This is a genomic window from Caulobacter vibrioides OR37, assembly GCF_000372645.1.
Classification (GTDB): domain Bacteria; phylum Pseudomonadota; class Alphaproteobacteria; order Caulobacterales; family Caulobacteraceae; genus Caulobacter; species Caulobacter vibrioides_E.
This window is the reverse complement of the sequence record NZ_APMP01000034.1, coordinates 1-40741: the sequence shown is the minus strand read 5'-3', so window position 1 is coordinate 40741 and position 40741 is coordinate 1. Positions and strand designations below refer to the sequence as shown.

The window sequence follows — 40741 nt, the reverse complement described above, 5'->3', positions numbered from 1 at the left end:
GCGCCGGCCGCGGCCGAACCCGCGCCCGCCGCCGCGACGGCGCCGGCCCCGGCCGAGGCCGCAGCAACCCCGCCGGCGCTGAAGGACCCCGTCGTCTGGACGGTCCAGAAGGGCTCGACCCTGACCTTCGCGGCCACCTGGTCCGCCGATACGATCCAGGGCCAGTTCACCGCTTGGACCGCCGACATCCTGTTCTCTCCGGACGCGCTGGACCGTTCGAAACTGACCGTCGCCATCGACATGACCTCGGCCAAGACCGGCGACGACCAGCGCGACGCCAGCCTGCCTAGCGACGACTTCTTCGCCGCCGCCGCCCATCCCAAGGCGATCTTCACCGCGACCAAGTTCCGCAAGACCGGCGAGGGCAGGTTCGTGGCGGACGGGACCCTGGACCTGCGCGGCGTGAAAAAGCCGCTTAGCCTGCCGTTCTCGCTGAAGATCGACGGCGACATGGCGACCGCGCGCGGTGTAACCACCCTGGACCGGACCGCGTTCGGGGTTGGGCAGGGCGAATGGGCGTCGACGGATCAGATCGGTGGCAAGGTGAAGGTGAGCTTCGCGTTGACCGCCAAGCGGAAGTAACCAAGGCCGCCGACGCGTTGCGCGCCGGCGGGCTCGTTCTACTGCCGACCGAGACGGTCTATGGGCTCGGTGCGGACGCGTCGAACCCCACGGCGGTCGCGGCGATTTTCGAGGCCAAGGGCCGACCGCGCTTCAATCCGCTGATCGCCCATGTCGCCGACCTGGAGACGGCCGGGCGCATCGCCGACCTCGACGACCGCGCCGTGGCGCTGGCCCGCGCGTTCTGGCCCGGACCTCTGACCATCGTCGCGCCGATCAAGGACGCCGGCGCCGTCTGCGATCTGGCCCGGGCGGGCCTTGACACCGTGGCCATCCGCGTGCCGGGCCATCGGCTGGCGCGCGCGGTGCTGGAGTCCTTCGGCGGGGCGGTCGTCGCGCCGTCCGCCAATCGTTCAGGGCGCCCCAGCCCCACCACCTTCGCCGACGCCATGGCCGAGACCGGCGACAAGGCCGCCGCCGCCCTGGACGGAGGGCCGAGCGCCGTCGGGCTGGAATCGACCGTCGTCTCGGTACTGGAGGGCGAAGCGCGGCTGCTGCGGCCCGGCGCGGTCACGCGCGCCCAGCTCGCGCGGATTGTCGGACCCCTGGCCGAGGCCGAGGACGACGCCAAGCGTTCGCCCGGTCGCCTGGCCCTGCACTACGCCCCCGATGCGCCGGTGCGGATCAACGCCAGGGCCCCGGAGGCCGGCGAGGCGTTTCTGGCCTTCGGTCCCGATGTCGAGGGGCAGATGATTTTCAATCTCAGCCCGACGGGCGATCTGGCCGAGGCCGCCGCCAATCTGTTCTCGTTCCTGCGCGCCGCCGATCGCACCAAGCCCTCGACCATCGCCGTCGCGCCGATTCCCGAGGACGGCCTGGGCGAGGCGATCAACGACCGCTTGCGCCGGGCGGCGGGCTTCATCGGCTGACCTTTCGAGCGTAGGATCGCCCCATGACCAAGCCCGTTCCCGCCGATGTCGTCTCCCGGATCCAGGCCGTGCTCGGCGCGGGCGGTTGGAGCCAGGATCCCGACGTCCTGGCGCCGCATCTGGTGGAATGGCGCGGTCGCTGGAGGGGCGAGACGCCTCTGCTGGTCACGCCCCGCACGACCGCCGAGGTCGCCGCCGTGGTCGGGATCTGCGCCGCCGAGGGCGTGGCGATCACCCCGCAGGGCGGCAATACCGGTCTGGTCGCCGGCCAGATTCCACACGGGGAGATCCTGCTCTCGACGCAAAAGCTGAAGGCGGTTCGCGACGTCGATCCGCTTGACGACGCGATGGTGCTGGAAGCCGGCGTCACTCTGTACGAGGCCCACCAGCAGGCCGCCAAGGTCGGCCGTCGCTTTACGGTCGGCGTGGCCTCGGAAGGCTCGTGCACGATCGGCGGGCTGATCTCGACCAACGCCGGCGGCACGGCCGTCCTGCGCTACGGCATGATGCGCGAGCAGGTGCTGGGGATCGAGGCGGTCCTGCCCAATGGCGAGATCTGGAACGGCCTGAAGCGCCTGCGCAAGGACAACACCGGCTACGACCTCAAGCAGCTGCTGATCGGCGCCGAGGGCACACTGGGGATCGTCACCGCCGCCAGCCTTAAGCTGCACGCGCCGCTGGCCTCGCGGGCCGTGGCGATCGTGGGGCTGGCCTCGCCGGCCGACGCCATCCAGCTGCTGGCCCGCGCCAAGGACGAGACCGGCGGCGCGGTCGAGGCCTTTGAATTGATGAGCCTGCTCGGCTTCGCCCTGACCGTCCGCAACGTGCCGGGCCTGCGCGATCCGCTGCCCAGCGAGCATCCCTGGTACGTGCTGATCGAGATCGCCAGCGGCGAGCCCGGCGCGGCCGAGGCGGCGCTGGAGCGCCTGCTGGCCAAGGCCCTGGAGGATGGCCTGATCGCCGACGCCGCCGTGGCCCAGACCGAGACGCAGGAAAAGCAGTTCTGGCATATCCGCGAGGGCCACTCGGCCGGCCAGAAGCCCGAGGGCGCGGTGTGGAAGCACGACGTGTCGGTGCCGGTCTCGAAGATACCCGCCTTCATCGAGCGGGCCGACGCGGCGCTGGAGCAGGCCTTCCCCGGCGTGCGCATCATCGCCTTCGGCCATGTCGGCGACGGCAATGTCCACTATGACGTGCTCAAGCCGGTCGGCGGCGACGATGACGCGCACGACGCCCAGCGTCAGGCCGGCGCCAAGATCGTCCACGACATCACCGCCAGCTTTTCCGGCTCGATCAGCGCCGAGCACGGCCTGGGGGCGATGAAGACGGCCGAGGCCCTGACCTACAAGGACCCGATCGAGGTCGCGGCCCTGCGGGCGATCCGCCAGGCGATCGACCCCCAGCGGATCATGAACCCGCGCGTGTTGTTCTAGATCTCCGGCACCCCCGCCATCATTGCTTTCAGCGCCGCGAGGTGGCTCCGCAGCGCCTCGCGGCCGGGCTTGGACAGCGACAGCCAGGTGCGTTGGCGGCCCTCCGAGGCTGCCTTCCTGACCTTCACATAGCCGGACTCTTCCAGCGTTTTCACGTGCTTGGAGAGCACCGACTCCGAGACATCCAGCGCCTCGCGCACGGTGGCGAAGTCGATGGTGTCGACGGCCGCCAACATGCAGCACATCTGCAAGCGATTGGGCGCGTGGATCACCGGGTCGAGGCTGGCGCTCACAGGCCGCGCCCATCGCGGAGGTCGGCGCGGAAGGCCGCTTCCCAAAGCAGGCCGCCGACGGTGGCGGCGACAGCGATCACGGCTCCGGTCAAGAGCGGCGCATAGACCACGCGCCTGGCGTGGAAGAGCCAGCCCGACATCGCCGCGAGGCCTCCGCACAGGAGGGCCAGGGACAGCGCGACGATCCGGGTGCGACCCGCGCGGAAGCCGTAGATCCATAGGCCGGTCTTGCGGATGTAAGCCCGCACCAGAAGCCAGATCCCAAGGCCGAACACGGGGAAATAGGCATATTGCCAGATCAGCGGAGCCGCCTCCACCGCCGCCAGGCCGCCCATCAGGAGGCCCAGGGCCGGATGATACCAGACGGGCGCCTTGGCGCGTTCGGCCAGGGCGGCGTTGGCGGCCTCGACCTCGGCCAACATGCGGAGCGCGTCTTCGTCTCGAGTCATCGCGACCTCTTAACTTTCCAGTACGGAAAGTCATAACGGATGACTTTCCATTTTGGCAAGTCGAAACTTTCCATTGTGGAAAGTGATGCTGCTCGGCCCTAGCGCCCGAGCGTCGAACCCTCTATCTCCCCGGCCATGCTGATGGTCATCTCGCCCGCCAAGTCGCTGGACTTCACCGCGCCCGCCCAGGCCTTGCCCCTGACGACGCCCGAGCTGAAGCCGCAGATCGCCGAACTGGCCAAGGTCACGCGCAAGCTGACGGCGGCCGACCTCAAGCGCCTGATGCACATCTCCGACGCCCTGGCGACGCTGAACCGCGAGCGCTTCCAGGCCTTCGATTCGGAGCTGGAGGAGGGTCTTCAGGCCATCATCGCCTTCAATGGCGACGTCTATGCGGGGCTGGCGGCGCGGGAACTGGATCGGCCGGCCTTGGAGTGGGCGCAGGATCATCTGCGGATCCTGTCGGGCCTCTACGGCGTGCTGCGTCCGTTCGACGCCCTGCAACCCTACCGCCTGGAGATGGGCACGCGCCTGAAGACCAAGCGCGGCGCCAATCTTTACGACTATTGGGGCGAGACGATCTCCAAGACCCTGAACGCCGCCGCCGAGGGCCAGGCCGATCCCACGCTGGTGAACCTGGCCAGCCAGGAATATTTCGGCGCCGTCGACGCCAAGGCCCTGAAGCTGCCGGTGGTCACCTGCCACTTCAAGGAAGAGAAGCAGGGCGAGCTGCGGGTGCTGGGCTTCTTCGCCAAGAAGGCGCGGGGCCGCATGGCGCGCTACGCCATCGACAACCGCATCGATCGCGCCGAGGGGCTGAAGGGCTTCGACTTGGACGGCTACGGCTTCAAGCCGGACCTTTCGACCTCGACGGACTGGGTTTTCGCTCGCCCGCAACCCTGAATTCATCTATCGATGAATTTAATAAGGGCTCGCCCTTCGCAGGGGCGAGCTATATGCTGCATTGCAGCACGTTAGGGTCGTCATCTCAGGGAGCGCTCGCATGGCCGTGGACTTCGGTTTGCAGGGGCAGGTCGCCATCGTCACCGGCTCGACCAGCGGCATCGGCCACGCCTTGGCCGACGCGCTCGCCGCCCAAGGCGTCAATATCGTCATGAACGGCCTGGGCGAGATGACCGCCATCGAGCGCACCCGCGCCGAGATGGCCGAGAAGCATGGCGTCGAGGTGCTCTATCATGGCGCCGACATGACCAAGCCGGCTCAGATCGCCGACATGGTGGCCCAGGCCAAGGCCGAGTTCGGCGAGCTGGACATCCTGATCAATAACGCCGGCGTCCAGCACGTGGCCCCGATCGAGGATTTCCCGGACGACAAGTGGGACCTGATCATCGCCATCAATCTGTCGTCGGCCTTCCACGCCACCAAGGCGGCCGTGCCGATCATGAAGGAGCAGGGCCGCGGACGGATCGTCAACATCGCTTCGGCTCACGGTCTGGTCGCCTCGCCGTTCAAGTCGGCCTATGTCGCGGCCAAGCACGGCATCATGGGCCTGACCAAGACCGTCGCCCTCGAGGTGGCCGAGCACGGCGTCACCTGCAACGCCATCTGCCCCGGCTTCGTGAAGACCCCCCTGGTCGAGGCCCAGATCGCCGACCAGGCCAAGGCGCGCGGCATATCGGAAGAGGCGGTGATGAAGGACGTGATCCTGGCCGCCCAGCCGACCAAGCAGTTCGTGACCTTCGACCAACTGGCCGGCATGTTGCTGTACCTGGTGTCCAACGCCGGGGCCTCGGCCAATGGCGCGGCCTTCCAGATCGACGGCGGCTGGGTCGCGCAATAAGACGCCCGCGCCGGGGGACGCGTCACGGATCGGGGGGCTGATCCTTCCGGAGTTCTCATGCCGATTCCACCGTTCAGGAAGAAGACCGGTCCCAAACAGCTGAGCCTGGCCCTGCAGGGCGGCGGCTCGCACGGGGCGTTCGAGTGGGGCGTCCTCGACCGCCTTCTGGAGGACGAGAATCTCGAGATCCGAGCGGTCACGGCCGCCTCGGCCGGAGCGATGAACGCGGTCTGTCTGGCTCAGGGCCTGATCGACGATGGCAGGGCGGGGGCGCGCAAGCGGCTCGACTCGTTCTGGAAGCAGGTCAATCGATCGGGCGGCCGCAACGTCTTCGGCGACACCTCGATCTGGACCAACGCCTTCTCGGGCGGAGTCGACTGGCTGAAGAACACGCCCGGCTGGCGGATGGCCGAGACCCTGGCCCTGTCGCTGAGCCCCTATGAGTTCAACCCGTTCAATCTGAACCCGCTGCACGACGCGCTGGAAGCCGAGATCACTTTCTCGCAGATCCGCGAGCGCAGCCCGCTGAAGCTTTACATCGCCGCCACGGCGGTGCGGACCAGCAAGTCCACCATCTTCCGCGAGACCGAGCTGACCGCGCGCCACATCATGGCCAGCGCCTGCCTGCCGCAGGTGTTCCAGGCGGTGGAGATCGATGGCGAGCCCTATTGGGACGGGGGCTTCCTGGCGAACCCGCCGCTTTGGCCGCTGTTCTATGACGACACGCCCGACGACATCCTGGTGGTCAGCCTGAACCCGTTCGTCCGCGAGGAGACGCCCAAGACGCCGGGCGAGATCATGGACCGGCTGAACGAGATCACCTTCAACGCCTCGCTGGCTTCGGAACTGCGGGCGATCGGCTTCGTGCAGAAGCTGCTGGATCAAGGCCTGCTGAAGGAGAGCGCCCGGGGCCGCTATCGGAAGATGCTGGTCCACGCCATCACGGCCGACAAGCCGCTGGCGGATCTGTCGCTGGCCAGCAAGTTCGACACCGAATGGAGCTTCCTGACCGACCTCAAGGCGCGGGGCCGGGCCGCCGCCGAGGCGTGGCTAACGGAATGCGAGGGGTGCATCGGCGTGCGCTCCACCGTCGATCTGAAGGTCGGGTTTCCCTGATGGTCGACGCGCGCCACCCCGTGCCGACCGTCGGCGTCGTCTGCCTGAAGGGCGAGGCGGTGCTGTTGATCCGGCGCGGCACGCCGCCTCGGCTGAACCAGTGGAGTCTTCCCGGCGGGCGTCTCGAATGGGGCGAGACGACGATGGACGCCGCCCTGCGCGAGCTGAAGGAAGAGACCGGGATCGACGCCGAACTGCTGGGCCTCGTCGACGTTGTCGACGGCGTGTTTCCGGCCCGGCCGGGGGGCGAGATCACCCGTCACTATGTCCTGATCGACTACGCCGCCCGCTGGACCGGCGGCGAGCCCATCGCCGGCGACGACGCGGCCGAGGCCAGGTTCGTCAGCTACGACGAGGCCATGGCCCTGGTGGAGTGGGACGAGACGCGCCGGGTGATCGCCGAGACTTACCAGCGCTTCGCCCCAGACGGCTCTTGACCGACGCAACGTCAGAGCCTCTCCTTCAAACGAACGTTTCAAGACGTAAGCAGAGGGAGGGTCGACCATGGCCTACGCGCCGTTCAACCTGTCGGGCAAAGTGGCCCTGGTCACCGGCGGCAATCGCGGCATCGGCTTTGGCATGGCCAAGGCGATGGCGCAGGCCGGCGCCGACATCGTCATCTGGGGCTCCAACGCCGAGCGCAACCTGGCCGCCGAGAAGGAGCTCACCGCTCTGGGCGTCCGCGTGAAGGCCCAGACCGTCGACGTCGCCGACGAGGCCCAGGTCCGCGAGGGCATGGAGGAAGCCGTGGCCGCCATGGGGCGGGTCGACAGCGTCTTCGCCAACGCCGGCGTCGGCTTTGGTTCGCCGTCTTTCGTCGAGATGAAGACCGAGACCTATCGCAAGGTGCTGTCGGTCAATCTGGACGGCGTCTTCTTCACGCTGCGCGAGGCTTGCCGCCACATGGTCGAACGGGCGAAGACCGGCGACGCTGGCGGCTCGCTGGTCGGCGTGGCCTCGCTGGCCGCCATCGAGGGCGCGGCCCGCAACGAGGCCTACGCGGCGACCAAGGGCGCGGTGATCTCGATGATCAAGTCCGTGGCCGTGGAGCACGCCCGCTACGGCGTTCGCGCCAACGCCATCCTGCCGGGCTGGATCGCCACCGACATGACCGCCGGCGCCCAGGGCAATTCGGCTTTCGCCGAGAAGGTGATTCCGCGCGTCCCCGCCCGCCGCTGGGGCGAGCCCGACGATTTCGGCGGCATGGCCGTCTATCTGGCCTCCGACGCGTCCAGCTATCACTCCGGGACGACGATCGTGATCGACGGCGGGTACTCGATCTTCTAGAGGCGGCAGCGGGGGGCTGTTTTTTGGACTCCAAAGTCCAGGAAAGGCGATGGAAAACAGCCTCTTGCCGAACCGCGCCGACGATGTGAAGCTCTTCTTGCGGCAGCCTGGACATCAGATCCGGGCGCCGGCGAGGAAACGAAGAGATGACGCCCCAAGACGTTGTCGGTCTGACACCGGCGCGCGGCTTCCTGACCCTGATCGCCCTGGTCCTGACCGCCATGGCGGGCTGCTTCTGGACCTGCGAACCGGAAGCCGAGCTGGAACGAGTCCGTCGCGCCTAACCTCGCGGCATCCTTGCCGCGCCGCGCCCGGACCGAAATCCTCCTTAAAAACGAGGGAGGAACCGGCATGGGTCTGCGCACGCCGCTCTGCGATCTTCTGCATATCGAGCATCCGATCCTGCTAGCCGGCATGGGCGGGGTGTCCTACGCGCCGCTGGCGGCGGCGGTGTCGAACGCCGGCGGCTACGGCGTGCTGGGCATGGCCGGGACGACGCCCGACTTCATTCGCGACCAGATGCGCGAGGTCCGGAAACTGACCGACAAGCCGTTCGGCGTCGATCTTCTGGCGGCCACGCCCGACGCCCTGACCGCCAGCGTCGAGGTGATCATCGCGGAAGGCGCCTCGTCCTTCATCGCCGGGCTGGGCGTGCCGCTGCCGATCATCGCGCGGCTGAAGGCGGCGGGCCTGAAGGTCATGGTGGTTTGTGGCGCGGTGAAGCACGCGGTGAAGGCCGAGCAGGCCGGCTGCGACGCCGTCATCTGTCAGGGCGGGGAAGGCGGCGGCCACACGGGTCTCGTCGGAACCTTGCCGCTGGTCGCCCAGGCCGTGGAGGCGGTGAAGATCCCCGTGATCGCGGCCGGCGGCCTGTACGACGGCCGAGGGCTGGCCGCGTCGCTCGCCCTAGGGGCGCAAGGGGTCTGGATGGGCACGCGCTTCATCGCCAGCCAGGAGGCCCACGCCGGGGACCTCTATCGTCAGGCGGTGGTCGAGGCCGCGGACGAGGACACCATCCGCACCCGCTGCTATTCGGGCAAGCCGATGCGGGTGAAGAAGAACCCCTATGTCGACGACTGGGAAAGCCGTCCGGCCGACATCCAGCCCTTCCCGCAACAGGCCATGGTCTCGGTGCGCAACGGCGCCATGGGCGGCATCGGCGGCCAGATCGACGGCCTGGACCCCGAGAAGTCCTGCTTCGCCATGGGGCAGAGCGCCGGCGGGGTGCGCGACGTCTTGCCGGCCGGCCAGATCGTGACTCGTCTGGTGGCCGAGGCGGAGACCGCTCTGGCCAAGGCGGCCGCCTTTCGGGTCTAGAAGCCGCCGATCAGGGCGCGACTTTCGGCAGCACCCTGCGGAAATGCGCCTCGACCGCGCCGTGGCATTCGCAGGCGCGCTTTTCGAGCGCCGGGCGGTCCAGAATGGTGACCTTGCCGCGGCCGATGTCCATGACCCCGGCCTCCTGCAGCACGCGGGCGACGGCGCTGATCGTCGTGCGCTGCACGCCCAGCATCTGGGCCAGGGTCTCCTGGGTCAGGCGGATCGGCTCGTCTCCGGAGCGGTCGTGGGCGAACAGCAGCCAGCGGCAGACGCGCTGTTCGATCGGGTGCAGGGCGTTGCAGGCGGCGACCTGCATCATCTGGGCGATGAAGACGTCGGCGGCGCGATCGAACAGGTCGGCCACGGCGGGATGATGGGTCTTGACCTCTTCGAGCCGGTTGGTCGGCAGGCAGAAGGCGCGGCCGGGGACGCGCACGACCGCGCGGCCATAGGCGGGTTTGAAGCCGGCGCTGACCACGCCGCCGATCGCGCCCTCGAAGCCGATGCTGGCGGCCTCGATCTCTTGGCCGTCCGAGGTGACCACCAGCAGCGACACCTGGGTCGGCCCGCTGGGCAGATAGGTGCTCTCGACATCGTCGCCGGCGTCGAACAGCACCGCGTCCTGAGGCAGGTCGACCAGCGCCAGATAGCGAGACAGCTCCGCCAGCGCGTCGGGCCGCAGGGCGGCGAGCAGGCGATTGGACTCGAAAGGCGGGGCCGCGGCGCCCTCTGAGGCGCCGCGGACGATGCGGGCGAAGGCCGTCATGGATATCTCCCGTGAAGCTCGCCTGTTTAAGCGCGCCTGGCACGGCTTAGTTTCCGCCGACGGCGAGACTCTTGCGTTCACGAGCCGATGCGCCCGCCGCGTGACCGGCGAGGAGCCGGCCGGCGCGGCGGATCAGCTCAGCAGCGTCGGACCCGGCAGCACCCCGTCCTCTTCCTGCTCGTGCAGCAGGACGGGCAGGCCCAGGCCGGCCGGATGTTCGGCGAGTCGTCGGGCGGCGGCGCTGGCTTCGCCTCGGGTGGCGTAGGCGCCGAAGCGCAGATTGTCGCCGATGATCGACCAGCGATCCCCGACGCGCACGACGCCGTAATGCACCTCAGTCATGGCTTGACCTCCTTGCAGTATCCACAGGGAACTCCCGATCCATGGCGATCGCAAGGCGTTAATTCGGCTCGGCTTTGTCATATTCATCCCCAGGCGGCGGCGATGTGTCTCGCCTGACAGGCGCGGGGCGATGACAGGGCGGCTTGGATTGGCGATAACGACGTCATGGCGCGCCCGTTCCTCGTCTCTTTCGTCGCTATGGCGCTCAGCGCCTCGCCGGTCGTCGCGTCGATGGCCCACGCGCAGGAGCGCGACGCCGGCGAGCGTCAGCGTCTGCTGGACCTGGCCTACGCGCTGGGCGAAAGCCATGCCCTGCGTCAGGTCTGTCAGGGCGAGGGCGACCAGTACTGGCGGGCGCGCATGGTGCGGCTGACCGAGGTCGAGCAGGCCGACCAAGCCTTCGACGCCCAGCTGCGCGAGCGCTTCAACACCGGTTTCGCGGCGGCCCGCGGGGGGTATCCCGCCTGCGATGACGCCGCCCGCAAGGCCGCCCAGCAATCGGCCAGGCGCGGCCAGGCCCTGGCCCTGAAACTGTCGCAGACCCTGCGCGTGGCCCAGGCGCCGCCGGTCGACGGCGCGGACGAGGTCGCCCACTGAGGGCGTCCGCCGAAAACGCTCCCGCTTTGTCGCGTCCCGCTCTAAGCTCCACTCAGAGTTAAGCCGTCCAGTCCTCTGGGGAGATGCGCCGTGGGCGTCGTCGTTCTGATTTTCCTCGTCCTGGCCTTCGCCTTCCTGTGGAGCGCCATCAAGATCGTGCCGCAAGGCCGTGAATTCACCGTGGAGCGCTTTGGCCGCTACACGCGCACCCTGAAGCCGGGCATCTCGATCCTGACGCCGTTCCTCGAGACCGTGGGCCGCAAGGTCAACATGATGGAGCAGGTCCTGGAGGTGCCTCAGCAGGAGGTGATCACCAAGGACAACGTCTCGGTGAAGGTCGACGCCATCGTCTTCATTCAGGTCATGGACGCGGCGGCGGCGGCCTATCGGGTCGACAATCTGATCTACGCCATCACCCAGCTGGCCCAGACCAATCTGCGCACGGTCGTCGGCTCGCTGGAGCTGGACGAGGTGCTGTCCCAGCGCGACCAGATCAACACCCGCCTGCTCTCGACCATCGATCACGCCACCGGTCCCTGGGGCGTGAAGGTGGCGCGGATCGAGATCAAGGACCTGACCCCGCCGCCGGACATCACCAACGCCATGGCTCGCCAGATGAAGGCCGAACGCGAGAAGCGGGCGGTGATCACCGAGGCCGAGGGCGACAAGCAGTCTCAGATCGCCCGCGCCGAAGGTCAGAAGCAGTCGGCCATCCTCGAGGCCGAGGGCCGTCGCGAGGCGGCCTTCCGAGACGCCGAGGCCCGCGAGCGCTCGGCCGAGGCCGAGGCCAAGGCCACGGCCCTGGTCTCCGAGGCCATCGCCAAGGGCGACGTCAACGCCATCAACTATTTCGTCGCCCAGAAATATGTCGAGGCGTTCGGCGAACTGGCCCGCAGCCCGCAGCAAAAGACGGTGATCGTGCCGGCCGATTTCTCGGGCCTGACCGGCACGGTCGCGGGGGTTGGCGAGCTGATCAAGTCGCTGGGCGCCGACGCCCCGGCGCGTCCGGCGGCGACGCCCGCCCCGCGTGGCGCGACCAGCGCCCCGACGGGCGGCAAGCGAGGAGCCTGAGCCGATGGACGCCCTGGCTGGCTTCTACGTCCTGCATCCCTTCTGGCTGTGGCTGGCCGTGGCCGCCGTCTTCCTGGCGCTGGAAGTGGCCAGCGGCACGGGCTGGCTGCTGTGGCCGGCCGCCAGCGCCGCCGCGACCGGCGCGATCGCCCAGGCGCTGCGGCTGAACGGCCTGGTGTCGATCGGCCTGTTCGTCGTCCTGGCCATCGCCTCGACCTATCTGGCCCGCCGCTATCTGAGACCGGTTCTCGAGCCCAAGAGCCCCGACCTGAACGATCCGTCGCAACGCCTGATCGGCCAGCGCGGCCAGGTGCTGACGACCTTCGACCAGGGGCGAGGCCGCGTCTTCGTCGACGGCAAGGACTGGGCGGCCCTGACCGACGAACCGGTTCCCGTCATCGGCCAGGAGGTGGTCGTCATCGGCGTCGAGGGCTCGATTCTGCGGGTTCGCGACCTGTCCAACTGAAGCGGGGCGACGCTTAAGCACGAGTCCCCCTGTTATCCGACGCGAGCAACACCATCTGAGGCGCTCGCGAGCCTCCGGGAGACGGCGTGACCTCCATCATTTCGGTAAAGGGTCTGACCAAGACCTATGCGTCCGGCCATCAGGCCCTGAAGTCGATCGACCTGGAGATCCGAAAGGGCGAGATCTTCGCGCTTCTGGGGCCGAACGGGGCGGGCAAGACCACCCTGATCGGCGCCGTCTGCGGCATCGTCAATCCCAGCGGCGGGACCATCGTCGCCGACGGTCATGACGTGGTGAAGGACTATCGCGCCGCCCGCGCCAAGATCGGCCTGGTGCCCCAGGAGCTGCACACCGACGCCTTCGAAAGCGTCTGGGCCACGGTCAGCTTCTCGCGGGGCCTGTTCGGCAAGCCGCGCAACGACGCCCTGATCGAGAAGATCCTGCGCGACCTGTCGCTGTGGGACAAGAAGGACGCCAAGATCATGGCGCTGTCGGGCGGCATGAAGCGCCGGGTGATGATCGCCAAGGCGCTGAGCCACGAGCCGACCATCCTGTTCCTGGACGAGCCCACGGCCGGCGTCGACGTCGAACTGCGCCGCGACATGTGGGAGATGGTCCGCAAGCTGCGCGAGCGCGGCGTCACCATCATCTTGACCACCCACTATATCGAGGAGGCCGAGGAGATGGCCGACCGGGTGGGGGTGATCCGCAAGGGCGAGATCATCCTGGTCGAGGACAAGACCGAGCTGATGAAGAAGCTGGGCGAGCGCCGTCTGACCTTGCACCTGAAAAGTCCGCTGACGGCTCTGCCCGCTGGGCTCGAGGGCGAGCCCCTCAGTCTTTCCGAGGACGGTCTGGCGCTGGTCTACGCCTTCGACTCCAAGTCGCAGGACACCGGCATCGCCGACCTTCTGCGACGCCTGGCCGGCGCCGGCGTCGACTTCGTCGATCTGAAGACCGAGCAGAGCTCGCTGGAAGACATCTTCGTCAGCCTGGTGCGGGAGGCCGCGTGATGAACCTCTTCGCGATCAAGGCCATCTACCGTTTCGAAATGGAGCGCTGGTTCCGCACCCTGGCCCAGAGCGTGCTGTCGCCGGTGATTTCGACGACGCTGTATTTCGTCGTGTTCGGCTCGGCCATCGGCTCGCGGATGCAGCCGATCGACGGCGTCAGCTACGGCGCCTATATCGTGCCGGGGCTGATCATGCTGTCCGTCCTGACCGAGAGCGTCTCCAACGGCTCGTTCGGCATCTACATGCCCAAGTGGGCCGGCACGATCTACGAGCTGCTGTCCGCGCCGGTGGCCTGGTGGGAGGCGGTGGTCGGCTATGTCGGCGCGGCGGCCACCAAGTCGGTGCTGCTGGGCCTGCTGATCCTGGCCACCGCGCGGATCTTCGTGCCTTTCCAGATCGCCCATCCGCTGGTCATGGGCCTCTTCCTGATCCTGACGGCCGTCACGTTCAGCCTGATGGGCTTCATCATCGGCGTCTGGGCCGATGGCTGGGAGAAGCTGCAGATCGTGCCGATGCTGATCATCACGCCCCTGACCTTCCTGGGCGGCAGCTTCTATTCGATCTCGATGCTGCCCCCGGCCTGGCGCGCGGTGACGCTGTTCAATCCGGTGGTCTACCTGATCAGCGGCTTCCGCTGGGCCTTCTACGGCGTTTCCGACGTCGGGGTGGGTGTCAGTCTGAGCATGACGGCGCTCTTCCTGGTCCTGGGCCTTTTCGTGGTCTGGCGCATCTTCCAGACGGGATACCGACTTAAGGTCTAGAGCTTTCGGCTTCAGTCGTCCTCGTCCTCGATCGGCGCGACGCCGCCCTTTAGGCCCTTGAGCCCCGCGCCGCGAACGCCTCGGGCGACCATGGCCGCCTCGGCGCGGCGGATCATGGCGCGCTCGCCGTTGAAGGCGGTCAGGGCCCGGCAGGTCTCGAAGAAGCCCGGATCGGCCTGGGTGTCGATCTCGGGCTGCTGGACCAGCAGATGCAGGTCGCGGGCGCGGAGCTTCAGCACGACGTCCATCACCGCGACCAGATCGCCGCCGAGGGCGTGGAGGCTGGGCGCGGCCAGAACGCCGCCGGGCTCGAGCGCCGCCAGGGCGCGCTCCAGGCCGGGGCGAACCACGCCCGAGGCCAGGCAGCGGTCGCTGAACACCTGCTCGCAGCCGAGCAGAAGCAGGCGCTCTTCCTGGGCGGGACTGAAGAAGATCCCCGGCGCGGGCGGGACGCGATAATAGCCGACGCGTTTCATCGTCAGCCCATCGCAAACCCGCCGCGTCCTGGCGAGGGGAAAACCGCGGCCGCCCACAGACTTCGCGAGCGGTCGCGAGGAGCGGTTTCAGAGGCCCTTCAGCACGCCTTCGACAAAGGCGGGCAGCGGCGTCGTCGGACGGCCGATCAGGACCGACAGCTGGCGGCCGTTCTCGACCAGTCCGCCCTTGGACGCGCCGACGTCGGACTGGGCCAGCATGGCGGCGACCGGCGCGGGCAGGCCGATGCCTTCCAGGATCTTGGCGTACTCGGCCTCGGGAAGGTCGTTATAGGGCAGCGAGCGTCCGGTTTGGCGCGAGACCTCGGCGGCCAGCTCGGCCATGGAAAAGCTGTCGTCGCCGCCCAGTTCGTAGGTCTTGCCGACGTGACCCTCGCCGGTCAGCGCCACGGCGGCGGCTTCGGCGTAGTCGGCCCGCGCGGCGGCGGAGATACGGCCGTCGCCCGCCGCGCCGACAAAGGCGCCGGCGTGCAGCGCGCCCTCGATGGCCCCAGCATAGTTCTCCAGATACCAGCCGTTGCGCAGCAGGGTGAAGCCAAGGCCAGACTCGGCGATCAGCGTCTCGGTGGCGCGATGCTCCTGGCCCAGGCCGATCGGCGTGACGTCGGCGCGCAGGATGCTCGTATAGGCGATCCGCCCGACGCCGGCCGCCTTGGCGGCTTCGACGACATTGCGGTGCTGGGCCACGCGCTGGCCGATCGCGTCGCTGGAGATCAAGAGCAGGACGTCTATGCCGGCCAAGGCCTTGGCCAGGGTCTCCGGCTGGCCGTAGTCGGCGGCGCGGGCCTCGACGCCCAGGTCGGCGGCCTTGGCCGGATCGCGGGCCAGGGCCACGATGGATTGTTGGCCCGAGACGCGGGCCTTCAGCTTTTCGATGACCAGGCGGCCCAGTTGGCCGGTCGATCCGGTGACGGCGATGGTCGTCATGTTCCTGCTCCTTTTTGGCGGACCCGCTCCATCTAGAAGCCTTGCTTACTTTTCGTAAGTACGTACATAAATGTAAGCATGGAACAAATTGATCGCTCCCAGACGGCGCCGCGCCGGCCGCTGTCCGACATCGTCGCCGAGGGGAACCTGATGGCGGCGGCTTGCCCCTCGCGCGAGGTGCTGAACCACGTCACCAGCCGCTGGGGCGTGCTGGTCCTGATGGCGCTGGAGACGCGGACGCTGCGGTTTTCCCAGCTGAAGAAGCACATCGGCGGGGTGAGCGAGCGGATGTTGGCCCAGACGCTGAAGCTGCTGGAAGGCGACGGCTTTGTGCGTCGCGAGGCCTTCGCCGTCGTGCCGCCCCACGTCGAGTACAGCCTGACGCCGCTGGGCCTGGAAGTCGCCGAGCGGACCCGGGGCCTCGCCGACTGGATCCAGGTCAACCTTCCCCGCATCGTGGCCAACTGGGATCCCGAGGTGCTGGCGACCTACGCGCCGGAGACGCTGTAGCGTCTAGAAGCCCACCCTGGCCAGAAGCGCGTCCACCGCCGCGGGGTCGTCGAACCGAGCTCGCACCGGCCAGGGCGTGACCTTCTCGCGCCACTCCGGGGGGAGGCGCATCCAATCCTTCTCGGTGGTGACCAGCCCCGCGTCATAGACCTTGGCGCGGTCGGACAGCATCCGCAGCGTCGCTGCGTCATAGTCGCCATGGTCCGGGAACGGGGCGAAATCGACCAGCTGGCAGCCGGCGGCGGTCAGGGCCTTTTCGACCTTCCACGGCTTGCCGACGCCCGCGAACCCGACCTGCGGACCGCGCGGGACGGGGGCCGCGGCCTCCAGCCGGGCCACCAGGACCGGCATGTCGCCGAACTGGACCAGCAGCTCGAAGTCGGGCTGTTCGACATCGATCGGCAGCAGCACGATCACCGCGTCGGCGCGGGACAGTCCGACCTTGAGCGGTTCGCGCATCGGGCCGGCGGGGAAGACGCGGCCGTCGCCGAACGGCCACTCGCCGCCGCGCGTCTCGCCGTCCACCACGACCAGCGACAGGGCCTTGCTCACGCTTGGGTTCTGGTGGCCGTCGTCCATGACGATGACCTGGGCCCCGGCGCCAGCGGCCGCCTTGGCGCCGGCGACGCGGTCGACCGCGACCCACATCGGAAAGTCCTGGGCCAGCATCAGCGGCTCGTCCCCGACATCGGCGGCGGTGTGGCGGGCGGCATCCACCTGAACCGGTCCCTTCAGCTTGCCGCCATAGCCGCGCGACAGGCCATGGGCGGCGACCCCGCGCTGGGTCAGGGTCAGCAGCAGTTCGCGAACGATCGGCGTCTTGCCCGCGCCGCCCATGGTGACATTGCCGACGCAGATCACCGGCGCGCCGATAATGGCCGGCGTCGTTCGGGCGATGCGTCGCCGGGTGGCGTCGGCCCACAGCCACGACAGCGGCGTCAGCAGCGCGCGGGTCAGCGGCGCCGGGCCGCCGTCTCGCCGATACCACCAACGGGGCGTGCCGAGTTTCATGGGACGAGCTCGAGGATGCGGGACAGGCCGGCGCGGGCCTCGGCGTCGCGGGCGTCGACAAAGGCGCGGGCGCGCGCGGCCCGGGCCCGGGCCCTGTCCGGAGCGGCCAGATCGGCGGCCAGGGAGTCCCTCAGGGCCGCCGGCGTCGTCATCACGACCCCGTCCGCCGCTTCCAGCCCGGCGAACGCCGAGGCCCAGTTCTCGACGAACGGTCCTGTGATCGCCGGGCAGTTCAGGCGGGCGGCCTCCAGCGGGTTGTGGCCGCCGATGTCGGGGACCAGGCTGCCGGCGATCACCGAGGTCGCCGCCAGCCTGAACCACAGGCCCATCTCGCCCAGGGTGTCGGCGACGCGGACGTCGGCGATCGCGTCCGGAGCCTGGCCGCGCAGGGCCGCCGAGAGGCCGCGCGCCCGGGCCAGCTCGGCGATCGTCGGACCGCGCTCGACATGGCGCGGGGCCAGGACGACCGGCGGGCGATCGGGCAGGGCGGCGATGGCGTCCAGCGTGATCTCGTCCTCGCCGGGATGGGTGCTGGCGATCAGCAGCGGCGGCCGCGAAAACCGGGCGCGCTCGATCGCCAAGGCGACCTCGTCGACCGGCAGGGGCGCGGCGCCGAACTTCAGATCGGCCTCGCCGGCGACCCGGCCGCCCAGGGTCTCGAACCGCTCGCGGGCCCGGGCGTCCTGGGCCAGGATCAGATCGAAGCCGGTCAGCAACTGGCGCGCGGCGGCCGGGCGTTTGAGCCAGCCCGCGAAGCTGCGGTCGGAAAGCTTGGCCGAGACCAGGGCCAGACGCGTTCCGGCGGCCTTGGCCTCCAGCAGCAGGTTGGGCCACAGCTCGCTCTCGACGAAGACGGCCAGGCTGGGCGTCCAGCGGGCGATGAAGCGCCTCGCCGCGCCCGGCGTGTCGACCGGCAGGTACTGGTGGATCGCGCACGGCGGCAGGCGCTGGGCCAGGAGGGCCGCCGAGGTGGTGGTGCCCGAGGTGACCAGCGCCGTGACCTCGGGCCGTTCGACGCGCAGGCGCTCGACCAGGGGCAGGATCGACAGGCTCTCGCCAACGCTGGCGCCATGCAGCCAGACCAGGGGGCCGTCGGGACGGGGCGTTGGGGCCTTGGCCAGGCGCTCGGCGAGGCGGGCCGGGTCCTCCTTGCCCTTGCGGGCGCGGCTGGCCAGCAGGGCGGGAACCAGCGGCTCGGCCAGGCCGGTGGTGGCCCGATACAGATTGAGAGCGCCCGGCCGGATCACGCGTGGTCCGTCAGACCACGTCGGCCGGCGCCAGTCGGCAAGCGTGCGCGCCATGGCTGGTCTCGACCTGAATGGTCACGTGGCCGATGTTGAACTTGCTGGCCAGCTCGGCGCAGGCGTCGTGGAGGAACTGGTCGTGGTCGGCGTCCAGCGGACGGACCACGTGGGCCGTCATCGCCGTCTCGGTGGTGCTCATCGCCCAGATGTGCAGGTCGTGCACCTCGGTGACGCCGGGACGCGCGGTCAGCCATTCGCGGACCTTCTGGGTGTCGATGCCGCGCGGCGTGGCGTCCAGGGCCATGTCCAGCGAGTCCCGCAGCAGGCCCCAGGTGCCGAGCACGATGACCACCGAGATCGCGATGCTGACCGCCGGGTCCAGCCACAGCCAGCCCGTATAGGCCATGACCAGGGCGGCGACCACCACGCCGGCCGAGACGGCGGCGTCGGCGGCCATGTGCAGGAAGGCGCCCCGGACGTTCAGGTCCTCCTCGGAGCCCTTCATGAACATCAGGGCCGTGGCGGTGTTGATCACGATGCCGATGGCGGCGACGACCATCACCTCGCCGGTCTGGATCGGCTCGGGCGTGGCGAAGCGGCGGACGGCCTCCCAGGCGATGGCGCCGATGGCGATCAGCAGCAGGGCGGCGTTGGCCAGCGAGGCCAGGATCGTGCCCTTGCGCAGGCCGTAGGTGCGGCGGGCGCTGGGCGCGCGCTTGGCCAGCACGGTCGCCCCCCACGCCATCAGGAGGCCCAGCACGTCCGAAAGATTGTGACCGGCATCGGCCAGCAGGGCCAGCGAATGGGTGACGAGACCCGCGCCGGCCTCGACGATCACGAAGCCCAGGTTCAGCGCGGTGCCGATGGCGAAGGCGCGGCCGAAGTCCTTCGGGGCGTGGTGGTGATGTCCGTGCCCATGGGCGTGACCATGATGGTGGCCGTGGCCATGCGCGTGCTTGTGGTCATGCCCGTGGTCATGATCGTGGTGATCATGATCGTGGTCATGCTCGTCGTGGTCGTGCCCCTCGGATTTGGGCGGGTGTCCGGCGTGATCGTGCGGCATGGGCTCTCTCATCCCACCAAGGGCGGGCGGGATCAATCTCGACCCGTTAGTGTTCGACAAGGGCCTCGGCCCGGCGGGTGACGGCGGAGAGGCGCTGGGCCCAGTTTTCGACCAGTTGGTCGGGATCGTCGCCGCGCCCCGCGCCGGTCGGACCGTCCCAGACCATGGCCGCCTTCGCGAACGGGAGGGGCACCACGGTGCGGTCCCACGAGCCCAGGCGAAGGCAGGGCTTGGCGGCCAGGCCCACGAAGATCACCGGAGCCCCGGTGACGCGCGCCAGGGACGGCGTGCCCTTCTCCATGTGCTCGGCCGGGCCACGCGGGCCGTCGGGCGTGATGGCCACGCCGCCGCCGTCCTTGACCCACTTGACCATGTCGCGGAAGGCCTGCTCGCCGTGCTTGTTCTTGGCTAGGTCGGTCTTCTTGGCCGAGGAGCCGCGGATCGACGGGAAGCCCAGCTTCTCGACCGTGCGGGCGATGAACTCGCCGTCGTTCGAGCGCGAGATCAGGGCCCGCATGTCCTGGCGGCGCGAAAGATCCTGCGGCCAACTGAGCGGCGACATCGGAATGCGCGAATGCCAGAAGCACAGGATCGCGCCGACGCCGGTCTCGCGGCCTTGCGCCCAGACGGCCTCGGCCTGCTCGCGGCCCTCCTCGGTCATGCGCAGGGTGCGGAAGACGAGCTTGGAATAGCCGGCGAAGACCGAGGACAGCAGCCAGATCACGAACGGCGAACGCAGGGGCCTCAAGCGTCGCCCTCCAGAAGCGGCGCGTCGGGGACGTGATCAAGATCCTGCGCCTTGGCCAGGCGCGCATAGAGGCCCCCGGCGCGGACCAGTTCGGGATGAGTCCCGGTCTCGACGACCCGGCCCTTGTCGATGACGTAGATGCGGTCGGCGTTCTTCACGGTCGACAGGCGGTGGGCGATCAGGATCGTGGTCCGACCGGCCATCAGCCGTTCGAGAGCGGCCTGCACCTGGGCCTCGCTCTCGGTGTCGAGGGCGCTGGTGGCCTCGTCCAGCAGCAGGATCGGCGCGTCCTTCAGGAAGGCGCGGGCGATGGCGATGCGCTGGCGCTGACCGCCCGACAGGCGCGCGCCGGCCTCGCCGACGGGGGTGTCGTAGCCCTCCGGCAGGGCCAGGATGAAGTCGTGGGCGGCGGCCTGGCGCGCGGCGGCCTCGATATCCAGCTGGCTGGCGCCGGGCCGGGCATAGGCGATGTTGGCGCGGATGCTGTCGTCGAACAGGAACGGCTCCTGGGTGACCAGGGCGATGCGGTCGCGCAGACTCGCCAGAGTCACCGAACGCACGTCATGGCCGTCGATCGTCACCGCGCCGCGGCTGACGTCGTAGAAGCGCGGGATCAGGTTCAGGATCGAGCTCTTGCCGCCGCCCGAGGGGCCGACCAGGGCGACCGTCTCGCCCTTGCGCGCCTCGATCGACACGTCCGTCAGGGCCGGCGCGTCGGGACCATAGGCGAAGCCGACATGGTCGAGGGCGATCGCGCTGTCGCCGTCCGGCAGGGTGTTGGCGTCGGCCGGATCGACGATGGACGGCGCGACATCCAGGGCGGCGAACAGACGACGCGCGGCGGTCAGGCCCTCGCTGAACACGGTCTGCAGATTGGCCACCTGGCGCAGGGACTGGGCGGCCATCAGCAGGCTGGTCAGGAAGGCGAAGAAAACGCCGGCCGTGATCGGGGCCAGGGTCAGCGGTCCGACCGTCAGGGCGCCGGTCGTCGCCCGCCAGCCGGCATAGACGAAGACCAGGGCCACCAGCAGCGTCGTGAAGGTCTCGGTGGCCGGGGCGGCCATGGCGCGGGCGTTGCTTCCCTTGATCAGGTGGCGCTGGCGGCGCTCGACCACGGCGGCGACGCGGGCCTCTTCGTAGGCCTCGCGGTTCTCCATCTTGACGATCTTGACCCCGTCCAGGCTCTCCATGATCGCCGTGGACAGGTTGGAGGTCTCGCCCATCGCGCCCTTGGCGGCCTTGGTCGTCCTCTTCGAGAAGCCCCGCATGATCAGGCTGGCCATCGGGGCGATGACCAGCACGCCCAGGGCCAGCAGCGGGTCGAGACCGAACATGGCGATCAGGGCTCCGACCACGGTCAGGAACTCGCGGACATAGTTGACGACGCCGGTCGTCGCCGCCTCGCGGATCAGGCCGGCGTCATAGAGCACCGACGACACGTAGGAGCCGGAGTGGGCGCCGCGCAGGCGGGCCAGGTCCGAGCGGATCAGGCGGCCAAACAGCTTGACCTGCATGTCGCCGACCACGCCATTGCCGATCCGGTTGATCAGGTTGGACTGGATAACCTGGAACAGCCCGCGACCCAGAGCCAGGGCGGCGATGGTGAGCGGGATGAAGATCACCGCGCCCGGCTTGGGATGGGTGATCAACTGGTCGATGGCTGACTTGACGATGGTGGCCAGCCGCACGCTGAGCGCCGCCACGATCGCGGCGCTGACCATCGAGATCGTCAGGCCCTTCCAGCGCGGGGCCAGGAACTCGCGCCACACCCGACCCATCAGGGCGCGGTTCGAGGGCTGCGGATCATCCTGGGCGGTCATGCGGGAGGGGTCGGATTTCGTGCGAGAACTGTCAAGCGCGCGCGGGACGCAGTCGTTGGGAAAAGCGACGGGATGAGGGCGGATCGTCGCGGCGTTTTGCCTTTCGGGGCCATTGCCCCTACTTAGGCGCGGAATTTCCGAAGGATCGCGCCCTCTTGGCCAAGTTCGACCTCGCCACGCCCTGGGGCCGGTTCAAGGCCTATCTCCACTATCTGTGGAACGACCACGCCTATCTGCGGCTGGGCTTTTCCAACGCCCACTGGATCAGTCCCGAACTGGTCCGCGCCAACCAGCCCTGGCCGTTCCAGCTGGCCTGGTGGAAGAAGCAGGGGATCAAGACGGTCGTGAACCTGCGCGGCGGGTTCGACGGCAGCTTCTACGCGCTGGAAAAGGACGCCTGCGAGCGTCTGGGCCTGAACTTCGTCGATTTCGTCATCACTTCGCGCGAGGTCCCGATCCGCGAGCGCGTGCGGGGCGCCAAGACGCTGTTCGAGACGATCGAGTATCCGGCCCTGATGCACTGCAAGTCGGGCGCGGACCGGGCCGGCATCATGAGCGTCTTCTACGCCCACTATCGCCTTGGCCAGCCGATCCGCGAGGCGATGAAGCAACTGGGGCCGCGCTACCTGCACATCAAGCACGGCAACACCGGCGTGCTGGACTACGTGTTCGAACAGTATCTGGAGCGGGGCGAGCCCAAGGGGCTGAGCTTCAGCGAATGGGTCGAGAGCGACGACTACGACCCGGTCGAGATGAAGAAGACCTTCCGGGCCGGGATGCTGGGCAAGGTGCTCACCGACAAGATCCTGCGGCGGGAGTAAGGATGCTCTACCGCGAAAGCGGGGGAGGAACTTACGGGCGCTCGCGGGGCTGGACTCCGTTCGACGGCTTCGAATCTCCGTGTTCAAAGCCACCCGCCATCGGATAACGACCGCGCGCAGTGTCTGGCTTCGTCGAAACGGGACTTACAAACGCTCCGGGCGTCGCCCGGGCGCTCCGCGTCCTTTTCCACACCCCTTCAGCGGTTGGCCGCGTGAAGCGGCGATGTCGCGCCCCGATTGAACAGCCGTATGACCCGCGACATAACTAGAGGTCATGAACGCGCCCCACACCGCTCCCTTCCGCGACGCCCGCTACGCGCCCCGCGCGCTGCGGGTCGAACGCCGGGGCGACGCGCTGATCCTGCGCAATCCGATGCCCTATTCGGACGCGGTGCGAACCGTGACGGAGCCGTTGGCGCGCTGGGCCGCCGAGGCGCCGGAAAGGGTCTGGCTGGCCGAGCGTGATGGAGCGGGCTGGCGGACGGTGACGTTCGGCGAGGCTCAGCGCCAGGTCGCGGCCCTGGCTGGCGGGCTGGCGGGCCTGGGCCTGGCGCGAGGCCGGCCGTTGCTGATCCTGGCTCGTAATGGCGTCGACCATGCGCTGATCAGCTATGGCGCCATGAGCCTGGGCGCGCCGATCGCGCCGGTCTCGCCACAGTACGGCCTGAGGGGCGCTGATCTGACGCGCCTCCAGCACGCTGTCGAGCGCCTCAAGCCCGCCGCCGTCTATGTCGATGACGCCGAGGCGTTCGGCGGCGCCCTGGCCGCGCCGTTCCTGGCCGGTCTGCCGACGATCGTCAGCCGGAGCCCCCGCCCTGGCGACATCGCCTTCGTCGATCTGCTGGCCAGCGCCCCCGTCGCGCCCGTGACTCAGCCGGACGACATCGCCAAGCTGCTGCTGACCTCCGGCTCGACGGGCAAGCCCAAGGCGGTGCTCTGCACCCACGCCAACATCGCCTTGAACGCGGCCCAGATCGAGGCCTGCTACGCCGATCCCGATCCGCCGGTGCTGGTCAATTCCGCGCCCTGGAGCCACAGCCTCGGCGCCAACGCCATCCTGCACATGGTGCTGCACCGGGGCGGGACGCTGTATATCGACGCCGGCCAGCCGGTTCCCGGCCGCTTCGACGAAACGGTGCGGAACCTGCGGGAGGTGGCGACCACCTATCACAACATGGTGCCGGCCGGCTGGGCCATGCTGATCGGCGAGCTGGAGCGCGACGAGGCCCTGGCCGCCAAGTTCTTCCAGACGGTGCGGGTGCTGCAATACGGCGGGGCGTCGATGGCCCAGTCGATCCTCGACCGCGTGCAGGCCGTGGCGGTCAAGACGGTGGGCGAGCGGATCACCTTCGCCGCCGGCTATGGCGCGACCGAAACCGGGCCGACGGCCTGCAACATCCACTGGCTGAACGCGCGCTCGGGGATGGTCGGCCTGCCGACGCCCGGCACCGCCGTGAAGCTGGTCCCGGCCGGAGAGGGCGGCAAGTTCGAGATCCGCGTGAAGGGACCGCAGGTCTCGCCCGGCTATCTCGCTCAGCCGGAAGCCACCGAACAGGCCTTCGACGAGGACGGTTTCTACCGCCTGGGCGACGCCGCGCGGCTGGCCGATCCCGAGGACCCGTCGGCGGGCCTGGTGTTCGACGGGCGGCTGGTGGAGAACTTCAAGCTGGCCAGCGGCGCCTTCGTCGCGGCCGGGGCGCTGCGGGTCGCGGCGGTCTCGGCGATCGGCGGCCTGGTGTCGGACGCGGTGGTCTGCGGCGAGGGCCAGGAGGGCGTCGGCCTGATGCTGTTCCTCGACGCCAAGGCCTGCGAGGCTTTCGGCGGCCCGGCGCGCGAGGCCATCGCCGAGCGGCTGAGGGCCTTCAATCTCGCCGCCAAGGGCGGGACCGGGCGGATCGCCCGCGCCCTGATCCTGGACGGCGCGCCCGACGCGGCCAGCGGCGAGTTGACCGACAAGGGCTATATCAACCAGGCCCTGGCCCGCGAGCGCCGGCCCGGCGAACTGGCCCGCCTGTTCGCGGACAATCCGGATGAAGGCGTCATGGTGTTCTGACGCCATGACGAAATCCTCGTCCTTCGAGAGGCTCGGGACGAGGATTTCGGGTGCGCGCCCGGCGCCGTCATCCGAGCCTTTAGAACACGAGGGCGGACCCGCCGCCTGGAGAGGAAGCACATGAACGGCGCCGACGCCCTGATCACCACCCTGGCCGACAACGGCGTCACCGCCTGCTTCGCCAATCCCGGCACCAGCGAGATGCAGTTCGTCTCGGCCCTGGATCGCAAGCCGCGGATGCGGTCGATCCTCTGCCTGTTCGAGGGGGTGGCGACCGGGGCCGCCGACGGCTATGGCCGCATGGCGGGCAAGCCGGCCTGCACCCTGCTGCACCTGGGCCCCGGCTACGCCAACGGCGCGGCCAATCTGCACAACGCCCGCCGGGCCTTCACGCCGGTGGTCAACGTCATCGGCGACCACGCCACCTATCACCGAGACTTCGACGCGCCGCTGAACAGCGACATCGCCGCCCTGGCCGCGCCCAATTCGCTGTGGGTCAAGTCGGCCGAGAGCGCCGACGCGGTCGGACCGCTGGCCGCCGAGGCGATCACGGCCAGTTATGGAACGCCCGGCGGAAACGCCTGCCTGATCCTTCCCGCCGACGCGGCCTGGAATCCGGCGACCGTCAAGGGGCCCGTGGTGACGCCGCCGGCCTTCGCCGCGCCCGACCCGGCCGCCGTCGAGGCCGTCGCCAAGGCCCTGGGCTTAGCCAAGAAGCCGGTGCTGCTGCTGGGCTCGGGCGCGTGCGGCGAGGTCGCCCTGGCGGCGGCCGGGCGTCTGGCTGCTCACGGCGTCCGCGTGCTGACCGACACCTTCACGGCCCGCCAGGCGCGGGGCGAGGGGCGCTTCCGCCCCGACAAGCTGCCCTATTTCGGCGAGCAGGCCCTGAAGGACCTGGAGGGCGTCGACCTGATGATCCTGGTCGCGACCCAGCGTCCGGTGGCCTTCTTCGCCTATCCGGACCGGCCCAGCGTGCTCGTTCCAGAAGGCTGCTCGCTCGAAACCCTATGCGGTCGCGAGGTCGACGCGGCGGCGGCGCTCGACGCCCTGGCCGACGCCGTGGGCGCGCCGGCGATGGCGACGGGCGAGGCCTATGCCGTTCCCGACGCCCCGGCCGGGCGGCTGGACGCCTGGGCCATCGGCGCGTCGATCGCCCGCCACATGCCGGCCCAGACGGTGATCTCCGACGACGCGGTGACGGCGGGCCTGCCGATCTTCACCCAGACCAGGTCGGCGAGGGCGCACGACTGGCTGTCCCTGACCGGCGGCGCGATCGGCCAGGGCATCCCGCTGGCGATCGGCGCGGCCGTGGCCTGCCCGGACCGCAAGGTCCTGGCCCTGACCGGCGACGGGGCGGGGATGTACACCGTCCAAGGGCTCTGGACGCTGGTCCGCGAGCGGCTGGACGTGACGGTGGTGGTCTTCGCCAACCACGCCTACCGCATCCTGGGCATCGAGCTGGGACGCACCGGCGCGGGCAATCCGGGGCCGGCGGCCTCGAAGCTGCTGGACCTGGGCGATCCGCGCATCGACTGGGTCCAGGTGGCGCGGGGCATGGGAATGGACGCCGAGCGGGCCGAGACCGCCGAAGCCTTCGACGACGCTTTCGCTCGGGCGATGGCGACGCCGGGGCCTCGCCTGATCGAAGCGGCGATGGGCTAAGAAAAAAGCCCGCCGGATCGCTCCGGCGGGCCTCATTCCTAGAGCCTTATCCGCTCGAATGGAATCATTCGAACGGAAAAATAAGGCTCTAAATCAAACATTTAGAGCGTGATAGCCGCCGAAACCGCTCACGCTCTCGGCTATCACGCTCTAGGCTTTAAGCTGGGATCAGCTCTTGACCTTGTTGGTCGGCAGCTTGCAGCCGCCGCCGATGCCCTTGGCCTGCACGCAGGACAGGAACTCCTTGGCGGCCGGCTTGGCCACGCCGACCGGATAGCCCAGGACCCAGCCCGGCAGGCCGTCCGAGCAGGCGACCTCGACGAAGCCCTCGCTGTCGTTCGAGCCCATGACGCGGACGTCCGAGACCTGGCACGAGGCCTTGTTGAAGCCCTTCAGGTCGTTGGTCAGGCGGGCGTACTGCGTTTCCTTCTTGGTGAAGGTGCAGCGGTAGCCGTTGAACTCGGCGGTCAGGCAGTCATAGACGGTGCCGCCGGTGGCGGTGAAGATCGCGATGCCGCCGACGTCGCTGCCCTTGCACTTCAGCTCGACGACTTCCTTCTTGGGGTCGTTGCTGGGCAGCATGCCGTACTTTTCGACGTCGCAGGGGAAGCCGGCCTTGGTGGCCAGCTTGGTGTAGAGGCCGGCTGCTTCGGTCTGGGCCGCGACGGCGTCGGTCATGGTGCAGCCGCCGCCGACGAAGCCGGCCTGGGCGCACGGGATGGCGCGAGCGAAGGCGCCGGTGGCCGAGGTCTGCTGGTACATGTAGCCCTTGCCGTCCTGGCAGGCGACTTCGAAGTAGTTGTCGGTCTTGGTGCTGAGGACGTAGCGCTTGTCCTTGATGGCGCAGTTCGTGCCCGCGCCGGCGTTCAGCGTGTCGACGACCTGCAGCTGGGTCTGACGGTTGGTCAGCTTGCAGCTGATGTTGCCGCCTTCCTCGTACAGCAGGCAGCTGTTGACCACGACCTCGCCGGCCAGGTTCATCGGGGCGGCGGTCTGGACCACGTAGCCGGCGCCGCCCTTACAGGCGACTTCGAAATACGAGTTCTTGGTCGACGAGCCGATGGCGCGGGCGTTTTCCACGTCGCAGGTCACGCCGGCCTTCTTGACGTAGGGGGCCAGGGCCGCGCCGGGGTTGGCGTTGCCGGGCAGGATACAGGCCAGGCCGCCTTGCTTGCCGTCGGCCTGCGGCGCGCTCGATTCCAGGCAGCTATAGAGCTGCGGCGCGGCGTCCTTCTTGGCGATGGCGGCGAAGCCCATGCCTTCGCTACAGGCGACTTCGTAGTACTTCGAACCGGACTTGGCGTCCGCGCCGATATAGCGGGCGTCCGAAACCGTGCAGCCGGCGCCGCTGGCCTGAATGATGGCCGGGGCTTCCTTCATGCCCTGCTCGCGCGCCTTGGCGTCGATGGCGGGCTTGCCCTTCTCTTCCTTCGGCGCCGAAATGACGGCGGCCGGAATGAGAATGGCGACCGCGAGGGCGGCCGACAGGCCGATCGCGAAAGGCCTCATGGGAAACATCTCCTGGGTGGATTCCTCGCGCGGACATAAGCGCGTGCTTGCATCGGGGGTCAAGATACCGTCCGACATAGGCGCGTTGATGGCTGGGTCCGGACGCGAAAAATGGGTCGGATCAACGACAAGCGCCGGTTGAGCGGCGGAAGAAGGGACGGAATGCGCGACGGGTTCGAGGATGACGGCGGCCGGGAGCCGCCCAAGGGACGGCTGGTCTATCCGTTCGAGACAGCGCCGGAGCAGGGCTCGGGCCAGGCGGTAGAGGTCGCCCCGGGCGTCCTTTGGTTGAGGATGCCGCTGGGCGGCTCGCTGCAGTTCATCAATGTCTGGGCCATCGCCGACGGCGGGGGCTGGGCGGTGGTGGACACCGGCCTTCAGACCCGCGAGACCAGCCAGGCCTGGCGCGCGGCCTTCGCCGACGCCCTGGGCGGCAAGCCGATCACCCGCGTGATCGTCACCCACCTGCACCCCGATCACATCGGCCTGGCCGGCTGGATGACCCGCAAGTTCGACTGCCGCCTGTGGATGACCCGGCTGGAATATTTCCAGTGCCGCATGTTGGTCGCCGACACCGGGCGCGAGGCGCCCGAGGACGGGGTGCGGTTCTTCCACGCCGCCGGTTGGGACGAGGACGCCATCGAAAACTACAAGGCCCGCTTCGGCGGCTTCGGCAAGGCGATCTACGCCCTGCCCGACAGCTATCGCCGGCTCAGCGACGGCGAGGATTTCGAGATCGGCGGCAAGACCTGGCGGGTGGTGACCGGCCAGGGACACTCGCCCGACCACGCCTGCCTGTGGTGCCCCGAGCTGAACGTGCTGATCTCGGGCGACCAGGTGCTGCCGCGCATCTCGTCGAACGTCTCGGTGTTCCCGACCGAGCCGGACGCCGATCCGTTGAGCGACTGGCTGCGCTCGCTGGCCAAGGTCAAGGCGACCGTGCCCGACGAAGTGATCGTCCTGCCGGCTCACAACGACCCGTTCGAGGGGCTTCACACCCGCATCGACGCCCTGATCTCGGGGCACGAGCGCGGCTTGGCCCGGCTGGAGAAGAAGCTGGCCGAGCCCAAGCGCGTGGTCGACACCTTCGGCGCGCTGTTCGCCCGGCCGATCGGCCCTGATCTTCTGGGCATGGCGACGGGCGAGGCGCTGGCGCATCTCAACTGCCTGATCGGCCGGGGCCGGGTCCGGCGCGACATCGACGCCGAGGGGGTGGCCTGGTACGCGCCGATCGCGGGGACGATTTCTAGCGAGGACTAGAAACGCACGTTTGACATTTCGTATGTGAAATATAGGCTGGGCGCATGTCCGTTCAGCCTGATCCCCAGAAGCCCGACCGGCGTCTCATCTTCCTGCTGAACGCCGGCCACCGGCGCGTGCAGCGCTGGATCGAGGCCAAGATGGCCGCCAAGGGCGGTCTGACCGCCGCCCAGTCGGGCGTGCTGTTCTTTCTGGGCGAGCGGGACGGCGCCCTGATCGGCGAGGCGGCCGACGCCCTGGACCTGGCGCCCTCGGCCATGACCGGCCTGATCGACCGCATGACGCGGGCCGAACTGGTCGAGCGTCACGCCGATCCGAAGGACGGTCGGGCCATGCGTCTGCGCCTCACCGACAAGGGCCACGCCGCCCACGAGGCGGCCAAGGCGGGCCTGGACGGCCTCAACGCCCACCTGACCGAGGGCTTCACCCCCGAGGAGATCGGGGTGGTCGCTCGTTGGCTGGGCAGTCTTCAGACCAAGTTCCCCAAGGGAGAGTGCTAGACGTGACCGATCATGTGAAGGTCGAGGTCGAGGCGGGCGTGATGACCATCACCCTGGCCCGTCCGGAAAAGAAGAACGCCCTCTCCAACGCCATGTACGGCGTGCTGGCCGACAGCCTGGAGGCGGCCGAGAAGGACCCGGCGATCCGCGTCGTGGTGTTCCAGGCCGATGGCGACAGCTTCACGGCCGGCAACGACCTGCAGGACTTCGCCGCCCAGGCCTCGGGCGCCTTCATCGGCGAGCGGCATGTCGGCCGCTTCCTGAAGGCCCTGGCCCACGCCACCCGACCGCTGGTCGCCGCCGTTCAGGGCCAGGCCGTGGGCGTGGGCACCACGATGCTGCTGCACTGCGACCTCGTCTATGTGTCGCCCGACGCCAGGCTGTCGACGCCGTTCGTGAACCTGGCCCTGGTGCCGGAGGCCGCGTCGAGCTGGCTGCTGCCGGCCCGCGTGGGCCACGCTCGCGCCTACGCCATGTTCGCCCTGGGCGAGGCGGTCGACGGCGCCACGGCGGTGGCCTGGGGTCTGGCCAATGGTTCGGCCGAGCTGGGCGACCTGCGGGCCCGCGCCCGCGCGGCCGCCGATCAGCTGGCCAAGCGTCCGCTGGGCGCGCTGACCATCACCAAGCGCCTGATGCGCGACGCCGAGAAGATCGCCGAGCTGATGGACGGCGAAGGCGCGCTGTTCGGCGAACGCCTCAAGACCGCCGAGGCCCGCGAGGCCTTCATGGCCTTCATGGAGCGCCGGCCGCCCGATTTCACGAAAGTCGGCTAAGCTCACCCAATAACCAACGATCTGGGAGGATCGACATGGCGGAACGGATCACCTCGCCCTTCGGGGCGAAGTCCACGGCGCGCGAGGTCGTCGCGGGCCATGACCTTTCGGGCAAGGTGGCGATCGTCACCGGCGCGGCGACCGGCATCGGCGTCGAGACGGCGCGGGCCCTGGCCCTGGCGGGCGCGGAGGTGATCATCGCCGCCCGCAAGCCGGACCTGGGCGAAGAGGTCGCCAACGCGATCAACGCGGAGGCCGGCCTCAAGCGCGCCAGCTTCGGCATGGTCGACCTGGCCAGCCTCGACTCGATCCGTCACTTCGCCCACGTCTGGGGTGATCGGCCCATCGATCTGCTGATCAACAACGCCGGCGTCATGGCCAGTCCGCTGATGCGCACGGTCGACGGGTTCGAAATGCAGTTCGGCACCAACCATCTGGGCCATTTCCTGCTGTCGACCTTGCTGGCGCCCAACCTGGTCGCGGCGGTCAAGGCGTCGGGCAAGCGCGCGCGGCTGGTCTCGCTGTCGTCGATCGGCCACCGTCGCTCGGGCGTGAACTTCGACGACCCGAACTACCAGAATCGCGACTACGACAAGTGGGAAGCCTACGGCCAGGCCAAGACGGCCAACAGCCTGTTCGCGGTCGGCTTCGACAAGCGGTTCAAGGATCACGGCGTCAACGCCAACGCCGTCATGCCCGGCGGCATCATGACCCCGCTGCAGCGCCACATGACTCTCGAGGAGCAGCGCGCCATGGGTTGGCTGGACGAGAACGACAAGCCGCGCGAGGGCTTCAAGACCACCGAGCAGGGCGCGGCGACCAGCGTCTGGGCCGCCGTGGGCGCCGAGCTGGACGGCGTTGGCGGGCTCTATCTCGAGGACTGCGCCCAAGCGGTTCCGTGGAGCAAGGACCACCCCTGGAACGGCGTCATGCCGCACGCCCTCGATCCCGAGGCGGCGGACCGGCTGTGGGCGCTGTCGGAGGCCTTGGTCGGGACCGAGGCCTGATGGACCGGCGCGTTGTCCTGCGCCTGGCGGGCCGCGCCGCCGTCGCGGGCGCGATGATCGACGTGCTGGGCCCGGCGATCTATCCGCGCCTGGCCGAGCCGTGGCCTCACCTGATCTATGTCGCTATCGATCTGCTGTTGCTGCTGGCGATGCTGGGCGTCTGGTCGGCGAGCCAAAAGGCAGCCGGCCCGCTGGGGCTTGTCGGTTTCGTCATCGCGGTGCTCGGCGTGATGCTGGTGCGAACCTCTTCGGCCAAGATCTTTGGCGAGGCCTCCTACATGATCGCTGCGTCGGTCTGGTCGATCGGCATGGCGATCTGGAGCGCGGACCTGTTTCGCGCCAAGGCCCTGTTCCGAAAGGCGGGCGGGCTGTGGATTCTTGCCTTGGCGCTCGGGCTCGCGACGATGGCGATCAAGGTCGAGGGCCTGGCTTCGCATCTGCCCAAGCTGGCCTTCTCCGTCGGCTTCGTCGCGGCGGGCTTGGATCTGTTCAAGGCCGCGCGCGGCGGGCCAGAACGGGCATAGGTCCGCGCCGGCCGCCGTGTCGCCTCAGCGCTTCTTCTTGCCCGCCGCCGCGCGGGCCGCGACCTCCAGCGACTGGCGGGCCCAGTCCAGCAGGCTTTCCTGGTCGTCCAGCGCCTCGGCCGGGACGGTCCAGTAGGCCATGGGCTTGTCGTGGCCGAACGGCGCGAAGGCTTGGCAGCCGGCCGCCTCGAACGCGACCTTCAAGGCGTCGTCGCCCTTGAAATAGAGCACGTCGTCGGCGATCAGCGCGAAGAACAGGCCATTCGCATAGACCCCGACTCCGCCGAACATCCGGCGCGAGGTGACGTGGCCCAGCGGGGCCAGCTGCTCCAGAACGAAGTCCAGATAGTCCGAAGAGACCGCCATGACCGTCACCGTCCGTTCCGCGACGCCCGCCGACGCCGCCCTGATCCACCAGTTCATCCTCGATCTGGCGGACTATGAAAAGCTGCTCGACACGGTGCGGGCCACCGAGGCCGACACCGCCGCGGCGCTGTTCGGTCCCGAGGCTCGCGTGTTCGCCGATATCGCCGAGCTGGACGGCCAGCCGGTCGGGTTCGCCCTTTGGTTCTACAACTACTCGACCTTCGTCGGCCGCCACGGGATCTATCTGGAGGACCTGTTCGTGCGGCCCTCGGCGCGTGGCGCGGGGGCGGGCAAGGCCTTGCTGGCGGGCCTGGCCAAGCGCTGCGTGGATGAGGACCTGGGCCGGCTGGAATGGTCGGTGCTGGACTGGAACGCGCCGTCGATCGCCTTCTACGACAGCCTGGGCGCGGCCTCGATGGACGAATGGATCATCCGACGCCTGACCGGCGAGAACATCCGCAAGCTGGCCGGCCTATTCTAGCCGGTCGGCCTTGCGCAGCTCGGGGAACAGGAAGGCCCACAGGGCGGTGACCGCCATGGCCCCGACGCCGCCGAACACCGCCGCGCCGATCGGACCCAGCAGCCAGGCCGCCGCGCCGCTCTCGACCTCGCCCAGTTCGTTGGAGGCGCCGATGAACACGCCCGAGACGGCGGCGACCCGGCCGCGCATGGCGTCCGGCGTGACGATCTGCACCAGGGTCTGGCGGACATAAACCGAGAGCATGTCGGCGCCGCCCAGCACCGCCAGGGCCCCGACCGACAGCCATTCCAGCTTGGAGAGGCCGAAGATGGCGGTGGCGAGGCCGAAGACGGCGACGCCGGCGAACATGATCCGGCCGGCGTGGCGGCGGATCGGCTGGCTGGCCAGATAGACGCCCACCACGCACGCCCCGATCGCCGGGGCGGCGCGCAGCAGCCCAAAGCCGCCGGGGCCGATGTGCAGCACGTCCTTGGCGAACACCGGCAGCAGGGCCGTGGCCCCGCCCAGGATCACGGCGAACAGGTCGAGCGAGATCGAGCCGAAGACGATCTTGTTGTTCCAGACATAGGCCAGGCCCTCCTTGATCAGCGCCATGCGAGAGCCGGGCTGCGCCTCGGGCTTGGTCGGCTTGCGAATCATCAGGGCCAGAAGGGCGGCGAGCAGATAAAGGGCGAACGAGGCGCCGAACGCCGTCGCCGACGAGTGGATCAGCAACAGTCCGCCAAGCGCCGGGCCGGCGATCGAACCGGCCTGCCAGGACAGCGAGTTCCAGGCGATGGCGCGCGGCAGCAACGGGCGCGGCACCAGCATCGGGCCCATGGCGCTGCTGGCCGGCGACAGGAAGGCGCGGCTGGCCCCGAACGCCACCGACACGGTGAAGATCGGCCACAGCTGATGAGACCCCGAGAGGGCCAGGGTCAGCAGCACGCCGGCGCTGATCGCGTCCAGGCCCAGGGTCACGGCGACGATCAGCTTGCGCGTCCGCCGATCGGCGGTCTCGCCGGCCGCCAGGGTCAGCAGGAACAGCGGCAGGAACTGCGCCAGGCCGATCATGCTGACCATGAAGGCCGACTCCCCGACCGTGTGGGTGCGGCGGGCGATGTCATAGACCTGCCAGCCCAGGGCCACCGACTGGATCTGCACCCCCAGGGTGGAGACGAAGCGCGCCACCCAGAAAAGCAGGAAGTCACGTTCCCGCAACAGGGCGCGGTTAGACGTGTCGGGGGCGGCGTCTTCGGCTGGGGAAGCTTGGTCGGACATGGCGCGCCGAACATAGGGCCAAGCCGCCGCGCCGCAACGTTATTGACCGGAGAAACTCAAGGCCCTACAGCGCCCGCATATTTGAAGCCCTCGGGCGTGGCGCCGGCCATGCTCGATTGTCCCGAAGGGATGCGGGTATGCGACGCCTGCGACGAATGATGCGCGAACGCGCCACGATCTGACGCCTCTCCCACGCGCCTTCGCGTCGGGAGCTCCCCGACGCCCTTTCGCATTTCGAAGGCCGATGACCTCTTCCGTTCAAAAGACCGCTTCCGCCGAGGCCGCCTATCCGCCGCTGGTCCGCGAGACCCCGGGGATGGAGGCCGCCGTCACCCGCCTGATCGACCGGGTGTTCGGCCCCGGCCGCTTCGCCAAGTCGTCCGAGCGGCTGCGCGAGGGCAACACCCTGTTGGCCGACTGTTCGTTCGTGGCCTTGCGCGACGGTCAGCCGGTCGGCTGCTGCCGCATGTGGCCGGTGACGGTCGGCGGCGAGCCGGTGGCGTTCCTGGGGCCTTTGGCCGTCGATCCGGACGAGCGGAGCGCGGGCCTGGGCCAGGCCCTGGTGGAAAGCGCCGTCGAGGCCGCTCGCGCCGCCGGCTGGCGGGCCGTGCTGCTGGTCGGCGACGGTCCTTATTTCGGCCGGGTCGGCTTCGCCAACACCCATTCCGCCGGGATCGTCATGCCCGGCCCGGTGGACCAGCGCCGCGTGCTGCTGTTGCCGTTGCGGCAGGGCGGCGATCAGCAACTCTCGGGCCTGGTGGCGATCGATCCTCGGGCTTGAGGGGAAGGGCCTAAGGGCCTAACTGGTCAGCGATGACCGAGGCATCCCCCAAGACTGGTCTGGACGGCGTCGCCTCGGCGGCCAAGGCCGCCGGCGCGCGCGGCCTGCCGCCGGTCCACCTGTGGAACCCGCCTCACTGCGGCGAGATCGACATCCGCATCCGCAAGGACGGGGTCTGGTTCCATGAGGGAACGCCCATCGGCCGCGAGGCCCTGGTGCGCCTGTTCTCGACCGTTCTGCGCCTGGACCCCGACGGCTATCATCTGGTCACGCCGGTCGAGAAGATGAGGATCACGGTCGAGGACGCGCCGTTCATCGCCACACGCGTCGACCGGATCGGCGAGGCCCTGGTGTTCCAGACCAATGTCGGCGACGCCGTCGAGGCCGGACCCGACAACGCCATCCGCGTCGAGATCGACGCCGCGACGGGCGAGCCGCGCCCCTATGTCCATGTCCGGCGGGGCCTGGAGGCCCTGATCGCTCGCCCGGTCTTCTACGAGCTGGCCGAGATGGCCACGCAACGGGGCGACGTCTGGGGCGTGAGCTCGAATGGGGCGTTCTTCCCGATCGCTTCGCCGGGGGGCGCGTCGGCATGAGCCTCGGGGACCTGAAGGGGAGCGAGCGGCGCGCCTGGATCGCCAGCCGCCTGCACCCGATCGAGCGCTACGACCCCAGCCTGGCCAATCCGAGGAAGTCCGACTACGACCTCAATCCGGGGCTGAAGGTCGACAACCCCCACGCCCTGCGTCCCGCCGCGGTGCTGGTCGGCCTCGTCGAGCATGACGACGGCATGACCGTGTTGCTCACCCGCCGGGCGGATACGCTCCGCAGCCATACCGGTCAGATCGCCTTTCCCGGCGGGCGCTGCGACCCCGGGGAACTGCCCTGGCAGACGGCCCTGCGCGAGGCCCAGGAGGAGGTGGGGCTGGACCCTGCCCGCGTCGCCCTGGCCGGCCTGCTGCACGGCTATCAGACGGTGACGGGCTTTCACGTGACGCCGGTGGTCGGCTTCATCGATCCGAAGGCGACCTTCACGCCCAGCCCCGAGGAAGTGGCCGACGTCTTCGAGACGCCGTTCGACTTTCTGATGGACCCTGCCAACCATCAGCGGCAATCGCGGGAGGCTCCGACCGGCGGGCGTCGTCATTTCTATGCGATGCCATGGAACGACCGCTACATCTGGGGCGCGACGGCGGGAATGCTGCGGTCCTTGTACGAGGCCCTCCACGACGACGCCGGGCAAGCGCTCTCCGAATAGAGTGTTTGCCATCTGGTGAAATAGCCGCCTTCTGGCCTAACAATGTCGCCCCTTGGGGGGACCGAGACGCGTGAGTGGGAGTCAGGCGTTGAATACTGTTTCAATCGGCGTGCAGCCATGGATGGCGCTGCCGGAGACCCGGGCGGTCATCGCCGCGCTGGAGGCGCGCGGCTATGCCGGCTGCGCGCGCTTTGTCGGCGGCTGCGTGCGCAACGCGGTGATGGGCAAGCCGATCGACGACATCGACATCGCCACCACCCTGACGCCCGACCTGATCATCGAGGCGCTGGAGCAGGCCGGGCTGCGCGCGATCCCGACCGGCGTCGACCACGGCACGATCACCGCCTTGTCGGGCGGCCGGCCCTACGAGATCACCACCCTGCGGCGCGACGTCTCGACCGACGGTCGCCGGGCGGTGGTGGCCTTCACCCAGGACTGGACCCAGGACGCCGAGCGCCGGGATTTCCGCTTCAACGCGCTCTATGCCGACGCCGAGGGCCGGGTCTTCGACCCGACCGGCGAGGGCGTCAACGACGCGCGCGAGGGCCGGGTGGTGTTCGTCGGCGACCCCATGACCCGCATCCGCGAGGACTATCTGCGGATCCTGCGCTTCTTCCGCTTTCAGGCCTGGTATGGCCGGGGGGAGGCCGACCAGAAGGCCCTCGCGGCCTGCAAGGCGCTGAAGGGCATGGTTTCGGGCCGCGCCGCCGAACGCACCCAGAAGGAGCTGATGAAGATGCTGGCCGCGGACGATCCGCGTCCGGCCTTCCGCCTGATGGCCGCCACCAGCGTGCTGGCCTCGATCCTGCCGTCGGTGAAGTCGCTGGCGCGTTTCGAGGCCCTGGTCGCCATCGAGACCGAGCAGCTGTTCGAGAACGACCCGAACCTGCGTCTGGCCGCCCTGATCCCGGATGATCCCAAGGTCGCCGAGCAACTGGCCGAGCGTCTGCGCCTGCCCAACAATGTCCGCGACCGGCTGGTCGACGCGGTCGGCAAGACTCCTCGGGTCGTCTCGTGGATGAGCCCGCGCGAGGCGCGCCGCGCCGTCTACGGCCTTGGCGCGCGGACCTTCTGCGACCGGGTCAAGCTGGCCTGGGCCGGTTCGGGCCGCGAGTCCGCGGCGCCCCAGTGGCGCGCCTTGCTGGCCCTGGCCGAGACCTGGACGCCGCCGGCCTTCCCGCTGTCCGGCGAGGAGGTCATGAAGGCCGGCGTGCCCAAGGGGCCCCTGGTCGGCGAGGTGATGCGCGAGATCGAGATCTGGTGGATCGACCAGGACTTCATCGAGGACAAGTTCAGCGCGATCGAGCGGCTGAAAGCGGTGGCCCAAGGGATGGCGTACTAGAATGAGGATCGGCCTGCTCGAGACCGGCGAACCGCCGGGCGACCTGCTGGACATTTATGGCAGCTATTCCTCGATGTTCGAGGCCTTGCTGGGGCCGGGGTACGCCTACCGCGTCTACGACGTGCAGAAGGGCGAGCTGCCGGCCGATCCCGCCGAGAACGACGCCTATATCGTCACCGGCTCGGCGGCCGGCGTCTATGATCCTCTGCCGTGGATCGCGCCGCTGAAGGCTTTCCTGCGCCAGGCCAGGGGCGAGACGCCGCTGGTCGGGGTGTGCTTTGGCCACCAGATCATGGCCGAGGCGTTCGGCGGCAAGGTCGTCAAGTCCGACAAGGGCTGGGGCGTGGGCCTGCACGCCTATGAGGTCGCCGCCCAGGCGCCGTGGATGGACGCGGCGCGCCAAGTGGCTGTTCCGGCCTCGCACCAGGACCAGGTGGTCGCGCTGCCGCCCGGCGCGCGGGTGCTGGCCGGCAGCGCGTTCACGCCCTACGGCGTGCTGGCCTATGACGACGCCAAGGCGATCTCGATGCAGTTCCACCCGGAGTTCTCGCCGGCCTACGCCAAGGCGCTGATCGAGGCCCGGCGCGGGTCCCGCTTCACCGACGAACAGGCCGACGCCGCGATCGCCAGCCTGTCGGGGCCGAACGATCGCGAGCGCATGGCGGCCTGGATCGCCCGGTTCCTCGCCCAGGAAACCCAAGGCTAAGCTGGCGCGTTCTGGCCCTGGGCCAAAGCGGAGAACTCCCGATGCGCATCGTGTCCGTCCTGATCGTGGCCGGCGGCTTGGCCGCGGCCGGCGCCGTGATGGCCAGCGTGGCGACGTCGCCGTCCGCGCCCGCCGAGGCCTCGCCCGATACGCTGAAGACCGTCGCCAGCTTCCAGTCGATCAGGGACCCGGCCGCCCGGTCGGTCGCCCTGTTCACCGAGGCGGGCAAGGTGATCCAGAGTCCGCGCTGCCTGAACTGCCACCCGGTCCAGCGCGCCCCGACCCAGGGCGATGATCTGCATCCGCACAATCCGCCGATGGTCGCCGGCGACAGCGGCCACGGCCCAGACGGGATGCCGTGCTTCGCCTGCCATCAGCAGAAGAACGTCCCGACCTGGGGCGACAGCATCAAGAGCATTCCCGGCGATCCCAAATGGGGCCTGGCCCCGGCCGAGATGGCCTGGCAGGGCAAGTCGCTGGGCGCGATCTGCGCCCAGATCAAGAACCCGGCCACCAATGGCGGCCGCTCGCTGGCGGAGCTGCATCACCACATGGCCGAGGACCATCTGGTCGGCTGGGCCTGGAACCCCGGCGAAGGCCGCAAGCCGGCGCCGGGCGCGCAGGCCCAGTTCGGCGATCTGATCCAGGCCTGGATCGACACCGGGGCGAAGTGCCCGAAGGCCTAGGCGGCGCGCGGGTTGGACTATCCGCGATGCTTGCGAGGCGGACTCTGTTAGCGGCAAGCCAGCGGGTGCCTCTCTAACTAACCTAGAGGCGAGGCTTTATCGGGCAGTGACTCAGCCTCACCGAGTTTCAACGTGATACTCATCTGCGATCGGACTTTGGCAGGCCATGTCATGAAAATCTGGCCTGTGCGCCGAGGGCCCTTCAGGTCCGCCAGTTGGAGCCGAAACAGCCTTGCCATAGCCTTCACTTGATACTCGCCGCCCATCTCGTCAGTCACCAGCAACCATTGATAGCCATAAAAATTGGCCATCAAGCCGTAGAGGTTGCTTTGTTCGTCCATGCGAAGGTGTGCGAACGATATTGTGTTTGTGGTCGTCTCCCCGACATGTGGGGCGAAATAAAGCCCCTTGGGTGCTTGGAGTCCTTGTCCAAAAAGCGCAGCCACCAAAGGCTCTATATTTAAATTAATTTTGTCATTATATGGCGTATGATCAGAAGAGGCGATATTTCCTGCCAATAATCCTAGAAATACTTTTAAAAGCCATCGCTCGAAGGCTTCTCCACTGACTAAATGGTATTCGGACCGCTCTGACCGCGAGGGTCTAGACACGTGATTAATCGCGGATAACCACGCTTTGGCGAAGCGTTGGGCGTGACTGTCCAGTGGTGCCAGCGCCTCGTTGTGGCGCTTACACAGGATCTTCGCCGTAAGTGCTTCAACTCCGTATGTCCTGGTTTCTCCCGGCGCATGCCAGCGGACTCCGCTTAAGGACAGCGTTTGCATTAGGTCCAAGACGCCACGGGAAACGTAGTGCTCACGGCTGATCTTTTCCGAACAGTCACAGGTGGATCGTGCAAAGCAACGCGGGTTGGAATAGCCAGTTTGCGGCCCAGGAGGTTGCAAGGAGGGAAATCTTACATAGGGCTCGGCGGAGTTGACGCGACAGCATCGACCGTAGGGCCTGCTTGAAAAGCCGCAGGGACAGGGGGCTGAAAGCGACCAGGGTGGATTGAAAACAACGTATTTGGGATGCGCCATTCTAACTTTTGCCTAGATCGCCGAGGCCAATCCTCATTACTCGCCTGAAATGACGAGTATAGGCCGCAAAAGGCAACGTCGGGTTTCGGCACTGTAAGTTGACATCCCAATCGTCTGTTCGAGGGCGGAAGGGGTGCGGGACTGAAGGCGGGGCCGCCTCACCCAATCCCTCTTCCATAGGGAGAGGGCGGGGCCCGTCCCGACGAAAGTCGGGATGGGAGGGGTTACTGAGTGGGCCGCTCTTCACCGCCATCCCCACACCCGACCTCCCCGGCGAAGGCCGGGGCCCAGACTCATCCTGAGCGTTTGGGGTGTTGGCGATCGCGCGTCTGACCCGGAGCGGCGATCGATCGTGGTTTCGATCTGGACCCCGGCCTTCGCCGGGGAGGTCGGAGGTATGGGGATTGAAGGCGCTCTGCCCTCGGAATTCGCGATCTCGAATCCAGCGAAATCAAGCGCTTGTCGATTTTACACCCCCGCTAATCCTCGGCGTTCGGCGCCGCGCCATAATCCTAGCCATCCCCGTCGCGGGGGAGGGCGTTTGGATCCGGCCCAAAACGGCGGCGGAGATAGGCTGAGCGGGGCCGTTGGCGGTTCCCGGCGCAGACCTCACGCCGCGTCGCTTCCTCTTCAGGGGCGCGCGCGGGTGACGGATCGGCCGGGGCCAAAACCACCAGCGGAGCGACAGGG

47 protein-coding genes are annotated in these 40741 nt (G+C 68.7%); 32 read left to right on the top strand and 15 right to left on the bottom strand.

What is annotated here, in order from left to right; all coding sequences use genetic code 11:
- The 3 genes from OR37_RS18715 to OR37_RS18705 all read left to right on the top strand — a co-directional run.
- Positions 1-582 (top strand): YceI family protein (locus OR37_RS18715; RefSeq protein WP_004623522.1); only part of this gene is annotated, 582 nt, incomplete at its 5' end.
- A complete protein-coding gene (locus tag OR37_RS18710) occupies positions 513-1490 on the top strand; it encodes an L-threonylcarbamoyladenylate synthase (protein ID WP_035017719.1) in 978 nt (325 codons plus the stop codon). The genes OR37_RS18715 and OR37_RS18710, both read left to right, overlap by 70 nt.
- Before the next feature lie 23 nt (positions 1491-1513).
- Positions 1514-2923 (top strand): FAD-binding oxidoreductase, encoded by a 1410-nt coding sequence (locus OR37_RS18705; RefSeq protein ID WP_004623519.1) that lies wholly within the window; start codon positions 1514-1516, stop codon positions 2921-2923.
- Here the strand turns inward: OR37_RS18705 and OR37_RS18700 are convergent.
- A complete protein-coding gene (locus tag OR37_RS18700; protein WP_004623517.1) occupies positions 2920-3216 on the bottom strand; it encodes a transcriptional regulator in 297 nt (98 codons plus the stop codon). The genes OR37_RS18705 and OR37_RS18700 overlap by 4 nt on opposite strands.
- Positions 3213-3665, bottom strand: coding sequence for a hypothetical protein (locus OR37_RS18695; RefSeq protein ID WP_004623515.1), 453 nt, complete (start codon positions 3663-3665; stop codon positions 3213-3215). The genes OR37_RS18700 and OR37_RS18695 overlap by 4 nt, the downstream gene beginning before the upstream one ends.
- Before the next feature lie 135 nt (positions 3666-3800).
- On the opposite strand from OR37_RS18695, the gene yaaA reads away from it, so the two are divergent.
- The 7 genes from yaaA (at position 3801) to OR37_RS18665 (ending at position 9186) form a co-directional block, all read left to right on the top strand.
- Entirely contained in the window at positions 3801-4568 is a 768-nt protein-coding gene (yaaA, locus tag OR37_RS18690; protein WP_004623513.1) for a peroxide stress protein YaaA, read from the top strand.
- Positions 4569-4668: 100 nt separating this feature from the next.
- Positions 4669-5466: a 3-hydroxybutyrate dehydrogenase gene (locus tag OR37_RS18685; RefSeq protein WP_004623511.1), complete on the top strand. Its 798-nt coding sequence runs from the start codon at positions 4669-4671 to the stop codon at positions 5464-5466.
- A 57-nt stretch (positions 5467-5523) separates the two neighbouring features.
- Positions 5524-6582 carry a patatin-like phospholipase family protein gene (locus OR37_RS18680; protein ID WP_004623509.1) on the top strand — a complete coding sequence of 353 codons (1059 nt, stop codon included), beginning with the start codon at positions 5524-5526 and terminating at the stop codon, positions 6580-6582.
- Positions 6582-7019: an NUDIX hydrolase gene (locus OR37_RS18675; protein ID WP_004623507.1), complete on the top strand. Its 438-nt coding sequence runs from the start codon at positions 6582-6584 to the stop codon at positions 7017-7019. The genes OR37_RS18680 and OR37_RS18675 overlap by 1 nt, the downstream gene beginning before the upstream one ends.
- A gap of 67 nt (positions 7020-7086) precedes the next feature.
- A complete protein-coding gene (locus OR37_RS18670) occupies positions 7087-7869 on the top strand; it encodes an SDR family NAD(P)-dependent oxidoreductase (RefSeq protein WP_004623505.1) in 783 nt (260 codons plus the stop codon).
- Between the two features lie 146 nt (positions 7870-8015).
- A complete protein-coding gene (locus tag OR37_RS21930) occupies positions 8016-8153 on the top strand; it encodes a hypothetical protein (protein WP_004623503.1) in 138 nt (45 codons plus the stop codon).
- Positions 8154-8220: 67 nt separating this feature from the next.
- Positions 8221-9186 carry an NAD(P)H-dependent flavin oxidoreductase gene (locus tag OR37_RS18665; protein WP_004623502.1) on the top strand — a complete coding sequence of 322 codons (966 nt, stop codon included), beginning with the start codon at positions 8221-8223 and terminating at the stop codon, positions 9184-9186.
- Positions 9187-9196: 10 nt separating this feature from the next.
- On the opposite strand, the gene OR37_RS18660 is transcribed toward OR37_RS18665, so the two are convergent.
- Entirely contained in the window at positions 9197-9955 is a 759-nt protein-coding gene (locus OR37_RS18660; RefSeq protein ID WP_004623499.1) for a Crp/Fnr family transcriptional regulator, read from the bottom strand.
- A 132-nt stretch (positions 9956-10087) separates the two neighbouring features.
- The gene (locus OR37_RS18655; RefSeq protein WP_004623496.1) at positions 10088-10297 is read right to left on the bottom strand and encodes a hypothetical protein; all 210 of its coding nucleotides are present in this window, start codon (positions 10295-10297) and stop codon (positions 10088-10090) included.
- A 165-nt stretch (positions 10298-10462) separates the two neighbouring features.
- Here OR37_RS18655 and OR37_RS18650 point away from each other — a divergent pair, with 165 nt between their 5' ends.
- The 5 genes from OR37_RS18650 (at position 10463) to OR37_RS18630 (ending at position 14205) form a co-directional block, all read left to right on the top strand.
- Positions 10463-10894, top strand: coding sequence for a TIGR02301 family protein (locus OR37_RS18650; protein ID WP_004623495.1), 432 nt, complete (start codon positions 10463-10465; stop codon positions 10892-10894).
- A 90-nt stretch (positions 10895-10984) separates the two neighbouring features.
- The gene (locus OR37_RS18645; protein ID WP_004623493.1) at positions 10985-11965 is read left to right on the top strand and encodes an SPFH domain-containing protein; all 981 of its coding nucleotides are present in this window, start codon (positions 10985-10987) and stop codon (positions 11963-11965) included.
- A 4-nt stretch (positions 11966-11969) separates the two neighbouring features.
- On the top strand, positions 11970-12431 hold the full coding sequence (locus OR37_RS18640) for an NfeD family protein (RefSeq protein ID WP_004623492.1): 462 nt from the start codon (positions 11970-11972) through the stop codon (positions 12429-12431).
- Positions 12432-12517: 86 nt separating this feature from the next.
- Entirely contained in the window at positions 12518-13444 is a 927-nt protein-coding gene (locus OR37_RS18635; RefSeq protein WP_004623489.1) for an ABC transporter ATP-binding protein, read from the top strand.
- A complete protein-coding gene (locus tag OR37_RS18630; RefSeq protein ID WP_004623488.1) occupies positions 13444-14205 on the top strand; it encodes an ABC transporter permease in 762 nt (253 codons plus the stop codon). Before OR37_RS18635 ends, OR37_RS18630 begins: the two co-directional genes overlap by 1 nt.
- Before the next feature lie 11 nt (positions 14206-14216).
- On the opposite strand, the gene OR37_RS18625 is transcribed toward OR37_RS18630, so the two are convergent.
- A complete protein-coding gene (locus tag OR37_RS18625) occupies positions 14217-14681 on the bottom strand; it encodes a recombinase family protein (RefSeq protein WP_004623485.1) in 465 nt (154 codons plus the stop codon).
- 87 nt (positions 14682-14768) lie between these two features.
- Positions 14769-15626, bottom strand: a complete 858-nt coding sequence (locus OR37_RS18620) for an SDR family oxidoreductase (protein ID WP_004623484.1) — start codon at positions 15624-15626, stop codon at positions 14769-14771.
- Between the two features lie 78 nt (positions 15627-15704).
- Here OR37_RS18620 and OR37_RS18615 point away from each other — a divergent pair, with 78 nt between their 5' ends.
- Positions 15705-16136, top strand: a complete 432-nt coding sequence (locus OR37_RS18615) for a winged helix-turn-helix transcriptional regulator (protein WP_004623481.1) — start codon at positions 15705-15707, stop codon at positions 16134-16136.
- Between the two features lie 3 nt (positions 16137-16139).
- Here the strand turns inward: OR37_RS18615 and lpxK are convergent, their stop codons facing one another.
- Genes lpxK through OR37_RS18590 form a run of 5 tightly spaced genes read right to left on the bottom strand, consistent with a single transcriptional unit; the run spans position 16140 to position 22022 of the window.
- Positions 16140-17147, bottom strand: a complete 1008-nt coding sequence (gene lpxK / locus OR37_RS18610; protein ID WP_004623480.1) for a tetraacyldisaccharide 4'-kinase — start codon at positions 17145-17147, stop codon at positions 16140-16142.
- Positions 17144-18448, bottom strand: coding sequence for a 3-deoxy-D-manno-octulosonic acid transferase (locus tag OR37_RS18605; protein ID WP_004623477.1), 1305 nt, complete (start codon positions 18446-18448; stop codon positions 17144-17146). The genes lpxK and OR37_RS18605 overlap by 4 nt, the downstream gene beginning before the upstream one ends.
- Positions 18405-19454 carry a cation diffusion facilitator family transporter gene (locus OR37_RS18600; protein ID WP_004623476.1) on the bottom strand — a complete coding sequence of 350 codons (1050 nt, stop codon included), beginning with the start codon at positions 19452-19454 and terminating at the stop codon, positions 18405-18407. The genes OR37_RS18605 and OR37_RS18600 overlap by 44 nt, the downstream gene beginning before the upstream one ends.
- Positions 19455-19500: 46 nt before the next feature.
- Positions 19501-20202: a lysophospholipid acyltransferase family protein gene (locus tag OR37_RS18595; protein ID WP_004623473.1), complete on the bottom strand. Its 702-nt coding sequence runs from the start codon at positions 20200-20202 to the stop codon at positions 19501-19503.
- Complete coding sequence (locus OR37_RS18590) at positions 20199-22022, bottom strand: ABC transporter ATP-binding protein (RefSeq protein ID WP_004623470.1); 1824 nt, start codon at positions 22020-22022, stop codon at positions 20199-20201. The genes OR37_RS18595 and OR37_RS18590 overlap by 4 nt, the downstream gene beginning before the upstream one ends.
- Before the next feature lie 155 nt (positions 22023-22177).
- Between OR37_RS18590 and OR37_RS18585 the strand changes: the two genes are divergently transcribed.
- The 3 genes from OR37_RS18585 to OR37_RS18575 all read left to right on the top strand — a co-directional run bounded on the left by OR37_RS18585 (position 22178) and on the right by OR37_RS18575 (position 26558).
- Positions 22178-22843, top strand: coding sequence for a tyrosine-protein phosphatase (locus OR37_RS18585; RefSeq protein ID WP_004623469.1), 666 nt, complete (start codon positions 22178-22180; stop codon positions 22841-22843).
- Between the two features lie 274 nt (positions 22844-23117).
- Positions 23118-24896 carry a feruloyl-CoA synthase gene (locus OR37_RS18580; RefSeq protein WP_004623466.1) on the top strand — a complete coding sequence of 593 codons (1779 nt, stop codon included), beginning with the start codon at positions 23118-23120 and terminating at the stop codon, positions 24894-24896.
- 120 nt (positions 24897-25016) lie between these two features.
- Complete coding sequence (locus OR37_RS18575) at positions 25017-26558, top strand: acetolactate synthase large subunit (protein ID WP_004623464.1); 1542 nt, start codon at positions 25017-25019, stop codon at positions 26556-26558.
- Between the two features lie 168 nt (positions 26559-26726).
- Here OR37_RS18575 and OR37_RS18570 read toward each other — a convergent pair whose 3' ends face one another.
- Positions 26727-28076, bottom strand: a complete 1350-nt coding sequence (locus OR37_RS18570) for a hypothetical protein (protein WP_081612996.1) — start codon at positions 28074-28076, stop codon at positions 26727-26729.
- 153 nt (positions 28077-28229) lie between these two features.
- On the opposite strand from OR37_RS18570, the gene OR37_RS18565 reads away from it, so the two are divergent.
- Genes OR37_RS18565 through OR37_RS18545 form a run of 5 tightly spaced genes read left to right on the top strand, consistent with a single transcriptional unit; the run spans position 28230 to position 32131 of the window.
- Positions 28230-29327 (top strand): MBL fold metallo-hydrolase, encoded by a 1098-nt coding sequence (locus tag OR37_RS18565; RefSeq protein WP_035017718.1) that lies wholly within the window; start codon positions 28230-28232, stop codon positions 29325-29327.
- Between the two features lie 44 nt (positions 29328-29371).
- Entirely contained in the window at positions 29372-29827 is a 456-nt protein-coding gene (locus tag OR37_RS18560) for a MarR family winged helix-turn-helix transcriptional regulator (protein ID WP_004623459.1), read from the top strand.
- Between the two features lie 2 nt (positions 29828-29829).
- Positions 29830-30600 (top strand): enoyl-CoA hydratase, encoded by a 771-nt coding sequence (locus OR37_RS18555; RefSeq protein ID WP_004623456.1) that lies wholly within the window; start codon positions 29830-29832, stop codon positions 30598-30600.
- Between the two features lie 35 nt (positions 30601-30635).
- Entirely contained in the window at positions 30636-31607 is a 972-nt protein-coding gene (locus tag OR37_RS18550) for an SDR family NAD(P)-dependent oxidoreductase (protein WP_004623454.1), read from the top strand.
- Complete coding sequence (locus tag OR37_RS18545; RefSeq protein WP_004623451.1) at positions 31607-32131, top strand: hypothetical protein; 525 nt, start codon at positions 31607-31609, stop codon at positions 32129-32131. The genes OR37_RS18550 and OR37_RS18545 overlap by 1 nt, the downstream gene beginning before the upstream one ends.
- A 24-nt stretch (positions 32132-32155) precedes the next feature.
- On the opposite strand, the gene OR37_RS18540 is transcribed toward OR37_RS18545, so the two are convergent.
- Positions 32156-32506: a TfoX/Sxy family protein gene (locus tag OR37_RS18540; protein WP_165570633.1), complete on the bottom strand. Its 351-nt coding sequence runs from the start codon at positions 32504-32506 to the stop codon at positions 32156-32158.
- Between OR37_RS18540 and OR37_RS18535 the strand changes: the two genes are divergently transcribed.
- On the top strand, positions 32496-32978 hold the full coding sequence (locus OR37_RS18535) for a GNAT family N-acetyltransferase (protein ID WP_004623448.1): 483 nt from the start codon (positions 32496-32498) through the stop codon (positions 32976-32978). The two genes, OR37_RS18540 and OR37_RS18535, sit on opposite strands and share 11 nt — an antisense overlap.
- Here the strand turns inward: OR37_RS18535 and OR37_RS18530 are convergent.
- Complete coding sequence (locus OR37_RS18530; protein ID WP_004623447.1) at positions 32970-34238, bottom strand: MFS transporter; 1269 nt, start codon at positions 34236-34238, stop codon at positions 32970-32972. The two genes, OR37_RS18535 and OR37_RS18530, sit on opposite strands and share 9 nt — an antisense overlap.
- Positions 34239-34375: 137 nt before the next feature.
- On the opposite strand from OR37_RS18530, the gene OR37_RS22010 reads away from it, so the two are divergent.
- From OR37_RS22010 to OR37_RS18495, 7 genes are all read left to right on the top strand, one after another.
- Positions 34376-34420 (top strand): hypothetical protein, encoded by a 45-nt coding sequence (locus OR37_RS22010; protein WP_175582050.1) that lies wholly within the window; start codon positions 34376-34378, stop codon positions 34418-34420.
- A gap of 62 nt (positions 34421-34482) precedes the next feature.
- Entirely contained in the window at positions 34483-35019 is a 537-nt protein-coding gene (locus OR37_RS18520) for a GNAT family N-acetyltransferase (RefSeq protein WP_004623445.1), read from the top strand.
- Between the two features lie 32 nt (positions 35020-35051).
- Positions 35052-35615 carry a DUF1285 domain-containing protein gene (locus tag OR37_RS18515; protein WP_004623444.1) on the top strand — a complete coding sequence of 188 codons (564 nt, stop codon included), beginning with the start codon at positions 35052-35054 and terminating at the stop codon, positions 35613-35615.
- A gap of 11 nt (positions 35616-35626) precedes the next feature.
- A complete protein-coding gene (locus OR37_RS18510) occupies positions 35627-36277 on the top strand; it encodes a CoA pyrophosphatase (protein ID WP_085953283.1) in 651 nt (216 codons plus the stop codon).
- Between the two features lie 121 nt (positions 36278-36398).
- Entirely contained in the window at positions 36399-37619 is a 1221-nt protein-coding gene (locus tag OR37_RS18505) for a CCA tRNA nucleotidyltransferase (RefSeq protein WP_004623440.1), read from the top strand.
- A gap of 1 nt (position 37620) precedes the next feature.
- Complete coding sequence (locus OR37_RS18500; RefSeq protein ID WP_004623437.1) at positions 37621-38325, top strand: glutamine amidotransferase-related protein; 705 nt, start codon at positions 37621-37623, stop codon at positions 38323-38325.
- Between the two features lie 41 nt (positions 38326-38366).
- Positions 38367-39011 (top strand): hypothetical protein, encoded by a 645-nt coding sequence (locus tag OR37_RS18495; RefSeq protein ID WP_004623436.1) that lies wholly within the window; start codon positions 38367-38369, stop codon positions 39009-39011.
- 77 nt (positions 39012-39088) lie between these two features.
- On the opposite strand, the gene OR37_RS21725 is transcribed toward OR37_RS18495, so the two are convergent.
- The gene (locus OR37_RS21725) at positions 39089-39796 is read right to left on the bottom strand and encodes a hypothetical protein (protein ID WP_131368840.1); all 708 of its coding nucleotides are present in this window, start codon (positions 39794-39796) and stop codon (positions 39089-39091) included.
- Positions 39797-40741 lie beyond the last annotated feature (945 nt).

What these genes read in the sequence shown, in the direction of transcription:
- OR37_RS18710 (WP_035017719.1), top strand. Translation starts at nt 513, where the DNA reads ATGGGCGTCGACGGATCAGATCGGTGGCAAGGTGAAGGTGAGCTTCGC.
- OR37_RS18705 (WP_004623519.1), top strand. Translation starts at nt 1,514, where the DNA reads ATGACCAAGCCCGTTCCCGCCGATGTCGTCTCCCGGATCCAGGCCGTG.
- OR37_RS18695 (WP_004623515.1), bottom strand. Translation starts at nt 3,665, where the DNA reads ATGACTCGAGACGAAGACGCGCTCCGCATGTTGGCCGAGGTCGAGGCC.
- yaaA (WP_004623513.1), top strand. Translation starts at nt 3,801, where the DNA reads ATGCTGATGGTCATCTCGCCCGCCAAGTCGCTGGACTTCACCGCGCCC.
- OR37_RS18685 (WP_004623511.1), top strand. Translation starts at nt 4,669, where the DNA reads ATGGCCGTGGACTTCGGTTTGCAGGGGCAGGTCGCCATCGTCACCGGC.
- OR37_RS18680 (WP_004623509.1), top strand. Translation starts at nt 5,524, where the DNA reads ATGCCGATTCCACCGTTCAGGAAGAAGACCGGTCCCAAACAGCTGAGC.
- OR37_RS18675 (WP_004623507.1), top strand. Translation starts at nt 6,582, where the DNA reads ATGGTCGACGCGCGCCACCCCGTGCCGACCGTCGGCGTCGTCTGCCTG.
- OR37_RS18670 (WP_004623505.1), top strand. Translation starts at nt 7,087, where the DNA reads ATGGCCTACGCGCCGTTCAACCTGTCGGGCAAAGTGGCCCTGGTCACC.
- OR37_RS21930 (WP_004623503.1), top strand. Translation starts at nt 8,016, where the DNA reads ATGACGCCCCAAGACGTTGTCGGTCTGACACCGGCGCGCGGCTTCCTG.
- OR37_RS18665 (WP_004623502.1), top strand. Translation starts at nt 8,221, where the DNA reads ATGGGTCTGCGCACGCCGCTCTGCGATCTTCTGCATATCGAGCATCCG.
- OR37_RS18660 (WP_004623499.1), bottom strand. Translation starts at nt 9,955, where the DNA reads ATGACGGCCTTCGCCCGCATCGTCCGCGGCGCCTCAGAGGGCGCCGCG.
- OR37_RS18655 (WP_004623496.1), bottom strand. Translation starts at nt 10,297, where the DNA reads ATGACTGAGGTGCATTACGGCGTCGTGCGCGTCGGGGATCGCTGGTCG.
- OR37_RS18650 (WP_004623495.1), top strand. Translation starts at nt 10,463, where the DNA reads ATGGCGCGCCCGTTCCTCGTCTCTTTCGTCGCTATGGCGCTCAGCGCC.
- OR37_RS18640 (WP_004623492.1), top strand. Translation starts at nt 11,970, where the DNA reads ATGGACGCCCTGGCTGGCTTCTACGTCCTGCATCCCTTCTGGCTGTGG.
- OR37_RS18630 (WP_004623488.1), top strand. Translation starts at nt 13,444, where the DNA reads ATGAACCTCTTCGCGATCAAGGCCATCTACCGTTTCGAAATGGAGCGC.
- OR37_RS18625 (WP_004623485.1), bottom strand. Translation starts at nt 14,681, where the DNA reads ATGAAACGCGTCGGCTATTATCGCGTCCCGCCCGCGCCGGGGATCTTC.
- OR37_RS18620 (WP_004623484.1), bottom strand. Translation starts at nt 15,626, where the DNA reads ATGACGACCATCGCCGTCACCGGATCGACCGGCCAACTGGGCCGCCTG.
- OR37_RS18615 (WP_004623481.1), top strand. Translation starts at nt 15,705, where the DNA reads ATGGAACAAATTGATCGCTCCCAGACGGCGCCGCGCCGGCCGCTGTCC.
- lpxK (WP_004623480.1), bottom strand. Translation starts at nt 17,147, where the DNA reads ATGAAACTCGGCACGCCCCGTTGGTGGTATCGGCGAGACGGCGGCCCG.
- OR37_RS18605 (WP_004623477.1), bottom strand. Translation starts at nt 18,448, where the DNA reads ATGGCGCGCACGCTTGCCGACTGGCGCCGGCCGACGTGGTCTGACGGA.
- OR37_RS18600 (WP_004623476.1), bottom strand. Translation starts at nt 19,454, where the DNA reads ATGCCGCACGATCACGCCGGACACCCGCCCAAATCCGAGGGGCACGAC.
- OR37_RS18590 (WP_004623470.1), bottom strand. Translation starts at nt 22,022, where the DNA reads ATGACCGCCCAGGATGATCCGCAGCCCTCGAACCGCGCCCTGATGGGT.
- OR37_RS18580 (WP_004623466.1), top strand. Translation starts at nt 23,118, where the DNA reads ATGAACGCGCCCCACACCGCTCCCTTCCGCGACGCCCGCTACGCGCCC.
- OR37_RS18575 (WP_004623464.1), top strand. Translation starts at nt 25,017, where the DNA reads ATGAACGGCGCCGACGCCCTGATCACCACCCTGGCCGACAACGGCGTC.
- OR37_RS18570 (WP_081612996.1), bottom strand. Translation starts at nt 28,076, where the DNA reads ATGTTTCCCATGAGGCCTTTCGCGATCGGCCTGTCGGCCGCCCTCGCG.
- OR37_RS18565 (WP_035017718.1), top strand. Translation starts at nt 28,230, where the DNA reads ATGCGCGACGGGTTCGAGGATGACGGCGGCCGGGAGCCGCCCAAGGGA.
- OR37_RS18560 (WP_004623459.1), top strand. Translation starts at nt 29,372, where the DNA reads ATGTCCGTTCAGCCTGATCCCCAGAAGCCCGACCGGCGTCTCATCTTC.
- OR37_RS18550 (WP_004623454.1), top strand. Translation starts at nt 30,636, where the DNA reads ATGGCGGAACGGATCACCTCGCCCTTCGGGGCGAAGTCCACGGCGCGC.
- OR37_RS18545 (WP_004623451.1), top strand. Translation starts at nt 31,607, where the DNA reads ATGGACCGGCGCGTTGTCCTGCGCCTGGCGGGCCGCGCCGCCGTCGCG.
- OR37_RS18535 (WP_004623448.1), top strand. Translation starts at nt 32,496, where the DNA reads ATGACCGTCACCGTCCGTTCCGCGACGCCCGCCGACGCCGCCCTGATC.
- OR37_RS18530 (WP_004623447.1), bottom strand. Translation starts at nt 34,238, where the DNA reads ATGTCCGACCAAGCTTCCCCAGCCGAAGACGCCGCCCCCGACACGTCT.
- OR37_RS18520 (WP_004623445.1), top strand. Translation starts at nt 34,483, where the DNA reads ATGACCTCTTCCGTTCAAAAGACCGCTTCCGCCGAGGCCGCCTATCCG.
- OR37_RS18515 (WP_004623444.1), top strand. Translation starts at nt 35,052, where the DNA reads ATGACCGAGGCATCCCCCAAGACTGGTCTGGACGGCGTCGCCTCGGCG.
- OR37_RS18505 (WP_004623440.1), top strand. Translation starts at nt 36,399, where the DNA reads ATGGCGCTGCCGGAGACCCGGGCGGTCATCGCCGCGCTGGAGGCGCGC.
- OR37_RS18500 (WP_004623437.1), top strand. Translation starts at nt 37,621, where the DNA reads ATGAGGATCGGCCTGCTCGAGACCGGCGAACCGCCGGGCGACCTGCTG.
- OR37_RS18495 (WP_004623436.1), top strand. Translation starts at nt 38,367, where the DNA reads ATGCGCATCGTGTCCGTCCTGATCGTGGCCGGCGGCTTGGCCGCGGCC.
- OR37_RS21725 (WP_131368840.1), bottom strand. Translation starts at nt 39,796, where the DNA reads ATGCAAACGCTGTCCTTAAGCGGAGTCCGCTGGCATGCGCCGGGAGAA.